Source organism: Anaerobacillus alkaliphilus, from assembly GCF_004116265.1.
Taxonomy (GTDB): Bacteria; Bacillota; Bacilli; order Bacillales; family Anaerobacillaceae; genus Anaerobacillus; species Anaerobacillus alkaliphilus.
This window is the reverse complement of the sequence record NZ_QOUX01000032.1, coordinates 173014-230684: the sequence shown is the minus strand read 5'-3', so window position 1 is coordinate 230684 and position 57671 is coordinate 173014. Positions and strand designations below refer to the sequence as shown.

Annotated in this window: 60 protein-coding genes and 3 riboswitches (2 of these 63 only partly in view); of the genes, 9 read left to right on the top strand and 51 right to left on the bottom strand. The window is 37.5% G+C overall.

Annotated elements, in window-relative coordinates; genetic code table 11:
- From DS745_RS10000 to DS745_RS09960, 9 genes are all read right to left on the bottom strand, one after another.
- A protein-coding gene (locus DS745_RS10000) for a sodium-dependent transporter (protein WP_129078109.1) crosses the window boundary here: on the bottom strand, window positions 1–838 show its 5' portion. It extends 701 nt beyond the left edge of the window; 838 of the gene's 1539 nt are visible here — the first part of the coding sequence; it begins with the start codon at window positions 836–838; its stop codon lies off the left edge, out of view.
- A 482-nt stretch (window positions 839–1320) separates the two neighbouring features.
- Complete coding sequence (locus DS745_RS09995) at window positions 1321–2880, bottom strand: Na+/H+ antiporter NhaC family protein (RefSeq protein WP_129078108.1); 1560 nt, start codon at window positions 2878–2880, stop codon at window positions 1321–1323.
- Between the two features lie 94 nt (window positions 2881–2974).
- Window positions 2975–3161: riboswitch (Lysine riboswitch) on the bottom strand.
- Between the two features lie 108 nt (window positions 3162–3269).
- A complete protein-coding gene (yunB, locus tag DS745_RS09990) occupies window positions 3270–4061 on the bottom strand; it encodes a sporulation protein YunB (RefSeq protein WP_129078107.1) in 792 nt (263 codons plus the stop codon).
- A 67-nt stretch (window positions 4062–4128) separates the two neighbouring features.
- Window positions 4129–4605 carry a dihydrofolate reductase gene (locus tag DS745_RS09985; protein WP_129078106.1) on the bottom strand — a complete coding sequence of 159 codons (477 nt, stop codon included), beginning with the start codon at window positions 4603–4605 and terminating at the stop codon, window positions 4129–4131.
- Window positions 4602–5399 (bottom strand): thymidylate synthase, encoded by a 798-nt coding sequence (locus DS745_RS09980; protein WP_277750915.1) that lies wholly within the window; start codon window positions 5397–5399, stop codon window positions 4602–4604. Before DS745_RS09980 ends, DS745_RS09985 begins: the two co-directional genes overlap by 4 nt.
- A 90-nt stretch (window positions 5400–5489) precedes the next feature.
- Entirely contained in the window at window positions 5490–6587 is a 1098-nt protein-coding gene (locus DS745_RS09975) for an HD-GYP domain-containing protein (RefSeq protein WP_129078104.1), read from the bottom strand.
- 228 nt (window positions 6588–6815) lie between these two features.
- Complete coding sequence (locus tag DS745_RS09970) at window positions 6816–7124, bottom strand: YunC family protein (RefSeq protein WP_129078103.1); 309 nt, start codon at window positions 7122–7124, stop codon at window positions 6816–6818.
- A 233-nt stretch (window positions 7125–7357) separates the two neighbouring features.
- Entirely contained in the window at window positions 7358–8758 is a 1401-nt protein-coding gene (locus DS745_RS09965; protein WP_129078102.1) for a bifunctional metallophosphatase/5'-nucleotidase, read from the bottom strand.
- A gap of 61 nt (window positions 8759–8819) precedes the next feature.
- On the bottom strand, window positions 8820–9638 hold the full coding sequence (locus tag DS745_RS09960; protein ID WP_129078101.1) for a sulfite exporter TauE/SafE family protein: 819 nt from the start codon (window positions 9636–9638) through the stop codon (window positions 8820–8822).
- Window positions 9639–10046: 408 nt separating this feature from the next.
- Between DS745_RS09960 and DS745_RS24905 the strand changes: the two genes are divergently transcribed.
- Window positions 10047–10193, top strand: coding sequence for a hypothetical protein (locus DS745_RS24905; RefSeq protein ID WP_196121231.1), 147 nt, complete (start codon window positions 10047–10049; stop codon window positions 10191–10193).
- A 224-nt stretch (window positions 10194–10417) separates the two neighbouring features.
- Here the strand turns inward: DS745_RS24905 and sufB are convergent, their stop codons facing one another.
- The 14 genes from sufB to DS745_RS09895 all read right to left on the bottom strand — a co-directional run bounded on the left by sufB (window position 10418) and on the right by DS745_RS09895 (window position 23344).
- On the bottom strand, window positions 10418–11815 hold the full coding sequence (sufB, locus tag DS745_RS09955) for a Fe-S cluster assembly protein SufB (RefSeq protein WP_129078100.1): 1398 nt from the start codon (window positions 11813–11815) through the stop codon (window positions 10418–10420).
- Window positions 11816–11955: 140 nt separating this feature from the next.
- Window positions 11956–12396 (bottom strand): Fe-S cluster assembly sulfur transfer protein SufU, encoded by a 441-nt coding sequence (sufU, locus tag DS745_RS09950; RefSeq protein WP_129078099.1) that lies wholly within the window; start codon window positions 12394–12396, stop codon window positions 11956–11958.
- The gene (locus DS745_RS09945) at window positions 12383–13606 is read right to left on the bottom strand and encodes a cysteine desulfurase (RefSeq protein ID WP_129078098.1); all 1224 of its coding nucleotides are present in this window, start codon (window positions 13604–13606) and stop codon (window positions 12383–12385) included. The genes sufU and DS745_RS09945 overlap by 14 nt, the downstream gene beginning before the upstream one ends.
- Window positions 13606–14892 carry a Fe-S cluster assembly protein SufD gene (gene sufD / locus DS745_RS09940; protein WP_129078097.1) on the bottom strand — a complete coding sequence of 429 codons (1287 nt, stop codon included), beginning with the start codon at window positions 14890–14892 and terminating at the stop codon, window positions 13606–13608. The genes DS745_RS09945 and sufD overlap by 1 nt, the downstream gene beginning before the upstream one ends.
- 25 nt (window positions 14893–14917) lie before the next feature.
- On the bottom strand, window positions 14918–15703 hold the full coding sequence (gene sufC / locus DS745_RS09935) for a Fe-S cluster assembly ATPase SufC (RefSeq protein WP_129078096.1): 786 nt from the start codon (window positions 15701–15703) through the stop codon (window positions 14918–14920).
- Window positions 15704–16187: 484 nt separating this feature from the next.
- On the bottom strand, window positions 16188–16343 hold the full coding sequence (locus DS745_RS24900; RefSeq protein ID WP_196121230.1) for a YuzK family famiily protein: 156 nt from the start codon (window positions 16341–16343) through the stop codon (window positions 16188–16190).
- 206 nt (window positions 16344–16549) lie between these two features.
- On the bottom strand, window positions 16550–17224 hold the full coding sequence (locus DS745_RS09930; RefSeq protein ID WP_129078095.1) for a phosphatase PAP2 family protein: 675 nt from the start codon (window positions 17222–17224) through the stop codon (window positions 16550–16552).
- 223 nt (window positions 17225–17447) lie between these two features.
- Window positions 17448–17807: a carboxymuconolactone decarboxylase family protein gene (locus tag DS745_RS09925; RefSeq protein ID WP_129078158.1), complete on the bottom strand. Its 360-nt coding sequence runs from the start codon at window positions 17805–17807 to the stop codon at window positions 17448–17450.
- Between the two features lie 77 nt (window positions 17808–17884).
- Window positions 17885–18469, bottom strand: a complete 585-nt coding sequence (locus tag DS745_RS09920; protein WP_129078094.1) for a TetR/AcrR family transcriptional regulator — start codon at window positions 18467–18469, stop codon at window positions 17885–17887.
- 156 nt (window positions 18470–18625) lie between these two features.
- Window positions 18626–19483 (bottom strand): MetQ/NlpA family ABC transporter substrate-binding protein, encoded by an 858-nt coding sequence (locus DS745_RS09915; protein WP_129078093.1) that lies wholly within the window; start codon window positions 19481–19483, stop codon window positions 18626–18628.
- A gap of 69 nt (window positions 19484–19552) precedes the next feature.
- Window positions 19553–20221, bottom strand: coding sequence for a methionine ABC transporter permease (locus DS745_RS09910; protein ID WP_129078092.1), 669 nt, complete (start codon window positions 20219–20221; stop codon window positions 19553–19555).
- Window positions 20214–21239, bottom strand: coding sequence for a methionine ABC transporter ATP-binding protein (locus DS745_RS09905; protein WP_129078091.1), 1026 nt, complete (start codon window positions 21237–21239; stop codon window positions 20214–20216). Before DS745_RS09905 ends, DS745_RS09910 begins: the two co-directional genes overlap by 8 nt.
- A 192-nt stretch (window positions 21240–21431) precedes the next feature.
- A riboswitch (SAM riboswitch) is annotated at window positions 21432–21543 on the bottom strand.
- A gap of 99 nt (window positions 21544–21642) precedes the next feature.
- Window positions 21643–21984, bottom strand: a complete 342-nt coding sequence (locus DS745_RS09900) for a hypothetical protein (protein ID WP_129078090.1) — start codon at window positions 21982–21984, stop codon at window positions 21643–21645.
- Between the two features lie 76 nt (window positions 21985–22060).
- Complete coding sequence (locus DS745_RS09895) at window positions 22061–23344, bottom strand: MFS transporter (RefSeq protein ID WP_129078089.1); 1284 nt, start codon at window positions 23342–23344, stop codon at window positions 22061–22063.
- Window positions 23345–23508: 164 nt separating this feature from the next.
- Between DS745_RS09895 and DS745_RS09890 the strand changes: the two genes are divergently transcribed.
- Window positions 23509–23745: a YusG family protein gene (locus DS745_RS09890; protein ID WP_129078088.1), complete on the top strand. Its 237-nt coding sequence runs from the start codon at window positions 23509–23511 to the stop codon at window positions 23743–23745.
- A 143-nt stretch (window positions 23746–23888) separates the two neighbouring features.
- Here the strand turns inward: DS745_RS09890 and gcvH are convergent, their stop codons facing one another.
- The 6 genes from gcvH to DS745_RS09860 all read right to left on the bottom strand — a co-directional run bounded on the left by gcvH (window position 23889) and on the right by DS745_RS09860 (window position 31203).
- Window positions 23889–24272, bottom strand: coding sequence for a glycine cleavage system protein GcvH (gcvH, locus tag DS745_RS09885; RefSeq protein ID WP_129078087.1), 384 nt, complete (start codon window positions 24270–24272; stop codon window positions 23889–23891).
- A 125-nt stretch (window positions 24273–24397) separates the two neighbouring features.
- Entirely contained in the window at window positions 24398–24754 is a 357-nt protein-coding gene (locus DS745_RS09880) for an arsenate reductase family protein (RefSeq protein WP_129078086.1), read from the bottom strand.
- A 291-nt stretch (window positions 24755–25045) separates the two neighbouring features.
- Window positions 25046–25231, bottom strand: a complete 186-nt coding sequence (locus DS745_RS09875; protein WP_129078085.1) for a hypothetical protein — start codon at window positions 25229–25231, stop codon at window positions 25046–25048.
- A 409-nt stretch (window positions 25232–25640) separates the two neighbouring features.
- Window positions 25641–27422, bottom strand: a complete 1782-nt coding sequence (locus DS745_RS09870; protein ID WP_129078084.1) for an acyl-CoA dehydrogenase family protein — start codon at window positions 27420–27422, stop codon at window positions 25641–25643.
- Window positions 27423–27607: 185 nt separating this feature from the next.
- The gene (locus DS745_RS09865; RefSeq protein WP_129078083.1) at window positions 27608–28786 is read right to left on the bottom strand and encodes an acetyl-CoA C-acetyltransferase; all 1179 of its coding nucleotides are present in this window, start codon (window positions 28784–28786) and stop codon (window positions 27608–27610) included.
- Between the two features lie 29 nt (window positions 28787–28815).
- Window positions 28816–31203, bottom strand: coding sequence for a 3-hydroxyacyl-CoA dehydrogenase/enoyl-CoA hydratase family protein (locus tag DS745_RS09860; RefSeq protein WP_129078082.1), 2388 nt, complete (start codon window positions 31201–31203; stop codon window positions 28816–28818).
- 287 nt (window positions 31204–31490) lie between these two features.
- Here DS745_RS09860 and DS745_RS09855 point away from each other — a divergent pair, with 287 nt between their 5' ends.
- The 4 genes from DS745_RS09855 (at window position 31491) to DS745_RS09840 (ending at window position 33236) form a co-directional block, all read left to right on the top strand.
- Window positions 31491–31766: a hypothetical protein gene (locus DS745_RS09855; RefSeq protein ID WP_129078081.1), complete on the top strand. Its 276-nt coding sequence runs from the start codon at window positions 31491–31493 to the stop codon at window positions 31764–31766.
- Between the two features lie 28 nt (window positions 31767–31794).
- Window positions 31795–32121, top strand: coding sequence for a spore coat protein (locus DS745_RS09850; protein WP_129078157.1), 327 nt, complete (start codon window positions 31795–31797; stop codon window positions 32119–32121).
- 177 nt (window positions 32122–32298) lie between these two features.
- A complete protein-coding gene (locus DS745_RS09845; protein ID WP_129078080.1) occupies window positions 32299–32574 on the top strand; it encodes a hypothetical protein in 276 nt (91 codons plus the stop codon).
- Between the two features lie 53 nt (window positions 32575–32627).
- Complete coding sequence (locus DS745_RS09840; RefSeq protein WP_161568226.1) at window positions 32628–33236, top strand: methyltransferase family protein; 609 nt, start codon at window positions 32628–32630, stop codon at window positions 33234–33236.
- A 360-nt stretch (window positions 33237–33596) separates the two neighbouring features.
- Here DS745_RS09840 and qoxD read toward each other — a convergent pair whose 3' ends face one another.
- The 8 genes from qoxD to DS745_RS09800 all read right to left on the bottom strand — a co-directional run bounded on the left by qoxD (window position 33597) and on the right by DS745_RS09800 (window position 41228).
- Window positions 33597–33899, bottom strand: a complete 303-nt coding sequence (gene qoxD, locus DS745_RS09835; protein ID WP_129078078.1) for a cytochrome aa3 quinol oxidase subunit IV — start codon at window positions 33897–33899, stop codon at window positions 33597–33599.
- A gap of 1 nt (window position 33900) precedes the next feature.
- On the bottom strand, window positions 33901–34506 hold the full coding sequence (qoxC, locus tag DS745_RS09830) for a cytochrome aa3 quinol oxidase subunit III (protein WP_129078077.1): 606 nt from the start codon (window positions 34504–34506) through the stop codon (window positions 33901–33903).
- Window positions 34506–36461, bottom strand: coding sequence for a cytochrome aa3 quinol oxidase subunit I (gene qoxB, locus DS745_RS09825; protein WP_129078076.1), 1956 nt, complete (start codon window positions 36459–36461; stop codon window positions 34506–34508). Before qoxB ends, qoxC begins: the two co-directional genes overlap by 1 nt.
- Window positions 36445–37398, bottom strand: a complete 954-nt coding sequence (gene qoxA, locus DS745_RS09820; protein ID WP_277750914.1) for a cytochrome aa3 quinol oxidase subunit II — start codon at window positions 37396–37398, stop codon at window positions 36445–36447. The genes qoxB and qoxA overlap by 17 nt, the downstream gene beginning before the upstream one ends.
- A 405-nt stretch (window positions 37399–37803) precedes the next feature.
- Complete coding sequence (locus DS745_RS09815; protein ID WP_129078075.1) at window positions 37804–38931, bottom strand: anti-sigma-I factor RsgI family protein; 1128 nt, start codon at window positions 38929–38931, stop codon at window positions 37804–37806.
- Window positions 38928–39644 carry an RNA polymerase sigma-I factor gene (gene sigI, locus DS745_RS09810; RefSeq protein WP_129078074.1) on the bottom strand — a complete coding sequence of 239 codons (717 nt, stop codon included), beginning with the start codon at window positions 39642–39644 and terminating at the stop codon, window positions 38928–38930. The genes DS745_RS09815 and sigI overlap by 4 nt, the downstream gene beginning before the upstream one ends.
- A 174-nt stretch (window positions 39645–39818) precedes the next feature.
- Window positions 39819–40718 (bottom strand): coiled-coil domain-containing protein, encoded by a 900-nt coding sequence (locus DS745_RS09805; RefSeq protein WP_129078073.1) that lies wholly within the window; start codon window positions 40716–40718, stop codon window positions 39819–39821.
- 24 nt (window positions 40719–40742) lie between these two features.
- On the bottom strand, window positions 40743–41228 hold the full coding sequence (locus DS745_RS09800) for a hypothetical protein (protein WP_129078072.1): 486 nt from the start codon (window positions 41226–41228) through the stop codon (window positions 40743–40745).
- 32 nt (window positions 41229–41260) lie between these two features.
- Window positions 41261–41344, bottom strand: a riboswitch (cyclic di-GMP riboswitch).
- 141 nt (window positions 41345–41485) lie between these two features.
- Between DS745_RS09800 and DS745_RS09795 the strand changes: the two genes are divergently transcribed.
- Window positions 41486–42058, top strand: coding sequence for a hypothetical protein (locus DS745_RS09795; protein ID WP_129078071.1), 573 nt, complete (start codon window positions 41486–41488; stop codon window positions 42056–42058).
- A gap of 143 nt (window positions 42059–42201) precedes the next feature.
- Here the strand turns inward: DS745_RS09795 and DS745_RS09790 are convergent, their stop codons facing one another.
- Window positions 42202–42621, bottom strand: coding sequence for a universal stress protein (locus DS745_RS09790; protein WP_129078070.1), 420 nt, complete (start codon window positions 42619–42621; stop codon window positions 42202–42204).
- A gap of 87 nt (window positions 42622–42708) precedes the next feature.
- On the bottom strand, window positions 42709–44169 hold the full coding sequence (locus tag DS745_RS09785; RefSeq protein WP_129078069.1) for a SulP family inorganic anion transporter: 1461 nt from the start codon (window positions 44167–44169) through the stop codon (window positions 42709–42711).
- Window positions 44170–44474: 305 nt separating this feature from the next.
- On the opposite strand from DS745_RS09785, the gene DS745_RS09780 reads away from it, so the two are divergent.
- Both DS745_RS09780 and DS745_RS09775 read left to right on the top strand, forming a co-directional pair.
- Window positions 44475–45086, top strand: coding sequence for a class I SAM-dependent methyltransferase (locus DS745_RS09780; RefSeq protein WP_129078068.1), 612 nt, complete (start codon window positions 44475–44477; stop codon window positions 45084–45086).
- 81 nt (window positions 45087–45167) lie between these two features.
- Window positions 45168–45608 (top strand): CBS domain-containing protein, encoded by a 441-nt coding sequence (locus tag DS745_RS09775; protein WP_129078067.1) that lies wholly within the window; start codon window positions 45168–45170, stop codon window positions 45606–45608.
- A 909-nt stretch (window positions 45609–46517) separates the two neighbouring features.
- On the opposite strand, the gene DS745_RS09770 is transcribed toward DS745_RS09775, so the two are convergent.
- The 12 genes from DS745_RS09770 to sipW all read right to left on the bottom strand — a co-directional run.
- A complete protein-coding gene (locus tag DS745_RS09770; protein WP_129078066.1) occupies window positions 46518–47804 on the bottom strand; it encodes an MFS transporter in 1287 nt (428 codons plus the stop codon).
- A gap of 310 nt (window positions 47805–48114) precedes the next feature.
- Window positions 48115–49461 (bottom strand): ABC transporter substrate-binding protein, encoded by a 1347-nt coding sequence (locus DS745_RS09765; protein ID WP_129078065.1) that lies wholly within the window; start codon window positions 49459–49461, stop codon window positions 48115–48117.
- A 30-nt stretch (window positions 49462–49491) separates the two neighbouring features.
- Complete coding sequence (locus DS745_RS09760) at window positions 49492–50301, bottom strand: carbohydrate ABC transporter permease (RefSeq protein ID WP_129078064.1); 810 nt, start codon at window positions 50299–50301, stop codon at window positions 49492–49494.
- Window positions 50298–51284: a carbohydrate ABC transporter permease gene (locus DS745_RS09755; protein ID WP_129078155.1), complete on the bottom strand. Its 987-nt coding sequence runs from the start codon at window positions 51282–51284 to the stop codon at window positions 50298–50300. Before DS745_RS09755 ends, DS745_RS09760 begins: the two co-directional genes overlap by 4 nt.
- 182 nt (window positions 51285–51466) lie before the next feature.
- Window positions 51467–51571 carry a YjcZ family sporulation protein gene (locus tag DS745_RS09750; protein WP_129078063.1) on the bottom strand — a complete coding sequence of 35 codons (105 nt, stop codon included), beginning with the start codon at window positions 51569–51571 and terminating at the stop codon, window positions 51467–51469.
- 162 nt (window positions 51572–51733) lie between these two features.
- A complete protein-coding gene (locus tag DS745_RS09745; protein ID WP_129078062.1) occupies window positions 51734–52597 on the bottom strand; it encodes a Cof-type HAD-IIB family hydrolase in 864 nt (287 codons plus the stop codon).
- A 101-nt stretch (window positions 52598–52698) separates the two neighbouring features.
- Window positions 52699–54060, bottom strand: a complete 1362-nt coding sequence (locus DS745_RS09740; protein WP_129078061.1) for a 4Fe-4S binding protein — start codon at window positions 54058–54060, stop codon at window positions 52699–52701.
- Window positions 54060–54623, bottom strand: a complete 564-nt coding sequence (locus DS745_RS09735) for a hypothetical protein (protein WP_129078060.1) — start codon at window positions 54621–54623, stop codon at window positions 54060–54062. Before DS745_RS09735 ends, DS745_RS09740 begins: the two co-directional genes overlap by 1 nt.
- A 116-nt stretch (window positions 54624–54739) precedes the next feature.
- Window positions 54740–55369 carry an NAD(P)/FAD-dependent oxidoreductase gene (locus DS745_RS09730; RefSeq protein ID WP_129078059.1) on the bottom strand — a complete coding sequence of 210 codons (630 nt, stop codon included), beginning with the start codon at window positions 55367–55369 and terminating at the stop codon, window positions 54740–54742.
- Window positions 55370–55507: 138 nt separating this feature from the next.
- Window positions 55508–56083 carry a hypothetical protein gene (locus DS745_RS09725; RefSeq protein ID WP_129078058.1) on the bottom strand — a complete coding sequence of 192 codons (576 nt, stop codon included), beginning with the start codon at window positions 56081–56083 and terminating at the stop codon, window positions 55508–55510.
- 73 nt (window positions 56084–56156) lie between these two features.
- Window positions 56157–57017, bottom strand: coding sequence for a TasA family protein (locus DS745_RS09720; RefSeq protein WP_129078057.1), 861 nt, complete (start codon window positions 57015–57017; stop codon window positions 56157–56159).
- Window positions 57018–57108: 91 nt separating this feature from the next.
- A protein-coding gene (sipW, locus tag DS745_RS09715; RefSeq protein ID WP_129078056.1) for a signal peptidase I SipW crosses the window boundary here: on the bottom strand, window positions 57109–57671 show its 3' portion. Its footprint extends 25 nt past the window's final position; 563 of the gene's 588 nt are visible here — the last part of the coding sequence; the start codon falls outside the window, past its right edge; its stop codon occupies window positions 57109–57111.

Here is a 57671-nt window from a genome sequence, read left to right as displayed (position 1 = left end):
AAATACCAAAACCAGCTAATAACTCCACACTTGAGTTACTGAAACCAGCAATAAAAGCATTGTTGTTGATATCAGCTTTTTTCGGTAAGTAACTTGAATAAGTAATCATGATAGCAAAGGCAATCGATAAGCTAAAGAAGATTTGTCCATACGCAGCTACCCATACACCCGGAGACATGATTTCACTCCAGTTTGGTTTGAAGAATGTTTCTAAACCAAGTGAAGCTCCTTCTAATGTAAGAGCACGAATAACAATCAATAAGAACATAACGAGTAAGGTTGGAATAAAAATTCGGTTTGCAACCTCGATCCCTTTCTTTACTCCTTTAAAAAGTACTCCTAACGTAATCACCCAAACCAATATAAGTGGAATAAATACACCAGGAACAATTGAACCAACTGAACCAATGTCTGCACCATTCACGATATCTACTCGTTGCAGGTAATCAGCCATTAAAAATCCTCCTGTATCCTCACCCCACTGCTGGCCTACAGCAAAATACGTATACGCCATCGCCCATGCGATAATGACCGCGTAGTAGGTTGAAATGACAAAGGCAATAGCAACCTGCCACCAACCAATCCATTCTGTTTTCTTGTTCATACGAGCATATGATAGTGGTGCAGAGCCACGATATTTATGACCCATGGTAAATTCCATGATTAGGAGCGGAATACCAGCTGTTAAAAGTGCAAATAAGTACGGAATGAAAAATGCTCCTCCACCATTCTCATAAGCTACATATGGGAAACGCCAGATGTTCCCTAAGCCTACTGCGGATCCAACGGCTGCTAAGATAAAACCAGCCCTTGTCCCCCATTGTTCACGAGCTTCCATCAAAAAACCACCTTTCCTTTTAGATAATTAAGTATATTCTGATAATTTTAGTTTTATTAATACTATTTCTAGTAAAATGATTAAGTTATATTAGTATTAATATTCAGAATATTCATTGTTTATTTTATTACCAAATGTTCGATTTGTCAAAGATTATCTTAAAAGAATATTATCTAAAATAAATTTATTCTAGCGCACTTTAAAGCTTCACTGTGGAAAAATGTTATTTTTAAAAAACAATTATATAAAGCAAAGCTTGGTTGGTAAATTTCGAGCACATCCTCTGAACTACAAAAAGGTGAGAAATGAAAAAGTAGAAGAACGTAAACTTGTCTTTAAGTAACTTATAATTTCTTCAAGGACATCAGTTCCGTTATTTGCTGGTAATAATGTAATTTTTAAACAAGAAATATGCGTTTAATTATCCAAAAAAGAGAGTGTTCCAAGTAAGCAAAGCTTCTTGGGACACCCTCCTAACTTACCTATGCTCCTTTTAACGCAGGGAACAGTTTTTTCAGTACTATTACGACAGCAACAAATGTCACTGCTGCTGCTAGGAAACCAACAATTGCACTTCCTGTTAAGCCAAGTGCTAAATAACCAACAATCGAGATACCAGCGATGATTAACGCATATGGTAGCTGTGTCATGACGTGGTCAATATGATGACTTCCTGCCCCTGTCGACGAAAGAATTGTTGTATCTGAAATTGGCGAGCAATGGTCACCAAAGATTGAACCTGCAAGTACTGCTGCTAATACCGGAAGCATTAGCGATACATCAGTCGCAGCAGCAATATCTCCAGCGATCGGTAACATAATCCCAAATGTTCCCCAGCTTGTTCCTGTAGAAAATGCCATAAAGCCTGCGATGATGAATAAGATTACCGGTAAATACGCTAGGTTTAAGTTAGTTTCTTGAACTAGGCTAGCTAAATATGTTCCTGTGCCAAGATCTTTAATGATCGAGATAATTGTCCAAGCAAAAATCAAAATATAAATAGCTGGTAGCATTGACTTAATTCCTGCCCATAATCCTAAGCCAATTTTCGTTGCTTCGACTTTTCGTGTGAAGCTTAACGCTAAGGTAATAGCTAAACTTACTAGTCCACCATAAAGAAGTGCAGCAGCTACATCTGTATTTTCAAAGATCGCCAAAATTGATGTATCACCTTCAGCTCCTTCAATACCAGTTGTAATCATAAAGAACACTGTTGCAACAATTAATGTTACGATTGGCCATATTAGATCGCCAACTTTACCAGAAGTCGCTGGTACATCTCCTTGGTCTCCTGGAGGTGTTCCTTTACTTGTATCGACTACGGCACCTGTTTCAATCGCACGTTGTTCATGAACACGCATTTGGCCGATGTCTAATTTAAAGTAGATTACAGCAATAACCATCAATACTGCAAAAATTGCGTAAAAGTTCATTGGTGCAATTAAGACAAACGCAGTCAGTGCTTCCCATTGCGTTACGCTATGAGAAACAAGAATTCCTCCGATAATGGTAATGATATACGCACCCCAGCTTGATACTGGCGCAATTACGCACATTGGCGCGGCAGTCGAGTCTACTAGGTAAGCTAATTTCGCTCTAGAGACACGGTGACGATCTGTTAACGGACGTCCGACGTTCCCAACTGTTAAGCTATTAAAATAGTCATCTATAAAGATAATAATCCCTAGTAATACCGTAACAATTTGTGCTCCTACTCTCGTTTTCACTCGGCTCATTGCCCATTCACCGAACGCTCGACTACCACCAGTAACCGCGATTAAAGATGCAATCATACCTAGCAGTAATAAGAAAAATAAAATGTATAATTCCCATGAATTAATTGCACCTTCATCAATAAAAATTCCATAAACGATAGAAAAAATTTGTTGGATACTGTCTATAAAGACATTTCCATTTCCATAGTTAATCATAAATGCTCCCACTACAATTCCAACACCAAGTGACAGCAACACACGACGTGTTAACATTACCATCACTAACGCTAAAATTGGTGGAATTAAACTAAAAATTGTTCCTTCCATTTTGCTTCCTCCTATTATTCTGATTTTAATGTACACAAAAAGGCAGCAATAGAGAACCTACTGCTACCTTTAAAAGTAAACAATATCCCTCAACTTGGTTAGTAGTCCTCCACAATCTATTGGGCAAACAGATTGTGACAGTGCGACACTTCTTCAATGTCACCCCAGCAATAATTCCTTTGACAAAGTCATTATCACTTCGGCAAAACTTCCTTTCAAAAGCCTTCACAGTTGTCATCCTCAAGCAATCTACTGATAAGTTTTGCGCCTCTACCTCACCTGTTGATGAGGTATTAAATATTTAGTTTTAACTAGTTAATTATATCAACAGTACGTATTAAACATCAACAAAAAAATATTGCTAGTTCTGACAAAAGTAGTAACATATATTAGTTGTTGTTTAGACTATCGCTTAAGTCTTGTGGATTTATAATTGCAGGCATTGGCATACTGCTGTCACTACCACCAGCATGGAAAAATTGTGGAACATCGCCTTGGATGTACATATACCCTACAGGTATGAGTGTTTGGACAACTTCAGTTTCTGTCGCAAAAGGAATAACGACTCGAACGTCTACTGTTATCTCAATTGATAAGTTAATCCATACATTATTAATACCTACAGGCACAATTTCATCACGTATAAATGACTTTACATCACCGATCGCGGTTAACCTAACCGGTACCTTTGGTCCAAGGTGAGCAAGTAAAGCATTATTCGTAGCCTGGCCAAGAGGAATCATATGAATGATCCCTTGTTCCTGATATCCATTCTCTTGTTCAATTTCAATTCCATCTGGTATAGCTAAATTTTTGACATTTCCCCTTGCCACATCATTTAGATATCTCTGTACATTTAATGTTGTTTCCTGCAACACACGGCTTACAACAATTGGATTAACCGTATATACCCTTCCATTGCCAGCAGGATTAATATCAATTACATTTTCTAAATCCGAATTCTCAAGTGTCTTTTTCCTCACAGCCTCATTAATCGCAGTAGTTGCAATCCGCTGTGTTTCCGTTTTGGCGATTTCAATCAAGGTTGGACGAATTCCTTTCTCAACTACGACAAGACCTTGGGCGGTCATAATTATAAAAATAATAAATGAGATCAGTAATACATAACGAAATGGAAGCGGACCTTTCATTGGTCGGTATTTTCTTCTTCTCTTAAGCATAAGTAAAATCCCCCTTCACATACTTCATGTGTATGCAAAGAGGGACAAAATAATAATCTTTATGAGACTACCTTTTTTCATATATTTGAAACTCATACTGATACGGATTTTTTTCATCAGCTTCATGCTTTTCAGTTGAAACTAATTGCCATCCATCATTAAGCTCTGGAAAAAAGGCATCACCTTCAAAACTTTTATGAATACGTGTTAAGTAGACTTTGTTTGCATGAGGTAATAATTGACGATAAACCTCTGCTCCCCCAATGATAAAGAGTTCCTGACCTTTTTCAAAGTCAAATACTTCTTCAACTGAATGAATGACGTCACATCCTTCAACCTCAAACTGTTGATCTCGAGTCAGGATAATATTTTTTCGATTAGGTAGTGGCTTACCTATTGACTCAAACGTTTTTCTCCCCATCACAACCGCATGCCCAGTTGTTGTCTTTTTAAAGTAGGCTAGGTCAGCTGGTAAATGCCAAGGCATGACGTTGTCTGAGCCTATCACGTTATTTTCCCCTGCGGCAACAATCAGTGAAATCATACTGATACCTGCCCTTTTATGTGAGGATGTGCATCGTAATCGACCAATTCAAAATCCTCGTAAGTGAAATCAAATACAGAAGTCACATTAGAGTTTAACTTCATTTTTGGTAATGGCTTAGGTTCACGAGTCATCTGTAGCTTTACTTGTTCCACATGGTTAGAATAGATATGTACATCACCAAAAGTGTGAACAAACTCACCTGGCTCTAGATCACATACCTGAGCAATCATCATCGTAAGTAACGCATAAGAAGCTATGTTAAACGGAACTCCAAGGAACACATCAGCACTTCTTTGATAAAGCTGACAAGATAACTTCCCATCATTCACGTAAAATTGAAACATACAATGACAAGGAGCTAAAGCCATGTCTTTTAGTTCACCTACGTTCCAGGCATTCACAATTAATCTTCTTGAGTCAGGATTTCGTTTGATCTCTTCAATAACACTAGAAATTTGATCAATCGTTTGACCATTTGGTGCTGTCCATGAGCGCCATTGCTTGCCATAAACAGGGCCGAGATCACCATTTTCATCTGCCCATTCATTCCATATTCTCACATTGTGTTCTTTTAGGTAGCTAATATTCGTATCACCCTTTAAAAACCACAGTAGCTCGTGAATAATTGCTTTCAAAGAAAGCTTTTTGGTCGTTAATAATGGAAAACCTTCAGCTAAACTTGTTCGCATTTGATAACCAAAAACACTAATTGTTCCTGTTCCTGTACGGTCTGTTTTCACTGATCCATTTTCCAGGATATGTTGACATAAGTTTAAATACTGTCGATCCATCAAAAGCATCCTTTCCCTAATTAAAATAAGAAATGTAGAACGGTATTAGATTTCTAAACACTCTAATAACCATTCTACATTCGTAATCCTCTATTGTTCAACTCCTAAGCGTGCTTCACATTCAATAATTGCTATGTGACGGTCTTTAAGTAAATCAATTTCATATGGTTCTACCCTTAGGCCTGCATGCTCAAAAACCCGAATAATTGGTCTCATACTAAAAAACTTATTCTGCTTCGACACTACACCTTTTCTCCCATCATTCAAATAGACGGTTAAACCAGTTGGGTAAATAGCTACTGTTCTACTAAACATTTCCACGATTTCTTTATCAAATAGCGTTCCAGCACCCGCATACAAAATTTCCAACGCTTCGTGAGGAAGCATTGCTTTCCGATAAATGCGGTTTGAGGTACAAGCATCAAATACATCCGCAACAGCTAAGATCTTGGCATAACGGTGGATTTGATCTCCACTAATTCCTTGTGGATATCCAGAGCCATTTAAACGTTCATGGTGTTGAAATGCACAATGGGCCGTAATGAGAGAAATATTCGGTGTATTACGAAGCAAATCAAATCCTGCTCTTGAATGTTGTTTAATGATCGCAAACTCTTCAGCCGTTAATCTACTGTTTTTCTCTAAAATATCCTTAGGTACCATAATCTTACCGACATCATGTAATATTGCTCCTAAACCTATTTCAAACAGTTGTTTTTCAGTGAATTTCATTTCCTTAGCTAGTCCAATTGTATAAATCGTTACATTTAAAGAGTGGGTAAAAATATAGGAATCATAGCAAAATACATCAGACAATATTGAAATCACATCATCAGCGGTTTTAATATCTGCTAAAATTTTATGAACGAGTTTTGTGAAAGTTTTACTTAGGTGAATGGTATTTATTGATTTATTAATAACATAGTGATTAGAAATTTCTGCAAATTCCTTCTTTATTGTCTGAATGGCCTCTAATCGTGTTTCTTCAGAGACAACATTTTTTACGACAATGTCACTAGTTATTTCATCATTAATGTATACGTACCCTATCCCTAATTTAATTAATCTATTGATAATTCTTTGAGATAACGGTATATCGGCTTGAATAAGCACGTTACCATTTTCATGATATACCGGCCTGCATAAAGTATCATTTTCCTTTAATGATTTTGTTGTGACTAACCTCATATAATTTCCCCTACTCTAAGACTTAGCAATTTAAAGAAAGCAAATTAAATCTAAGTATACTATCTATTGATGTTATTATAAACAAAAATCTAGTTATTGTGTTTAAATTTCGCCAAATTTCGCAGACATTCCGACAACAAATGACAAAAGTACTAGATGATAATCAATAAGTGTTCATTTTATAGGACAAAATAGCCAACCTGAAAAAATCAGATTGGCAAATTATCGTTATACCATTTTTAATAGTGCTTCGCGTCCAGTCATCCCAACAGTAATTCCTAATTCTTCTGCCGCTAATGTAACTGACTCTAACGGGGCATCAATTAATTGATCAATTGTTCTTACCCCTACCGCTCTACCCGCAATGATCTTTCTTTCTCTAAGCTTCTCATTGCTATTAAAAAGCGCTACGTCTAACGCACCGCACATGATATAACCTTTGTCGTTAGTCACCGCCATGAAGTTCGTCTTTGGTAATTTCATTTGAACTGCAGTAAATTGGTGACCGTCAATAATAATTGGTGACATTTCCAGCATCTTCCACACTCCTATTAAGAAAGATTGTAAAGTTCCTGACACTACGCTAGAACCTACTTTCGTTCTTGTTTCTATCTAGTGAGAACAACGTTAGTCTAATGTCCTCTCTATAGAAGTATGAAAAACAGCTAAAAAAGTGCATGATGCTAACCCAATTTCGCATGCTGAATTTCCCGATTAAAATTCATCATTCATAATTCATAATTCATAATTCGTAATTCATAATTCATAATTCACAATTCATTATTATCCTTAAGTTTCCACGCCAAGATATCTCGAAGTAATTCAGGCATATAATACTTTTTTACTTTCGCTGCTGCGATGGACGGATATAAGTGTCCAAAGGTAAACATATCTAATGTAGCAACCTGATACGTACGCCTATAGTCTATTTCTCTCCCATTAACCCTAATGTTAAAAATATGACTTAGACCATCTGCTAGAGAATTTTGTTCATATGTGACACCGTCAAAGACCATAATTCCCATAACTTCTCCACGAAAGCCAAAGCCTCTAACTTTTTTATAGATCATGTCCTTTGATAGAGAGTGTAAGATTACTTCTTTTAGGACCTTCCCTGAAAGTTCTACTTTACAGGGATTTATAGGGTGTGGACAAACACGATGTAAATCTCCTTTTGTCACTACACCTTCATGTAGATCCTCTAGTAGGAGCCCTGAATTAATCATACCTATTTCCCCACCACACCATTGTTTTATAGCACTTGCTAAAAGGCTCGCAAAGGAACTCGGTTTTTCCCATGAGATGTTTAATGGACTTTCAATGATACCCACCTTTGTATCAAGAACAGAATGTTGCTCGGAAGCTAAATCTTTCATGTATTGAACTGTTTCTAGACATGGAGGAAAGTTACTCACCTCTATACATCTAGCTTTAAAATCAGTTATCTTTTCTCTACTGGGCTCATACGAAAATGAAAGCTGGCCTACATAAGTACCAAACTTTCCTGCTTGATGAATAATGGTATCTTTTATAAGTAATCCATTTTCTAACACATGATGAGTATGTCCGCCTAATATGATATCAATTCCATCAACTTGATTGGCGATATCCTCATCAAAATTTAACCCTAAATGAGAAAGTAATATAACAAGGTCGGCTTGTTGTTTCACTTCTTTTACAAGTGTTGGTAAGATTTTATATGGATCTTCAATCTCCCATCCTAACGCTTCATAAAATGGTCGATATGGCATCGTTAGCCCGATAACACCTATCCTCAGTCCACTATTCACTTGAAGTATTTGATACGGCTTCACCCAAGTTGGTCGCTGCCCATTTAATTCAAAGAGGTTTGCCACAACTACTGGAAATTGTGCCTCGGTGTAAAGTTGGCACAACTCCTCCTTTGGCAGAGTTATCCCCTCATTGTTGCCAATCGTCGCACTGTCATAACCTACTTCATTCATTAACAGCACGTTTGCTTTTCCCATGGAGGCTTCCGAAAGGGGATGAAAACGATCAACGTGGTCACCGATATCAAATATGAAGACATCGTGGCCTTTTTCTTTGAAGTAGTTTCGTTCCCCATTTAACAATGTGATAATTTTCGGCCATTGTTCTAAATGACTATGTAAATCATTTGTAAAGAAAATCTCAATGTTATGAGTACCCATGGAATCACCCCTTGGAATGTAGAATGTAGAATGAACAAATCTTCATTTTGCATTGTAAATTTTAGAACAGTCCTTGATAAATCAGTCGAATACCAATAAGAATGAGGAACAGTCGTAGTAAATTGACTACTGTATCGCTTTCTAGTCTTTGGTTAATTTTCGCTCCTAGTATACCGCCAACCCATGCTCCTGGAACTAAGGCTAAGGCATATAACCAATCGACGTTTCCTAGACTAATATGGGTCATCGAACTCAAAATTGCAGATAAAAAAATCATAAACATGGAAGTAGCAACTGCGCGGTGAGGTGGAAAGCCAAAAATTAGGATCATGGCAGGAACCATAATCGAGCCACCACCAATACCAAATAAACCTGAACACATCCCGACAAAAAATGCGATCGACAAGGCTAACAGTGGATGATATCCATATTCGATTTTATCGCCGTTCACGTTTATATATTCACGTGTAATTCCATGTTTGCTTGGCTTAATTGGCTTTAGTTTCTTTCTAATAATTAGTACAAAGGATATAAAAATAATAAATGACCCAAATATAATTAAAAAAAGTCTTGCATCAATTCCATTGTTTAAATAGACTCCTAACAAAGCACCCGGTCCACTACCACAGAAAAAAAGCATTCCACTACGTAAATCTACTGTTTTTTGTTTCAAATATGTTAATGTTGATGACAGTCCCGTAAAAATCATAATTAACAGCGATGTACCAACAGCTACTTGTGGAGTTATACCAGCCAATATAGCTAAATAGCTACTTAATATCATCAAAGCAGGAACAACGATAATGCCACCGCCTAAGCCCATTAAACTTCCTAATGTACCAGCGATTAGCCCAATTACCATTAAGATAATCCATTCCATTCATATGCCCAACTTTCTAGTGTGAATAAGTATGTTTTTATTATGAACGATGCATATCAGAATGTAAAATCTAGAATCTTACCTGTAAAAATTAAAGCTTCTTACTTTTTTCGAGATCTGAGAAAATAAATAATTGCAGCGACAATGACCAATTTTACTAGTGCAATGCCAAGATAAAGTAATAGTTGATCTATCATAATATCCAAACTACTCCCCCCTTATCTACTGTTTCGACAAACGAAAGAGTTTCCCCTATTTAGATAGTAAAAAATATAAAATGTTTTAAAATATTTAATAATTAGGACATAAAACTGAATTTTCTACTACAATAGCCTTTTTATTCGATAGAAGGCTCAATAGTAACTATCTTGAATAATATATAGTAATTTTAATGAGGGAGGTGCTTTTATGTATCCTTGGTATCCATGGAGACCGCCATTTTATCCACCTTATTATCCACCATTCCCGCCTTACCCGTATCCACCATTTTATCCGCCATTCTATCCACCATATCCAAGACCGCCATTTCCACGTCCACCGAGACGCCCTTGGTAGTAGTTTGGTTGTTAATTTAATAGGCTGTTTTCGCAAAGTTTATTGCTTTTCAAAATAAGTCGCATAGGCATTGCACTAAGTTTAGCGGGCATCTTTTCTAACCTCTGCATTGAATACGTAACAAACCACTAATTAAAGACAATTTATTGTGTTCGAATAACCACAATGTTTACGAAAAGAGCCTATGAATAAAAAAAACGAGCCCGAGGGCTCGTTTTTTGTTATTATCCGATTGAACCTTCCATCTCGAACTTGATTAGGCGGTTCATCTCTACTGCATATTCCATTGGTAATTCTTTTGTAAATGGCTCAATGAAGCCCATTACGATCATTTCAGTAGCTTCTTGCTCTGAAATACCACGGCTCATTAAGTAGAATAATTGGTCTTCTGATACTTTTGATACCGTAGCCTCATGCTCTAACGTAATGTTGTTGTTAAGAATTTCGTTGTACGGAATTGTATCAGATGTAGACTCGTTATCCATGATTAGTGTATCACACTCAATTTTCGATTTAGAACCTTCTGATTTACGACCGAAGTGACAAATTCCACGGTATGTTACTTTACCGCCTTGTTTAGAGATCGACTTCGAAACGATTGTAGATGAACAGTTTGGCGCTAAGTGATGAACTTTTGCTCCTGCATCTTGGTGTTGTCCTTTACCAGCGATAGCGATTGAAAGAATTGTTCCTTTCGCGCCCTCACCTTTCATAACAACAGCAGGATATTTCATTGTTAACTTAGAACCAATGTTACCGTCAACCCACTCCATTGTTGCATGTTCATAAGCAACCGCACGTTTTGTAACTAGGTTGAAGATGTTTGGTGCCCAGTTTTGGATCGTTGTATATCGGCAATATGCGTTTTTATTAATGATGATTTCAACTACCGCACTATGAAGTGAGTTTGTAGAATACACAGGTGCAGTACAACCTTCTACATAATGAACTGAGCTATCTTCATCTGCAATGATTAACGTTCTTTCAAACTGCCCCATATTTTCAGAGTTAATACGGAAGTATGCTTGAAGTGGTGTTTCACATTTTACTCCTTTTGGAACATAGATAAATGAACCACCTGACCATACTGCTGAATTTAACGCCGCGAACTTATTATCCGCCGGAGGGATAACTGTTCCGAAGTACTTTTTAAAGATTTCTTCATCTTCACGTAGTGCTGAATCGGTATCTTTAAAAATAACTCCTAAGTCCGTTAAATCTTGTTGCATATTGTGGTAAACAACCTCAGACTCATACTGAGCTGAAACCCCAGCTAAATACTTTTGCTCTGCTTCAGGGATACCAAGTTTATCAAACGTATTTTTGATTTCTTCAGGAACTTCATCCCAAGATTTTTCTGATTTCTCAGAAGGTTTTACATAATACGTAATATCATCAAAGTGTAAGTCTGCTAAGTCGCCACCCCATAAAGGCATTGGCATTTTGTAAAATTGTTCTAATGACTTAAGACGGAAGTCAAGCATCCATTCTGGCTCTTTTTTCATTCTTGAAATTTCCTCAACGATTTCCTTCGTTAAGCCTTTTGCAGAACGGAAGATAGATACGTCTTTATCGTGAAAGCCATATTTATATTCACCGATATCAGGCATTTTTTTCGCCACTTTAAAACCCTCCTTATAATTTCTTGCTAACAAAATTCCTTCAATATGAGGAAATTATTGTTGTCCAGCAATCAAATATCATCCTAAACACTTTAGGTTTTTCAATTCATAATTCACAATTCTTAATTCCTAATTCTTAATTACTCCTCAGAGTTCAAGCCCTTCTCCATTGCCTTCCAGGCAAGAGTCGCACATTTAATACGTGCTGGAAACTTAGCTACTCCCTGAAGAGCTTCTATATCACCGAGATCAAAGCGATCTTCATCATAGTCTTTACCGAGCAAAATATTAGAAAAGATCTCTGACAATGCTAAAGCATCTTCTACAGATTTCCCTTTTACAGCCTGAGTCATCATCGATGCTGATGAAAGGCTAATCGAACAGCCTTCACCAATAAACTTGGCATCGGCAATCTTTCCGTCTTCAACCTTCATCTGTAGTTGAATACGGTCACCACATGTTGGGTTATTCATATTAACAGTTAATGAATCCCCTTCAAGCTCACCTCGATTACGAGGGTTTTTATAATGATCCATAATCACTTGACGATAAAGAGTATCTAAATTATTACCTAAAGACATTGCCGAAGTACTCCTTTGTTTTTATTAATGCTTTTACAAAAGCATCGATTTCCTCTTCTGTGTTGTAAAGGTAAAAGCTTGCTCTAGCAGTAGCTGTTACATCCAACCACTTCATCAAAGGCTGAGCACAATGATGACCTGCTCTTACTGCGATCCCTTCAGAGTCTAGCACTGTTGCAACGTCATGAGGATGGACATCATCGCAATTAAATGTAACAAGTCCAGCGCGTTTTTGCGGGCCATAGACCGTTACGCCTTCCACTTCACTTAGACGATGAAGGGCATATTGTGCTAGTGTATGCTCATGCTTCTCGATATTCTCTAAGCCAATTTCTTCAAGAAAATCGATCGCTGCTCCTAAGCCGATGGCACCAGCGATAATTGGTGTACCTCCTTCGAATTTCCAAGGAAGCTCTTTCCACGTTGATTCTTGCAGACCAACGAAGTCAATCATTTCACCACCAAATTCAATTGGGTCCATTTTGTTTAGTAGTGCTTTCTTTCCATAAAGAGCACCGATGCCAGTTGGTCCACACATTTTATGAGCAGATAATGCAAAGAAATCACAGTCTAGATCTTGCACATCAATCTTCATATGCGGAGTACTTTGAGCACCATCAACGACCATAACTGCTCCATTTCGATGGGCAATTGCAGCAATCTCTTTAATTGGATTAATACACCCAAGTACATTAGACACTTGCATTACTGATACGATCTTCGTATTTTCTGTCACTGTGTTTTCAACATCAGCTAAATCAATCGTACCATCTTGTTGTAAAGGAATATATTTTAGAGTTGCTCCTGTAGCTTTCGCAACTTGCTGCCAAGGAATGATGTTTGAATGGTGTTCCATTGGTGTAATAACAATTTCATCACCAGGGCCTACATTCGCCCGTCCGTAACTTGACGCAACAAGATTAAGTGCTGTCGTTGTTCCTCTTGTGAAAATAATTTCTTCCGTTGACTTTGCATTAATAAACTTCCGAACTTTCTCCCTCGCACCTTCATATCCATCAGTTGCTAATGTTCCTAGTGTATGCACACCTCGGTGAACATTAGAATTGTATTTACGATAATACTCATTTAACTTTTCAATGACTTGAATAGGTTTTTGCGATGTCGCAGCACTATCAAGATAGACAAGGGGGTTGCCATTTACCTGTTGGTCAAGGATTGGGAACATTTTACGGACTTCTTTAACATTCATTAGTTAACTTTCCTTTCTATAACCTCGATTAAACGCGTTTTTACAGCGTCAACAGGCATTTCTTTCACGACTGGCGCTAAGAAGCCATGTATAACAAGGCGTTCTGCTTCTTTCTTCGGTATCCCACGGCTCATTAAATAGAACATTTGCAGTGGATCAATGCGGCCAACACTCGCTGCGTGACCTGCAGTTACATCATCTTCATCAATTAATAGGATTGGATTTGCATCACCACGCGCTTTTTCGCTTAGCATTAAGACGCGTTCTGTTTGCACTCCATTTGACTTTGAAGCACCATGCTCAATTTTAGAAATACCGTTAAAGATTGAGGTAGCACTATCTTTCATAACAGCGTGAGTTAAAATTAAACCTTCAGTATGTTTACCATAATGAACAACATGTGATGTAAAGTTTTGACGTTGTTCACCTGTTCCGATCGTTACCGTCTTCTTATCAGTGAACGAACCTTCACCAACTAAGAATGTTTTGTTTTCTGAAACAGTGTTACCGTCATTAAACTGCCCAAGTGCCCATAAGATTTTCGCATCTCTTTCAGTATGTCCACGACGTACAACATACGTAGTTACACCAGTAGCAAAATTATCAACTGCACCAAAAGAAACTGTTGAACCTTGTAGTGCGTAAACTTCAGCAATGATGTTAGCAACTGCTGTTTCATTGTCTTCAGAAACATAGTTCTCAACATATGTTACTGTACTGTTTTCATCTGCAACGATTAGTACGTGGTTGAATAACCCAGCACCGCCACCAATTGAATAAATTGCTTGAAGAGGTAGCTCTACTTCAACGTTTTTCGGAACATAAATAAACGTCCCACCATTAAGTAATGCTGCATGAAGAGCTGTTAAACGATTTTCGTCCTGCGTGACAGCTTCTTTCATAAAATACTTTTGAACTAAATCACTATGCTCTTTTAAAGCAGTAGCAAAATCAGTAAAAACAACACCTTGTTCTTCTAATTGAGCTGATAGCTTTGAGTGAGCAAGTTGACCGTTCCTTAAAGCAAGGACGTTTTGCGTATCATCTTCTGACATAAGCCCTTTCACTTGCTCAGGAAGCTCTGTTCCTACTGCTGTTACTGTATGAGAAAATTGGCTAAAGTTCCAATTATCAATTTTTGTTTTATCAGGTTTTGGTAATTCTTTTGTTCCAACTAGCTCTAAAGACGAAAGGCGTTGATTTAGGAACCATTCAGGCTCATTGGCGTCTTTTGAGAAGTTGGTTACGTACTCACGATCAAATTGTAGTTGCGTATCCACTGACATTTTCTTACCTCCTCTAAATGACCAATTATGCTTCTTGCCCTACAGTTTCGTCTTCAATTCCTAACTCTTCTTTAATCCAGTCATATCCTTCAGCTTCTAAACGGTGAGCTAACTCAGGACCACCCGATTTCACAATACGACCTTGCATCATTACGTGCACAAAGTCTGGAGTGATGTAATTTAATAGACGTTGATAGTGAGTGATGATTAGACAGCCAAACTCAGAACCACGCATTGCATTTACGCCATTAGATACAACTTTAAGTGCATCGATGTCTAAACCTGAATCGATCTCATCTAAAATTGCGATTTTCGGTTCAGTCATTAATAATTGAAGGATTTCATTACGTTTCTTCTCTCCACCAGAGAAGCCTTCGTTTAAGTAACGTTGAGAATACTCTTCATCCATTTCTAACACTTTCATTTTTTCATCTAATTGACGGATGAATTTCATTAATGAAATTTCATTTCCTTCACCGCGTTTTGCGTTAATAGCTGAACGTAAAAAATCAGCAGTTGTAATCCCTGAAATTTCACTTGGATATTGCATCGCTAAGAATAAACCTTCACGTGCTCTTTCATCTACTTCCATCTCTAAAAGGTCTTTACCGTTTAATGAAGCCTCTCCACCGGTCACCTCATATTTCGGGTGTCCCATTAACGCAGAAGCAAGTGTAGATTTACCTGTTCCATTAGGTCCCATGATTGCGTGGATTTCCCCACCTTTAACCTCAATGTTAAAACCTTTTAAGATTTCTTTCCCTTCAATAGCAACACGAAGGTCTTTCACTGTTAAGTTTGTTGCTGTCATTGTTTTTTCCCTCCATTAAACGATGTTAAGATTTACGATATAAATTTTTAAACCTATATTCTCAATCTATTCTCATTACAATCTTATAACAAATAGAATTCCACTTCAAGTTTGACGACTTTTATTTCGATACTTTTTAAACTACTATGTATAGAAAGTCCATTTTGCTTAAAATCTCACTTGAAATCCTCCTATTTTTATATAGTATCAATCCCTAGTTTGCTTATTGCCCCTAAAAACATGTACACGGTTTGAAATATATGTCACTCTAGTTTGAGTTGAACTTTTAATTCTCAATTAGATAACCCCAACTAATAATCAATTATCAAGCATTAATTGAGAAAAGTCTAGAGTTTTTAACCAATTTCATGAAGAAAATTTCTAATTGAAAACTCCTATCAATTGTAATAACTCTAAAAAAATACCCATGTATAGAAGAACATAAAAAGTATGCCAGAAATCTGCTCTGGCATACTTTTCGTATCTATAAATGTTTCATATTCATTCTAATATTCGATACCATTTGCATTGACTCTTTATGGTCTTGTTCTCGCCTTCTTTCAACACGGAGACGATTTTCTAATTTTCGATTGTAATCAGCATAACCTATTCCATGTGATTGGCGCATTGCTTTTTCCATTTCATTCGTATGGTCTACCTCGATTTGATGGATAATAAATCAACCCTTTCTCATTTTTACTACGGTCTTATCGTAACATAACCACTTTATCTGAACAAAAGGTCTCTAGCGCTATATAGTTGACTCTGTTTCCCTTAGCAGCGATCTCACGTTCTCAACGATAAGATGTGGAAAATCCCTCACTTTTCCTAGCTATTTCAAGGTTATTAGTGATGTGAGTGTTGTTTATAGTACAAAGCTGGCTTTAAAACTTTTTCCTTCATTATTAGTAATGATGCCAATTCTAACCTACTAATAATTGCAAAACTCGAGATCACTAGGATTATAGAGGCAATACCGTCCAAAATAGAGTGTTGCTTAACAAAGACTGTTGATAATATGATTAATAAGCCAAAGACGTAGACAAAATATCGATTAAAAAAACTATGAATCTCACTTCGGTACATTCCGTACATGATGATAAACGTTGTAAGAACATGAATACTCGGAAAACAATTATAAGGCTGATCATTGGAATAGATAAATCGGACTAAATTAATATGGAACTCATTTCCTGTTACCACTGGTCTTGGAAAGGTTGTTTGGAAAAAGAAATAAAACAGATAACATACGACCATCCCCACATTTGTAGCAATTAAACTCTCGTAATATATTTTTCTATCTTTTTGATAGAAATAGATTAAGTAAAAAAACATAAAAAAATACCAACCGATATATGGAATAATAAATTCAGGTATAAAAGGAATTTGTTTATCGATGGTTGTCATAATATTTGTTGCTTCTGTATGGTTCTTATTTAAGTAATCATAAATTGTGTGTAACAAAGGGATGGATAGTAAATATAAAAGTGGAAAATGATTTGTAACTAGCTTTTTAAACATACTAATACTCCTTTATGTTTGATATATTTTATTGACGTTCGAGCCTAGGTAAAGGTTACAGTTTCTGCAAAAATTGTATTGCGTGTACTATGAGTAGTAATACAGTTAGTTGACAGAGACTATCTTACTCCCTTTTTTTTACAATGTCAATAAGAACATTTAAAAGTATTAGGATAAAAAAAGAGAATTAGCTAAACTTGAGCCAATTCTCTTGCAACGTAATTTAATTAATCGATTGACTAAATTCTTCCATACAATCTTGTACTAGCGTTACCGCTTGGCTTATTGCAGCGCCTCCACCAAACGCCCCTGTTACACCAATAGCTTCCCAAATCTCTTCCTCAGTACAACCTTGGTCAATACAGCCTTTTGTATGATAAATAATACAATATTCATCCTGAGAATAAACACTTATTCCTAAGGCGATTAATTGCTTTTCTTTTTGAGATAACTTCCCTTCCTCAAAACAAGCTTCCGTAAAAGCATTAAACTTTCTTGCGATATGCGGCATTTTTTCTGTGAAATGGCCTAAACCCAACTTATAGTCGTGAAGGATCTCTTCATACGAACCAGTATTCATCATTTCATCCATCATCAATTACCCCTTTCGGTTAGTTAACAATGATAGTATGAGTTTCCAGGATGTGATTTATGAATGCATTAGTTGGGATTTTTTAACCCTTTTGCAAAAACTTTTACACTATGTTCAATAAAGGTATCTAATGGAACAATCGCCACTTTTTTAACTGAAATAAATTTTGAAGAAAAGTAACCTAAATTCATCCACATAAAGCTCATAACAGTTAGATCAATGTCTAGATTGTTTATTTCTTCCCTTCTTTTCATTTCCTCTAGATACCCAACGAGATATTCTTTCATAAGCCTAGGATTTGCCGTTAGCCGTTCAGAAATCTCATCATGAATACCACTTTCCTTGTAAGCTAATAGAACAATTCTTTGGTTTTCTTCCATGAAGGTTTGATATATTCTACTTACGTTAGCAAGATCTATTTCAAGGTCATAGACCAAAGCATTATCTGAAAATAATCTATGTTTAAACGAAGATGTGTAGGTTTCAATTAAATTATCGAGTATTTCTTGTTTGGAATGATACTTTCTGAATAAAGTTATCTCTGCAATTCCTGCTACTTGAGCTATTTCCTTTGTGGTTGTCGCAGTATAACCTTTTATACTCATTAAACTCATCGCAGCTTCCAAAATCCTCCGTCTTGTTTCCTCTGGCATCAAGAAAACTTCCTTCCAATGTAAAGTATGTCTCTTGTTAATTGTAAATTATAGAAATTCACTTGCAAGGTAAACTAGGAAATCTTCACTAAACTGCCGTAATTAAGAAAAAGGAAGTTAGCCATATTGGTTAACTTCCTCGCTTTTTGTTCCTTATTATTTAGAAGCAGGTACTACGTCGCCGCCCCAATTTTCTAAGATGAAATTACGGATCACTTCTGATTGTAACACTTCAACTAACTTTTGAATTTCAGGACGATTTTCATCACCAGCGCGGACTGCAATTACGTTCACGTAAGGGTTTGTTACATCTGCTGACTCAAGCGCGATTGAGTCTTTACCAGGAGAAATACCAGCACCTAGTGCAAAATTTGAGTTAATTAATACTGCATCACCTTCGCCGTTTAAGTAAGCTGTGGGTAATAATGAAGCTTCAAAACGCGCACTAAACTTAAAGTTCTTTGGATTTTCAATGATATCTTCTAGCGTAGCATTAATTCCTACACCTTCAGCTAACGTAACTAATCCCTTTTCTTCTAACATTGCTAAGATACGACCATGGTCCGGCACAGCACTACTCATAAGAATTTCTGCACCTTCTGGAAGCTCTTCTAGACTACCCCACTTTTGTGAGTAAACACCGATTGGTTCAATGTGAATTCCACCAGCATTCACAAAACCATACCCATGCTCTTCGTTTTGTCTTGTTAAATAAGGAATGTGTTGGAAATAGTTTGCATCTAACTCATTGCCTGCTAACGCTTGGTTTGGTAACACATAATCTTGGAAACGTACAACTTCAATCTCAATTCCCTCTTCTAGTAAAATTGGCGCCGCTGCCTCTAGAACTTCAGCGTGTGGCACATTTGATGCACCGATTACTAATTTTACAACTTCTCCTGTTGCTTCCCCTGCTGTTTGTGTTTGCTCAGCTGGTTGTTCTTCTGCTGTACCACAAGCAACTAATGCAAGTGATAGAAATGCTGCACTTAAAATTCCTGCTAACTTTTTCATGTTATATAGTACCCCTTTTCTTTTGTTTTTTTATAGTTTACTTCTTTCCCAAATGAGAAAAGAAATTCATTAACGTTTGTCTGTTGCGTGTTTGAAAAAGTCCCCTATCGATTGAAGGACAAAGACGATCAGTAAAATTACGATTGTTGCTACAAATGTTACATCGTTACGACTACGTTGAAACCCATCGAGGAATGCTAAGTCACCAAGTCCACCAGCTCCCACGACACCTGCCATAGCTGTAAAAGATACAAGCGCAATCGCAGTAACCGTAATACCGGAAATTAACGCAGGGAGCGATTCTGGAATTAAAACCTTATAGATGATTTGAAAATGATTTGCTCCCATTGACTGAGCCGCTTCAACTACACCCTTATCAATTTCTCTCAGTGCAATTTCTACCATTCTCGCATAAAATGGTGCCGCACCAATGATAAGTGCTGGCAATGCTGCCTTAGCCCCTAGCATCGTTCCAACAAGAACTTTCGTGACAGGGATTAATAAGATAATTAAGATGATAAACGGAATTGATCTAAAAACATTAACGATTGCTGCTGTTAATGCATGGATCATTTTATTTTCCCAAAGGTTCCCTTTGTCTGTTAAGTAAAGCACCAAACCTAAAATAATTCCTAAAACCAACGTCACTGCTACTGATATGGAAGTCATATATAAAGTTTGTTTCGTGGCATCCCAAACTAGATCCCATTTCACATTAGGAAGTAACTCGTTAATCATGACCAATCACCTCCACCTTTACTTGCTTATCTTTCACAAATTGAATCGCACGATCTACTTCACTCGCCTCGCCATCGACATGAACGAACAACGCACCGTAAGGCCCATTTTGTGTTTGTGAAATCTTCCCTTGTAGTATATTAATATCAATATTGAAAGAACGGATCATTTGCGAGATTAACGGTTTCTCCGCATCGCCACCAACAAACGTTAGTTGAACGACCTTACCAGTCTTTGTTTGTTCTAGAAGATGTTTCACCGTCTCTTTTGTTTCTTCTGGTTCTGTAACTTGCTTAACAAATTCTTTTGTCATTTCTTGCGTAGGCTGACGGAACACATCAAGTACAGGTCCTTCCTCAACGACTTTCCCGTTTTCCATCACAGCAACTCTGTGACAAATTTTTCGGATTACATGCATTTCATGTGTAATTAAAACGATTGTTAGGCCAAATTTCTCATTAATATCAACAAGAAGATCTAAAATTGAGTCTGTCGTCTTTGGATCGAGCGCAGATGTGGCTTCGTCACACAATAATACTTTCGGATTGTTAGCTAACGCTCTGGCAATACCGACACGCTGCTTTTGACCACCACTTAGTTGGGAAGGATATGACTCTCCTCTACCTTCCAATCCAACAAGCTTAACTAATTCTTCTACTCGCTCTTTTCGTTTTTCTTTTGGTACACCAGCAATTTCAAGGGGAAAGGATATATTTTCACGAACCGTCCTTGACCAAAGCAAATTGAAATGTTGAAAGATCATGCTGATTTCTTGGCGAGCTAATCTTAAATCTTTTTTACTAAGCGCAGATAAATTTTTGCCTGCAACTTCTACCGTTCCTGAAGTTGGTCGCTCTAACATGTTAAGTGTTCGGATTAGCGTACTTTTGCCTGCACCCGAATAACCAATAATGCCATAGATCTCACCTTTATTAATTGTTAAGTTAATATTGTCAACGGCTGTTACCTGACCATCTTTCGTTTGAAACACTTTCTTTAACGAGCTTAATGTTATCACAAGGTTCACCCCTTTATTGTTTTATAGGTATTATTCACATCGGTTTACTTAGATTAACGCGTTAAAATGTCAAGGGTGCCAGGCACCTTTCGTGGACATTTCTACTAGAAATTCCATTTCAGGCGGACACTTAACATATAGAAAAACCTTTCTGCACAGTAGCACAGAAAGGTTTAATAGATAGGTTCATCCATCTCATCTTCCAAAGCCCAAGCTCTGCAGGAATTGGCACCAGTCCTAAGTATAATCACTTAGCGGTTGCCGGGTTTCATCGGGCCAGTCCCTCCACCTCTCTTGATAAGAGATATTAAATTATTTTCAAATATTTTTTCAACAGATCAAATATTACCACGGGTGTTTAAATACTGTCAATTATTATTATAAAAATTTATTTTGGCAATTTTTAACTGCTTGAAGTGCAATTTAAGTACAAAAATGTTTCTGCCTTTAAAACAGATGTGTATGTCCCTTGAACAGTAATTTCGTCCAGCTTTTTCAAGTATTGTAGCCGTTCCTCTCCCTGAAGAAGTTTCCTAAGCGCACCTTCTTTTCCTTGAATGAAAACGTCTATTTTTACATCTTCACTTGTATGTCTCAAAAGCTGTATGGTTTCTGCTTGAATTGTGACTGGATAAAGTTCTGTTTCAACCTCAAATACAATCGTAAACGGCCGTTCCTTAAATAAAGTGTGTAAGTGATGTGAGTCTTTATATCTACGTTGAAAGAACTCTAATACTTGTTTCATCTTTATATACCCCCAAGGAGATTCCTATAGACTGTATTCGCTACAGCAATGTGAATATCCTTGTGTGATTCGAATTTTACCCAGCAGGCTTCGTAGTAATTGAAACTTCCTCTACTTTTTGCTTATCAACATTTCTAAATACTAAGAAGAAGTAAACAGAGCCGATTACATATAATGCGGCCGTAATTGAAAATACATATGCATATCCATAATAGGAACCGTAAAGCATAACTATCCCCGTTGAGACTGGTCCCATGACTGCCCAACCTAAGCTAAACACCATTTGTCCAACAGAGTTAGCTAGCCCTTTCATCGAGTCATCAACACTTCGCATCATTAGCGACATTTGAATTGGGTTTCCAGCATTCATTAATGCCTGGCGGAATAAAAAGCCTAAAACAGCAAATAACAAATTTTCTGTAAAAGCTGTCAGTAGCAAAAACGGAATTGAAGATAGCTGTAGAATGACTACGGCCCGAACTTCACCAAAACGAGAAACGACTAGTGGGCCGATCAGCATCGCTACTGCAGTCATCGCTTGCCCTAATGATAAGATGACCCCAACTAGCGACTTACTAACCTCAAAACGGTCCGTGAAGTAAAGATTTAAATACGGAATTACTAAGCCTGAACCGAAGCCAATAATCAATTGAGCAACAGCAAATAGTAAGATAATTTTTACACCCTTATTGGTTTTTAAAAGATGCAAATATGATTTTCGTTCTTTCACTTCAGTAACTGTTTTTTTCCGCTCCCGTATCTTCACGATTGGAATGAGGGAGGAAAAGAAAAATAAAGCTCCAATGATTAATGTTATTCGGATACTTGTAACGCCATCCAAGGATAAAAACGTTTGGAGACCATCACTCAAACTTCCGCCTAACATATTCCCAATCACACTAGCGACCATCATAATCGCAAAATTAAAGCTGAATAGATGCACTCTTTGCTTTTCATTTGAATTCTCAGCTAGGAGTGGAATTGTTGATACTTGAATGAATGCCATAAAAATACCGCTTAGAAAAGCAGCTGTTAAAAGGAGCGATTCTTCAACAAAAATTGCCCTTGATAAGAAGACAATCGCTGATAGCAAGCCTCCAATAAAAATCACTTTTTTCCTTCCAATGCGATCACTTAAAATCCCCGCTGGAAGAAGCATAATGGCTTGAGCTGTAGCTGTCATGGCAATCACTTTACCATTCACTTGTTCATCGAAACCTAGCTCACGAATATAATAATTATAGATGATCATGAAAATACCCATACCGATATGGCCCAAAATTGATGACAGCAAGAATAATCGTACATTGCTGTTGTAGCCTTTATATTGGGTATTCCAATCTCCGAAAAATTTGCCCACTTGGTTGACTCCTTCTCGCACATATTTCGCGTCCCTAAATATAATAGTCGATTTCCAGAAAATTTGAAAGTACTTTGAACTATTTTTTTACTCCCATTTAATACCTTAAAACATTCGAGAAATCTAGGGTACGCTATTAGTAAAAGGGACTAGGAGGGAAACCATTGGAAAAGAAAATTGATATCACAAGCAAAGTCCAAGGCAAGCTAGAAGAAGGAAGTCGAATGAGTCTTTTCCTTGATGAAAGAAAAGTTGGACAGATCATCCTGACGAATCAAGGGAATCACTATGAAATGGCTGAAGGCTTTGAGTTTAAAAATGATAAGATCTATAAACAAGAAGACGATACGACTGAGTATACGAAGAAGTATGTAGATGATTGCGATATGGGTTGGTGTTAAAGGAGAATTGTCAATTGTCAATTTTGAATTGTGAATTGTTTGTGGGTAACTCATGTAGAATGTAAAATGGAAAATGAAAAACCTAAAGGATTAGGCAAAATATAAAAGCTCTCGGCCGATTGACTGGTCGAGAGCTTTTGGTATTAATCTTGTTTAATCATTGCTTCATATTCTTCAGCAGACATTAATTTTTCTAATTCTGAATTATCACTTGGCTCAATTACAATCATCCATGCGTTTTCATATGGAGATTCGTTAACTAATTCAGGTGAATCATCTAAACCATCGTTGATAGCAACTACTTTACCGCTAATAGGAGCGTAAAGCTCAGAAACAGTTTTAACAGACTCAACGCTACCAAATGGCTCGTCCGCTTGAATCTCATCTCCAACTTCAGGAAGTTCAACAAACACGATATCACCTAATTCTGACTGTGCGAAATCAGTAATTCCGATACGTACTTGGTTTCCTTCAACTTTTACCCATTCATGTTCTTCTGAGTATCTTAACTCTTTTGGTATATTCATTTCTGTTCCCTCCAACCTTCTAATTAACCACATTATGGTAGAAAAACTTTCTGTTTCTATTATACCTTTATTAGTTTAGAGTTTAAAGTTCTCAATTGTATGTTTTTGAAATAAATTAAAAACTTCTATTTCCAAGTTTGCTCAAACTGTTCTTCTTTAAAACCTACTGTTACTGTTTTTCCATCTGTAACAATTGGTCTTTTTAATAACATGCCATCAGAGCTTAACAATTCAATAACCTCTTCCTCTGAAGCAACCTTAATCTTATCTTTCAGTCCTAACTCACGATACTTTTGCCCACTTGTATTCAAGAATTTTTTTAACTCTAACCCGCTTGTTTCATACATGCTTTTAATTTCTTCATGTGTAGGTGGGTTCTCAACAATATGTACCTCTTCAAAGTCTACCCCATTCGCTTCCAACCATTTCTTAGCATTTCGGCATGTCCCACATTTAGGGTACGAATAAAACGTGATTGCCATCGCAATGTTCCTCCTTTATCGCATAATGAAAGGCTCTTTTCGTAAACTTTGCTCCTGCGGTTACTCGTCGCACAAAAAAACTGTTGCTTGCTTTTTCACCCTTAAATAATCAGAAAAATGCTTTATTACACACTAAGTTATGTAAGAAAAGAGATACTTACTAAATTAGTGGTGAATTCTGAGTACTTTGTGTGAAAAGCCGGATTTTGGGATTTTTACGAAAGAAACAAACTTTGCTAAAACAGCCAAATAAAAAAGGAATAGGACAATTCCCATCCCCCCTTCATCATACTATGAATCCATTCGATCTTTCATATCTTCTGCTCGTTTTTCTAATGTTTTATCATTAATTCCGGAGTTCCAAGCTTCTTGAATCCCTTGTTGAACAGTTGCATCTATCCCATTAAACTCTTTGACAAATGAACGGTCGAGCTCTAGTGTACCATCATAGACTATTTCGTTTTCTTGATCCTTCATTTCGCTACCCCTTTTCGTAAAAATTGATCATTTATACGTTCTTATTATCTAACCAAAGCCGATGTTCATACTCTAATGTGGGGAATCTCTTTTCGGTAATTTAATCTTTTCATTTTCTTCTGAAGTTATTATTAGGTTACAGTCCAAAATAGGGAATTTACAGTCCAAACTTACAACTTTACTGTCCAAACTATACGATTTACAGTCCAAACAAGCACATTTATGATCCAAACTTAAAAAAATACCCGTATTGGGTATTTAATTTTTAATCTATAAAAAAGCGAAAAAGCCCCATAATGGGACTTTTTCACTTGAGTTTAGTAGAGAGGAGAATGCCCTTTCTTTAGAAAGGAGGATTATTAATATTTTGGAGCCTTTGGCTCCAAATTTGTAAACAATGTAAGGTCGATTAAACTACGTAACGTTCTGCTTCAATTAGTTTTTGAGCAATTTCACGTTTTAGAGCTACAACGTTTGTTGGTGTGTGACGAGTTAACTTACGCAGGATTGATAGCATCGTACGTAGAGTATCGCCCTCTTCCATAGCAACTAATGATTCTTTTGCTGTTGCTTCGATATGGTTGAATGCTTCTTGGCAATATACTCGCGTCATCAGAAGTTTTTGGTTGTTAGCATCAACTCCGTTACGGTCAATTGCTTTTTCAGTTCTTAGAACGACTGATTCCATCGCAAACACTTCGTTAGCTAGTTCAGCAACCTTTGCTAAGATTTCTTGCTCTTTTTGTAGTGCGGGACCAAACTTTTGAGCGCCTGTTCCAGCTACCATTAAAAAGACCTTCTTAGCCATAGACACTAAATATTTTTCTTGCTCTAGTGGCTCATCGCCAATTTCTTGAGGCATCATCATCATTAATTCTTCTTGTAATGAAGTAGCTTTTTCAAGGAATGGAAGCTCACCTTTCATCGCTTTACGTAAAATTGTTGCAGGGACTAACATGCGGTTAATCTCGTTTGTTCCTTCAAAAATACGGTTAATACGAGAATTACGGTAAGCAGCCTCGATTTCGTACTCAGCCATGAAGCCATTTCCACCATGGATTTGAACACCTTCATCAACCACATAATCTAGTGCTTCTGAACCAAATACTTTATTTAAAGAGCATTCGATTGCGTATTCAGCGATTGCTTTCGCAACTGCTTTGCCGTCGTTTTTCTCTTCATCTGATAATGCATTGAAGCTATCTTCAATTAAACCACCTGTACGGTAGATTGAACTTTCTGCTGCGTACGTTTTTGCCGCCATTGTTCCAAGCTTTTCTTGAATTAAAGGAAATTGAGAAATTGGTTGCTTAAACTGCTTACGCTCGTTTGCGTATTTCACAGAGATTTCAAGCACACGCTTAGCACCACCTACACAACCTACCCCAAGCTTATAACGACCAACGTTAAGGATGTTGAAGGCAATGACGTGACCTTTACCAATTTCACCTAGTAAATTCTCTTTTGGAACTAAAGCATCTTCTAAAATTAATGTACGTGTAGAAGATCCTTTTATGCCCATTTTCTTTTCTTCTGGACCAGTTGATACTCCTTCAAACTCTCTTTCAACGATGAAAGCCGAGAAGTGTTCACCATCAATTTTTGCATACACAACGAATACGTCTGCAAAACCAGCGTTTGTGATCCATTGTTTTTCACCATTTAATACATAATGAGTACCAGCTTCATTTAATCTTGCTGTAGCTTTTGCTCCTAATGCATCAGATCCAGAACTTGGCTCAGTTAAAGCATATGCTGCTAATAACTCACCTGTTGCAAGACCAGGTAGGTACTTTTGCTTTTGCTCTTCATTACCGAAAAATACGATAGGAAGTGAACCAATCCCTACGTGAGCACCATGGCTTAAAGAGAAAGACCCAGATAGTGCAAACTTCTCTGTGATTAACGAAGAACTAATTTTATCTAAACCGATTCCGCCGTATTCTTCAGGAACATCGGCACCTAATAGACCTAGTTCACCCGCTTCTTTTAATAAGCGAACAGAACGGTCAAATTCATGATTTTCAATATGCTCAATCTCTGGTACAACTTGCTCCACCACGAAATCTTCCGTTGTTTTTGCAATCATTAATTGCTCATCAGTAAAATCCTCTGGAGTAAAAACTTTATCAGCCGTAATATCGTCTAATAAAAACGCTCCACCTTTAATAACCTTATCAGCCGTTGCCATTTATAAAGACCCCCTTAGTTAATTGATAATTGTCAATTATGAATGATGAATTGTTCTTAGTACCGCTTCGATGTACTTACAACAATCCAAAATACATAATTCTATTAATCTAGCTTGGAGAAATGCTCCAAAGCATTCCCCCACAACAATTCATAATTCAAAATTCATAATTCATAATTGCACTTCTAGATTAGTTCAAACACTCCAGCAGCTCCCATACCGCCGCCGATACACATTGTAACGACACCGAATTGCTCGCCGCGACGTTTCATTTCATGAATAAGTGATAATGTTAGCTTCGTACCTGTGCATCCTAGTGGATGGCCTAGAGCGATTGCTCCACCATTAACATTTACCTTATTCATATCAAGGTTTAAGTGACGAATTACCTGTAAACTTTGAGAAGCAAAAGCTTCATTCAGTTCAAATAAGCCAATATCAGATAACTCTAAACCTGCTAGTTTAAGAGCTTTAGGGATTGCTTCAACTGGTCCAATCCCCATGATTTGTGGTGGAACACCTGCGACTGCAAATGAACGGAAGCGAACCAATGGTGTTAACCCTTCTGCTTCTGCCATTTCACGGTCCATCACTAATACTGAAGCAGCACCATCACTCATTTGTGATGCGTTACCTGCTGTTACCGTTCCTTTTGGGTGGAATGCTGGTCTTAATTTGCCTAGTCCTTCAAGTGTCGTATCAATACGTACACCTTCATCTTTAGCAAATAAGATTTTCTTTTCTTTTAATTTATTGTCAGCGCCTACAGAACGAAGTGTTACTTCGACTGGTACGATCTCGTCTGCAAATTTACCTTCTTCAATTGCTTTGGCAGCTTTCCGATGACTTTCTACAGCGAATGCGTCTTGGTCCGCGCGGCTAATTTCATACTTACGGGCCACTTCTTCAGCTGTAAAACCCATGCCCATATAATATTCTGGAGCATTTTCGACTAATGTTGGGTTTGGAGCAATGACGTGACCACCCATCGGGATCATTGTCATAGTTTCTGCTCCACCTGCGATAATCGCATTTGCATGGCCTAACATAATGCGTTCTGCACCGTAGGCGATACTTTGTAATCCTGAAGAGCAATAACGATTAATCGTAATCGCTGGAACCGTGTCAGGAAGCCCTGCTAAAGCACCGATATTTCGTGCCATATTCATACCTTGTTCCGCCTCAGGCATCGCACATCCGATAATAATGTCATCTATTTTACTAGGATCAAAATTCCCAGCTCGTTTAAGTGTTTCTTTAACTGTAAGCGCCCCTAAATCGTCAGGACGAACACTTGCTAATGTTCCTTTTTTTGCTTTTCCGACAGGTGTTCTAGCACCTGCAACAATAACCGCTTCTCTCACGATCTTCCCTCCTTCATGAACTCGTACTGTTAGTTACGTAACGGTTTACCTTTCGTTAACATGTATTGCATACGTTGTTGCGTTTTTGGTTCCCCAACAAGACTTAAGAAAGCTTCTCTTTCAATGTCTAAGAGATACTGCTCATCAACTAATGTGCCTTTTGGTACACGACCACCGGCAATTGTGAAAGCAAGCTTTTGAGCAATTTTTAAGTCGTGGTCAGAGATCATCCCGCCAAATTGCATCGTTTTTGCTCCTAACAGCATCGTTGCATAACCACTTTCACCAACAACAGGGATTTTCTTACGTTGCGGTGGTTGGTAGCCTTGATTATCCAAGTGGATAACGTGTTGTTTCGCATCATGTAATAGGTGATCACCGTTCATACTAATTCCATCTTGCGGACGGATAAATCCAAGTTTTGCAGCTTCATGAGCAGATGTTGAGACTTTCGCCATGGCAATCGTTTCAAATGTGCGGTTAGCAATTGCTTGTAAGTCGATTTGAGCTCCTTCTGGTAAGCCTTCTAAGAGACGTAAGTAAAGCTCTTTGTTACCGCCTCCACCAGGAATTAACCCAACACCTACTTCTACTAAGCCCATATATGTCTCAACTGAAGCCTGGATACGAGCTGAAGGTAAAGCGATTTCAGTACCGCCTCCTAGAGTCATTCCAAACGGAGCCGTTACAACCGGTTTCGGTGAATAGCGAATATTTGCCATTGTCTTTTGGAATTGACGAACTACTAGATCAATCTCATAGAAATTATCGTCTTGAGCTTCCATCAAGATCATCATTAAATTGGCACCAACACAGAAGTTTTTCCCTTGGTTGTTAATGACAAGCCCTTTGTAGTTTTTTGCAACTTCTTCTATTGAATAGTTGATCATCTGCATGACATCTAACCCAATTGAATTGTTGGGTGATGTAAACTCTAGAACGGCAACGTCGTCACCAATATCAATGAGTGATGCACCAGAATTCTTTTTAATGATCTTTTCATTTTCTTTCAATGTTTTAATATGGATAACTTTTGGATTTTCAACTGCTGTTGTATAGTCACCGTTTTCATAAAAACGATTTCGACCTTCATAAAACGATTTGTGACCTTTTTCAAGCATTTCTTTTACCCAAGCAGGTACAGTTTCGCCTTCAGCTTCCATGCGCTCGACTGATTTTGCTACGCCAATCGCATCCCACGTTTCAAACGGTCCTAGTTCCCAACCAAAGCCCCACTTCATCGCTTGGTCGATCGCTAAAATATCATCAGCAATCTCGGTCGCTTTCTCTGCAGAGTAAATCAGGACTGGCTTTAGGATGTTCCACACTAGCTCTCCAGCGCGGTCTTTTGCGTATACAAGCGCTTTCAATTTTTCGCTTCTGCCTTTTGCTTGTTTACTCGCCTGAACAGATGCTGCCTTTAATTTCTTCCCAGGCACATATTCCATTGTGTTGTAGTCTAGTTCAAGGATTTCACTACCGTTTTCCCCTTTTTTCTTTAAGAAAAATCCTTGGCCAGACTTACTTCCAAGCCAGCCTCTTTCAGCCATGTCTCGCATAAATTGTGGTGGATCAAATACAGCTTTTTCTGCTCCTTCAACTTGGTCGTACACGTTTTTCGCTACGTGTAAGAATGTATCTAAACCAACTACGTCTAAAGTACGGAAAGTAGCGCTTTTCGGTCTTCCTAATGCAGGACCAGTGACTGAGTCAACCTCACCTACTGAGTAACCGCCTTTGACCATTTGATCAACAGTGACTAATAATCCATATGTTCCAATACGATTGGCGATAAAGTTTGGCGTGTCTTTTGCCTCAACAACACCTTTACCAAGCACATCTTCCCCAAATTGTTTCATAAATTGGAACACTTCATCACTTGTATCCTTTGTGCGGATAACCTCTAAAAGTTTTAAGTATCTTGGTGGATTAAAGAAGTGTGTTCCTAAGAAGTGCTTACGGAAATCTTCAGAACGTCCTTCTGCCATCGCTTCTATAGAAATACCTGATGTATTTGAACTTACAATACTTCCTGGCTTACGGTATTCATCAACTTGTGTAAATACCTTCTTTTTAATATCTAAGTTTTCAACAACTACCTCAATGATCCAATCAACTTCTGAAAGGCGTTTCATATCATCTTCCATGTTGCCTGCTTCAATTAAGCTCACGTGGCTCTTTTCTGAAAGAGGAGCTGGTTTTTGCTTTAATAATTTTTGTATGGCAGTTTGAGATAAACGATTGCGAACCTGCATATCTTGTAATGTAAGTCCTTTTTGTTTTTCCTCTTCTGTTAGTTCACGTGGGACAATGTCTAATAATAATGTTGGAATACCAATGTTTGCTAAATGAGCGGCAATTCCAGATCCCATAACCCCTGATCCTAAAATAGCTACTTTACCGATTCTTCCGATCATAAGTACCTCCTTCTCCCCCTTGAATGAATACTCATTCATTTTTTGGTGAAAAAAATTTTTGCACGTTTGTGCACGATAAAAACTCCAACAACTTCTTTACAATTTTAACTATAAAAGATTTTACAAAATAGTGCAATAAAAAACTTTTGAAAAAGTTAATTAATTTTGAATACTTACTTTTGTGTCTGTCCAACTAAGCTAAATTTAGCAAGGATAGTTCATTCTCCTATGACAAACAATAAGTTCGAAAGCTTGTCTTTCTTACTTTTCACAAGGAGGTAAACTAGATGCAACAACAAATGCAACCAAATCAAATGCAGCAACAAGGGATTATGCCTCAACCACCAACAATCGTAACTGGCAAAGACCAATTTTATATCTCAGATATGCTCTCTTGGAATTTACTAGCGATGAAAAAAGCTCACTTTTTTGCTCAACAATGTACAGACCCAGAAATCAGAGCGGCTTTAGAACAATGTGGCCAAATGCACCAACGCCATTACCAAACAATTATCAACCATTTACAAAATCCAAACCAACCTTCGCAAAGCCAATTGCAATAAGGAGGATTATAAAATGAGCAACCAAAACATGAAAATTCAAAACCCAGAAACACAAATACCTAAAACACCACAAATGAGTGATCGTGATTTTATTAATGACTGCTTAGCAACGGAAAAATATATGACAAGTTCATATAGTATTGCAATGAATGAAGCTAGTCATGAAAGCCTTTATCAAGATTTAAACCAAATCTTTAACGAGACGCAAAATTGTCAGCGTCAATTATTTAACTTAATGTTTAAAAAAGGTTGGTACTCTTTTGAAGCAGCTGATGCACAAAAGTTAGACCAAACGTACCAACAGTTTTCAGGCTACTCTAGCCAGTTCCCATATCAAGGGAACACATTGTCTTAACGAGTTATGGACCTGCTTAACGCAGGTCCTTCTACTTTACAAACACCGACTTACTATAGGTCAATATTCATAAATTGTTTATAAATTTCTAAAAAATGTTCCTATTGGCTTTTTTTACTGTATAATAAAAGATGTGAGAAATTTGTGAAACAGATAAAAGGGAGCGAAGAATTCGTCATGAAGGATAGTCAAATATATGCCTCAATGATTTTAAGCATTTTATCCTCCAGTAAAGACAAACATTCAGCACTTAAGGCTGTGCAACAAAATTTTATGTTTAAAGGAACTTTAAGGCTGGAGATTGAGGCACTTTTTGAAACACATATCAACAATGAACATTCACTAATTACGGAATTTGCCAAATTAGTGGAACTGTTTAGTAATAATGAGTATCCATACTTAGCTAACATCACATTAAAACCAACAAGAAGGTCACAGTGCCATTCATCATAATGTACATAAAAAAGCAGAACATACTCTTAAGAAGCAGGGTGTGTTTTTTTATTTTGAGTTTTTCGTCTTGGATAAAAACTCGTATCGAATCGCATATTAACAATATGGAAAAAGACATGATTATTTTAAGTATTGTCGTCGGCCTATGGATAATTCAATTTATACTTTTTAAAGATCAGCGAACAAAGGAGGACCGTACCTCTAGAGATTTAAGTCTTACCCTAGTACAAGCAGGCTTTCTGTTATGTATAGGTGCAAGTCTTCTCTTCTCCAACCTATATATTGGAGAAGGTAATTTGTTATTGAAAAAAGTAAGTATCGTGTTGCTTGTCATTGGAATAGCGATCCGCTATTGGGCATATTCCGTAATGCGCCAATATTTTTCTAGGACCATTCATCCTCATAAGGATCGACCACTTATTAGCTATGGTCCTTATCGTTTCGCAAGGCACCCTTTTCATGTAGGCCTTTTCTTAATTACACTAGGTTTATGTGTATTTATTTGCGGGCATATTTTTGCAGTTATTATTGTTTTTCCGGTGTTCGGCAGTATATTACATTATCGAATGTCATTAGAGGAGAAAGTTTTGCAGCAAAAATATGGTGAGATCTACCAGAGCTGGTGTCGTCGCCGCTTTCGGCTGTTTCCGTTTCTTTATTGAGCAGGTGCCTTGAGAGGTGCCTGGCACCAATGAAAGTTCACTTTCTATCAACATGGATGATATATTTCTGAAGGATATCAAAATTAAAGAAAGTGAACTTCCTGTAGTTTCTATATTCAGGGTAGGCACCCTTCGTGGACATTTTTTCCGAAAAGTCAAGTCCACCTTGTATAGACATTAGTTTAAAAAGGAAGAAAGTCCACCAGAGGTGGACTTTCTTCCTTTTTTGTCTTTTTGTGGTTACTACTTGAATGTAGTGTCTAACAGAAAAGTTCACTTTCTTTTATTGAATGTGTACCTTTAGGAAATAGTAGGACGTAATTGGTGAAAGTGAACTTTCCTTGGTGCCTGGCACCGTACCTAGTGCGCCATGTGGCCTGAAGTTAGGATCCAAATTGAACCGAATACGATAACTAGTGCTAGGAACGCGCTGTATACCATGTTGATAACGTTTGATTTACCGTCTTTTCCTTCAGTTACGTGCATAAACATTGTTAGCTGAAGGCCGGCCTGTAATAGAGCCAAGCCTCCAATGATCGCCATGATCGCGCCTCCTGAGAGGTTTGTACGGAACGCGACGATAATGGCTAGTAATGTCATGATGATTGATGATAGAAATCCAAACACTTCTTTTTTAGGAAAACGTCCTGTTGGTTGTGCCATATTACATCACCATCCCTTGGATATAGACGAATGTGAAGATGAAGATCCACACGACGTCTAAGAAGTGCCAATATAAACTTACGATAAAGATTTTACGTGTTGTAACATGCGTTAAACCACGACGGTACACTTGCAAGATGATTGCTAGCATCCAGCCGACACCCAAGGTTACGTGCAATCCGTGGGTCCCAAGGAGTGCATAAAGACTAGATAGGAAAGCACTTGTTTGCATCGTTGCACCCATGTCAACATAGTGTATAAACTCAAAAACTTCCATTCCGATAAATGCCATACCAAGAACCATTGTCACTGCTAACCAGAGTAATACGCCATTTTCATTGTTGCGACGCATTTCATGGATCGCAAGTCCACATGTAAAACTACTTGTTAATAAGATAAACGTTAAGATTAACACATCACGTAGAACAAACATATCTTGTGCAGTTGGTCCACCTACTGTTCGATCCTGAAGAACAAAGTAGGTAGCGAATAACGTGGCAAATAATACGATTTCCGCACCTAGGAACACCCAGAAGCCAAGAATATTCATCTGTGATTGCTGTGTTTGATATTCCATTGGTAATGACTTATCAACAGTACCTGCCATTATAAATCACCTCTCCAACTTTGTTCTGTTTTCGTTACTTCATCAACGCCAACATAGTAGCCGTCATCATAATCAAACGAACGCATGATTAAGCCGACGAAGATTAAGAACGAAGCAATAAGTGCTGGTATTAACCATTCGAATACAAGGAATAAACCAACGATCGTAAACACGACTCCCATAAAGAATGGAATTCCTGAATTACTCGGCATATGCACTGGCTCGATCTCTTCTTTAATTAAACCAGTTGTGCCTTCTTTCTTCATTTTCCAATACGCATCGATTCCAGTTACTTCTGGAAGCTTCGCAAAGTTATAGTGTTGAACGGGAGAAGCTGTTGCCCACTCGAGCGTTCTACCATCCCATGGATCATTTGATACGTCGCGAGAAGCATAACGGAAGCTCCAGTAAATGTTGTAACAGAACGCTGCAAACCCAGCAGCTAAAATTAGTGAACCTGCAAATGAAACTAATAATAATGGTTCCCAACCAAGACCTTCTTGGTATGTGAACATACGACGAGACATCCCTTTTAAGCCTAAGAAGAACATTGGCATAAATGTCATGTTAAAACCAATATTGAATAACCAGAAGTGCCATCTACCAATTTTCTCATTAAGCGTGAAACCAAACATTTTTGGCCACCAGTAGTAAAGCGCTGCAAACACCGCGAACACAACACCAGGAATTAATACATAGTGGAAGTGTGCCACTAGGAACATTGTATTGTGGTACTGGTAGTCAGCTGCCGCCATCGCAAGCATAACCCCTGTTACCCCACCAATTGTAAACGTTGGGATAAACGCCAATGACCATAGCATTGCATTAGTCATCTGAATGCGACCTTTACGCATTGTAAATAACCAGTTAAAAATCTTCATACCTGTTGGAACAGCAATTAACATTGTTGTAATCGAGAATACTGAGTTAACTACTGGTCCTGAACCCATCGTATAGAAATGGTGAACCCAAACTAACATACTTAAAATCGCAATACCAACAATGGAAATAACCATTGATGAGTATCCATATAAATTTTTACGAGAATGAGTGGCAATAATTTCAGAGAAAATACCGAAAGCAGGTAAGGCTACGATATATACCTCAGGGTGACCCCATAACCAGAATAGGTTCGCCCAATGCATCGGTTCTCCACCACCAGAAATCGTAAAGATGTGCGTCCCGAAAATGCGGTCTAATGCCATGTAGCCTAAAGCAACTGTAAAAATCGGGAATGCGGCAACGATAATGATTGATGCAATAAATGACGTCCAAGTAAACATTGGCATACGCATTAACGTCATACCCTTTGTACGCATTTTCAAGATCGTAACGATAAAGTTAATACCAGACATTAACGTACCAATCCCTGCGATCTGTAATGAAATTGCGTAATAGTTATTACCGACATTAGGTGTAAACTCTTTACCAGCTAGCGGGAAGTAAGATGTCCAACCAGCATCAGGAGCTCCACCGATAACGAAAGCGATGTTAAACAGCATTGCACCACTAAAGAATAACCAGAAGCTAAGCGCATTTAACTGTGGAAACGCTACGTCTCTCGCTCCAATTTGTAATGGGATAATCACGTTCATTAAACCAATTAATAATGGCATAGCCATAAACAAAATCATAATTACGCCGTGTGCGGTAAATACTTCGTTGTAATGCTGTGAGCTTAAAATCTCTAACCCGGGTTGTGACGTTTGGGCTCGCATCATTAAGCCGTCCATTCCACCACGGAAGAACATCACAACACCAGCAATAATATACATAATACCAATTTTCTTATGATCAACCGTTGTTAGCCACTCACGCCATAGCCAACTCCATTTATTGAAATACGTTAAACCTGCAACAATTGCAATAGAAGTTAGTAAAATAGCAATCTGCGAAGCTAAAATTAACGGATCACCAGTAACTAAGATTTCGCTAAACTTAATCCCGTTTCCCATGATTGTGGCCTCCTTCTTCTGACGATCTTGGCTCTATCGTGTTATACTCGCGCTCATAACCCTCACCTTTTGTATGGTAGTAGTTACGATACGTTTCTTGGTGTAAGAAAATTTGTGCATCATGATCAGCATGGTTTACCCATTGTAGGTGCGTTTCGTTAAATGTCATACGGCCAACAACACCTGGATAAAGAATGTGCATATACTTTTCTTCTGTTAAGGTTGGTGCTGTTTGCTTTACGTCTTGCACCCATTTCTCATAATCAGCTTCTGTTTTTGCAACAACGTCAAAGTCCATATAGGCATAACCTTGTCCGTTAAAGTTTGTATTACGACCCATAAACGTTCCTGGGCGCTCTGCTAATAAATACAATTCGTTTTCCATGTTTGCCATGGCGTATTTTTGACCACCGAGCTGCGGGACCCAAAATGATTGCATCGTACTAGCAGATGTTAACTTAAACAAAATTGGTGTTTCGATCGGAATATTCACATAGTTAACTGTTTGGATGTCTTCTTCTGGATAACTAAAAATCCATTTCCAGTCTGCTGCTGTTACATGGATCGTAATAGGCTCTTTATCTTCATACCCTTTTGGCACATCTTCAACAGCGAATGTAACGAGTACCGTTGGGATAGTAAGAGCAATAACAATTAAAAGAGGAATTACTGTCCAAGTAATTTCTAAAGCGATACTTCCTTTTTCCTCTTCTGGCTCATAATCTTTGTTTTTAGCTGTTTCACGATACTTCCAGACAATATAGATGAATAAAGCAAAAACAACAACAATAACAAAAAGCATCATAACAATCGAGAAATTAATTAACTCTAGAATACTTCTAGCTTGTGGTCCCTCAGGTTGGAAAACAACCATTTCACAACCGGTAAGAAACATAACTAGGCTTAAAAGGAATAGTGGTAAAAAGTATTTTTTCACGTAAAATCCAGCTCCCTTCAACAACAGTTCACCATTAGGTGATGAATTTTATTTTAGTAGGTTTTCACTACACACAAAGTGTTAATTACTAACCACAGTTTATGTGAAATTCCTAACAAATCCTATGTCTAAATTGCGAATAATTTATGTCTAATTTGTGAATTTGTTTTTTCGAAATAATTTCTTACCTGCTTTTTACAGTACTAGAAATGATTCCGGTTTATTTACCACTAAAAAGCTTATTAAATTAAGGTCTGTGACTATTTAAGGTCCTTTAAAAAATGCAAGTAATTAGATTGTGGCTATTTTGTGAACATAACTTTTTGTTCTAATTTTAATATGCTTGAATAACATTTGGACACAAGTAGAAAAGGAAGCCAACATGTGTAGTCGGCTTCCTTTTCTTTAGTTATTTCCTTTACCAGGGTTCCCTTTCCCTGGATTGCTACCATTATTACCTTGATTGTTTCCTTTACCTGAATTATTACTATTGTTGCCCTTTCCAGGATTATTTCCTTTATCATTATTACCTTTACCTGATTTGTTATTGCCTTTATCGTTATTTTTAGCCGGATTGCCTTTATTAGTTTCGTTACCATTGTTACCCTGACCAGGATTGTTGCTATTACCCGGCGATTTCTCCTTATTAGAGTTGTCACCCTTTTTCTCAGCAGCTGGATTAGCTGGTCTCATAGATGGTTGATTATTTTTCTTCTTATCTTTATTCAATCCAGGAGGTTCTGGCTGATTGCCATTGCCATTTCCTTTACCTTTGTTAGGATTAGCTTTTTCTTGTGACTCCTCAGACTTATTCAAATCCTTCTGCATCTTCCTTAGTTCCGAGACACTTTTACCTTTTGCTGCTTGCACACTTTCGATAACTCCATCATTCTTAAGTTCTTTTAAGTGCGTTAACTTGTTTACAGACACTTGCATATCTTTTGCATCTTGATATGTTTCACTATTATTCTGTGTAACAGTCACTACAACATCTTGTGGAGTTGAGATTTTAATCGTTTCTTCAATTTTTTCAATTACTTTCTTATTTTGTTTTTTAAGCGGAATAATTGCTGTTTCAACATACGAATTGTCAGACGTTAGATACCCTTTTTCATAAGAATACTCAATAATCTTTTGATATGCTTCTGCCAATACAAGGTTTTCGATTTTTAAAGTTGAGAGTAACTCTACAGCTTCCTCGTTATATCCTGTTGCTTTCTCCACTTCCATTTTCTCATTTAACACTAGCTCAAGACTAGGATTTATATCAATCGCTAGTACGTATGAACTAGTGGGTGCTGTCATTTGAAATATCGTGTATGCCATAATTGCTAAAAAGAAAACTGCCGCTACAGATACATATTTCAACCATGATGTTTGCTTCTCCACATGAACATACTGTTCTCCCAATAATGGTGGGGCATTATGAGCAGCTCTAGCAATATTCTTAAACGCCCCATTTGGGCATAGTAAAACAATTTTATCTTCGGTTACTTTTACAACTATTCCTTCTGTACTTAGTTTGCCCATCATGACCGATCCCCTCTTTGAATGTATTGACCCAGCAATATCCACTGTGGATGAAGCTTTAATAAGATCAACGTAACGATATATTTCCGATGTCTTTCAATTGTTTTCACCTTATACCCTGTTTTCTTTACAAACATGGTCGTTGGGAATTGCCTCTTTTTTATAAACTGTTCGACACACTCTTGATCTTCTACAAATCTCTCAACGAGTTCAAACAAACTTTCCCTCGTATCTTTATGTTTAGGAGAAAACTTCTCCAATTCTTCAAAGTTTATTTGGTATTTCTCAAGTTCCTCACTTAGCTCTAGGATCTCTTCTACTAAATCATTTGCTTGTTTTTCCTTTTCATAACGCTGCAACGATTGCTCTACTTCGTAATTTGTTTGAAGATTTCCTTCATCTATAACATTGGCATTTAACGAAACATGCCTTTCATTCTTTTCTTTGCGAAAAAAATCGATCAAATCCCTTTGCACTAATAGATACACGTAATTAAGAAAGGTCCTACCTTTTGATGAGTCATACGTATCAATAGCTTTATTTAGAGCTATTAGACCAATACTTGCCTCTTCTTCACTCCAACTTATATACTTCTTACAAATATGTCCTACGGTATTAAGCACGTAAGGCTTGTAATGACGAATTAACTTTTCACGCACAAACTGATCACCATTTTGGGCACTAGCAGTGTCTTCTACGACATTAGCGGTTTCCATCCCCTACGCCTCCTTTACCGATTTATACGTACATCCTTCTATTATCCTTCGTTTATGTAGTCAAAGAAAGTAAAAGATATTACCAGTAAAACCAACTAACTGAATAACGTATGAAAGAGACTGGCTCAATATACCTAGTGATGGCTTGAGCAAGTCTCTTTTTGTGGCCTTGTATTATGGTCTTCCTTGACCTTGGCCGTTTCCTTTATTATCTTTGTTACCTTTATTCCCTTTATTTCCTTTTTCAGCAGCTTGCTCTAATGTTCTTTCTACCTTCTCTTGTGCTTGCTTTTGTGTTCTTTCAATTTTTTCTAGAGCCTTTTCGTGAGCTTTTGTTTGACCTTTTTCAAGATGTTTTGTAGCACGCTCTTCAGTTCTTTGAATTTTCTCTGCAGCCTTAGTTAACGTTCTTTCTACTTTCTCATTTGTTTTTACAACATGCTTGTTGCTTTCTTCTACTTCTTCTGTTTCTAATTCTGTTGTAACGTCGCTTTCTACTTCAATTGTTTCTTCTACAAGTTCAACTTCTTCTGCCGTTACTAGCTCTTCTTCTAATTTTGCGATCGCTTCTTCAACAGACTTCCAAAGGTCTTTGGCTTTTGCCACACGAGCCATCGCTCTTTCTTGATTAGCCAACGCTTTTCTAATTCCAGCCTTCGCTTGCTCAGGAAGGTTATCTCGCTCTAATAATGCTAGTAGATTTTGACTACGTTTGACGATAATTTGTGCTATTACCTCTTCTAGTTCAGTGATGTCCTCACCAATTTTTGCTGCTTCATCAACGATATTTTCGATAGCTGCTAAATTCTGATCGATGTCTTCAACTAGTTCTCCGACTGCGTTTTCCTCGCCAGTTTCAATGACAGTTTCGATTTTATCAAGGCGATTTTCTGTAAAGCGATCCTGAACAATCACCCTTTGGACAACATTTTTCGTTAGTTGAGCATTTCCTTCAAAGATATGAAATAGCAATTCATCTACACCTGTTTTTTTATTGTCAACACTATCGGCAAAGGTTGCTCCACCCATTGTTAAACCACCTACTAAAATTGCTGTTGATATAATTTTCTTCATCGTTTAGTTCCTCTCCTTGTTCACTTAATAAATTTCTATCATTTCACGAAAATCTTCTATCGTCTCTCTGTTACCTTCAAACATTTCGTCAGGTGTCATCATCGTGACTATTATTTGACGATCTGACTTTTCCTCAATCCATATCTGTGTGCGAATGCTTTCTTCTAGCTCAGTTTTCCAAGCAATAAAATTAAGTCCTTCACCAACGACAGTAACCTCACCTGCACCTGATAATAGCTCTTTCTTTATTTCTGACACAGTTTTTTCTTTTGGAATAACAGAGATCAAACCAATTATATTATCACGCGTAAACTTCACAGTTTGTGAGGTCTCTTTCTCAAGCACCCAACCAGTTTCTGCCTCAATTGATATTCCTAGTTCGGAATTATCGTAGTAGTTATTACCATCACCATTCGGATTGTTATCAGTAACTTCTTCCGTAGCTTTACTACAACCAACTAAAGCAGTCAAAAGAATGATGAGAAATATATGTACTACCTTATGACTCACGTTCTCTCACCTCAAATTTCCCATAATATCATTTTGGCAACTGGCTAACATAGGTTGAACCCTTAGTCCCTGTAGTTTTGCGTCACCACCTTTCAATGGTTTTGCCCTTTACTTGTTTTTTCTTTCTTGCTTATCTATACGGAGAATTACTTCATTTTAAGGGGGGGAATGAAATTTAATTAAACGTTTGTTTAAGAGAGAACTTGTACTTATTTTGAAAAACGTTCATATGAATTATTAAGTAGGGAGGTGCTCATATGGGGTTAGAGATACTTTTAACTCTACTTTACACATGTATTATCGCTTGGATCTTTAGCTTTTTATTTTTGTATCGGAAACACATCTCCACTATGGCTGGGATGATGATTGCGATGACAATTGGGATGACACTTGGTTTATCTTTTGGGACGATTATGGGTCTTATTTTTCCGGAACATTTTTTTGAAATCACGGTCATAAGTATTTTATTTGGTGCAATTATGGGAACTATAGCTGGATTTCCAATTAGTATGATGGCCATTTTAGACGGTTTTCTTTCAGGAGCAATGGGTGGAATGATGGGAGCTATGCTAGGTGTAATGGTTTCGAGTGATATGGCTAACAATGCGATGAACGTAATCATTGTGCTGGCTGCTGGCGTTTTCTTTATTTTGCTATTGATGATGCAAGGTGAAGTAACAGTTAAAGAAAAAGGTTGGAGGAGTTTCTTCTTTAGGAGACGGTTTCCTTTATTTATTGTTATCTTACTGGCCTTTTATTTTACAGATCATTATTCCTTGCCTAATCATCAAGAAGAGACTGACCATTCTCATCATCATCATGAAAAATAATTGTCAATTTTGAATTTTGAATTGTTGGATAGGGCTAGGCTTCGCAGTTCCGTAAAATTATTTTTAATGCAAACAAAGCTCAGTTCAATTTTGAACTGAGCTTTGTTCTATCAATCATAATTCATAATTCATAATTCACAATTCTACTTAACTATCATCACAGGGCATTTCGCACGTTTCGCAGCTTTGTGACTAACCCCACCAAGTACCATGCTTTGTAAACTATTTAGGCCGCGACTACCAATGACCAGGCAATCAAACTCTTGATTATTAGCGAACTCTACAATTGTTTCTCCTGGGTCGCCGTGAAGGATTTTTAATTCATGTGCTATCGATGATTTTTCTAATAATGTAAGAATATCCTTTAGTTTCTCTTTTCTTTTTTCAGCGATATCTTTACTGTCCCCAATTCGTAGCACATCTGATTTTGAGGTTGCTCCATCAACTACATATACAATCGTCACTTTACTTTGTTCTTTTCCCCCTACTAAGTGAATAGCATTTTCAGCTGCTCGTAGTGAATGTGCTGAACCATCAGCCGCTAGCAAAATATGTTCAAACATGAAATAACCCCCATTTTCGTATAATAAAACAAAAGTGCCGGTCATCTAAGATGAACAGACACTTTTGTATGTTTCTAACAGTATACATTAATGGCCAGAATTTTTCGATAAGCCACCAATTTTTTGTACTAATAATGAGCTTTCTTTATTTAACCCGGTAAAATGAACGGTAATTCCACTTTGTTCATATTTCATTTCAACCTTATCTATCGCACCTATCGCTGAGTCATCCCATAGATGGGCTCGGCTAAAATCGATTTCCACTTCTTTAACAGCGTCTTTGAAATCGAAGGCAGCAATAAAGTCCGTAACCGATACGAAGAATAGTTGCCCTTCAACAAAGTAAGTCTTCTTATCACCTGAGTGTGAAAGTTTAGAAGTCACGTGAACCTTTGAAATTTTCGCTCCGAAGAAAATTGCACTTAGAAGAACACCTGTTAAAACCCCAATTGCTAAGTTATGAGTAATTACAACAGTTAAGACTGTAACAACCATAACAGTTGCGTCTGTTCTAGGAATTTTGTGAAGTGTTTTTAATGAATTCCAGTCGAATGTCCCAATTGCAACCATGAACATAACTCCAGCTAAGGCCGCTAACGGAATTTGTACAACAACCGAGCCAAGGACAATAATTAAAAACATCAGGAAAAGTCCAGCAACTAAAGCTGATAAGCGTCCTCTACCACCTGATTTTACGTTGATCACTGACTGACCAATCATCGCACAACCAGCCATCCCACCGAAACAGCCGGCAACAATGTTGGCAATCCCTTGACCGCGACTTTCTCTGTTCTTATCACTATCCGTATCTGTCATATCATCAACGATTTGAGCCGTTAATAAAGACTCTAATAAACCAACAATTGAAAGTGCTAATGCGTATGGAAAAATGATCATTAATGTTTCAAATGTTAACGGAATGGATGGAAGCATAAAAATAGGAAACGTACTCTGAAGATTCCCCATTGTTCCTACATTGCTTACTCCTAAGTTTCCAAAAACTGCGATGACTGTTACAACGATGATCGCTACTAATGTCGATGGAATTGCTTTTGTAAATCTAGGTAGGATATAAATAATCGCTAAAGTTAAAGCAACTAGAGCATACATTACCCATGTAACATCAACAAAGTGTTGTAATTGAGCTGTAAAAATTAGGATTGCTAATGCATTAACAAACCCTACCATAACTGATCTAGGTACAAACTTCATATACTGAGCTAGTTTGAGCACCCCAAATAAAATCTGAAGAACCCCAGTTAAAATTGTTGCAGCCAATAAATATTGAAGTCCATGATCGGCTACGAGGGTAATCATCAGTAATGCCATTGCACCTGTAGCAGCTGAAATCATTCCCGGACGGCCACCAACAAAGGCAATAACAACGGCAATACAAAAAGAAGCATAAAGACCAACCATTGGGTCTACACCTGCAATAATAGAAAATGCAATAGCTTCCGGTATTAATGCTAATGCTACTACGATCCCTGCTAAGGTGTCTCCTTTAATATTGCTAAACCATTCTTGTTTAATTGCTTGTAAATTCAAGCTTACACCTCTTCCTTATTAAGTTTTTTAAAAATTTGACTTTCGACTCTCACGAAAGTCAGTCCGTTATCAACAAATTGAATTCTACCACGGATGAAGAAGAATCTGAATTTCGATGTAAGCGTACTACATGGCCATTTTTCTCCGTTAAACTACTTGTATCTTTTCTTTTCTCGTTTTTTCACAAAAAAGTCACATTTACTAAAGTTTAATAAATCAGAAAATTTATTTTTTGTTGATATTTGGAATACTTTTTAAGAAATTGTTATGATATAGGTAATAAATTTTAAGTGAGCGGTGATTTCATGTTAAAAGATACAGGGGAACGCATGATACCAAAGGAATTGGACTCAACAAACGCGAGTCTTTTAGAACATACAGCCAGATATTATTTTTCAACTCCATACGTTGAGGGGCGTGTTCTAGATATCGCCTGCGGAACAGGCTATGGTAGTCAGATGGTTGCAAAAGTAAAAAAGAAAGAGATTACAGAAATGATAGGTGTAGATATTGATGAAGATACGCTGAAATACGCTAAGGCCAACTATTACCATCCTTCTCTGAAATTTGAGCAAGGTGATGTCATGGATCCTTCGTTACCAGAAAAATTGGGCTCATTTGATGTAATCATGAGTTTTGAAACGATTGAGCATGTAGAAGATGATCAATTATTCATGAAAAATATGTATTCGTTACTGAAGCCTGGAGGAACTCTTATTTTATCCACACCTTTCGGAAAAGGCAGAGGAGTCCCTTGTGGCCAGCCCTTCCATTTTCACCAATTGACAAAGGAAGAATTCAGCACTTTGTTCAAGGATTTTAGCGATGTAGAAATTTATTTTCAACGAGGGGTAACGATTGAACCACCAAGAAAAGACGTTCATTATCCTATCGGGGTTGCTGTTGCGATAAAATAAACTCCTACTTTTTTTCATAGATCTCCTTGTATGTTTAGTTCACTCTTGAAGAAACTAAATGGAGTAAAGGAGGGAAAAAAAATGGCACAATCAATTAACGAAATTATGACGAAAAATGTTGTTTGCGTAACACCGCAACAATCTATCCAGGAGTGCGCTCAACTTATGAAGCAGCACAATATTGGTGTAATTCCTGTTGTAGAGAATGGACAATTACAAGGGATTGTCACTGACCGTGACATTACCATTCGTTCAACTGCTGACGGTATTGGACCTAACACTCCAGTATCACAATGTATGACGAACAACGTTACTACTGCTAGCTCCACAATGGATGTTCATGAAGTGGCAAACATCATGGCACAACAACAAATCCGCCGTCTACCAGTTGTTGATAACAATCAACTAGTGGGAATGGTTGCGATTGGTGACTTAGCTGAAACAGACATTTATCAAAACGAAGCTGGAGAAGCTTTAGCGAGTATCTCTACGCCAGCGGAACCAGACCAGCTTAGACAATAAGTAGTAGCAGTGTGCTTAAGGGCACACTGCTTTTTACTATTTTTGGGGGATTTGAGTTTGGACTGTAAGTATTGATTTTGGACTGTAAATCGCGTGGTTTGGACTGTAAATTTTGAGTTTGGACTGTAAATTACGTGGTTTGGACTGTAAATTTTGAGTTTGGACTGTAAAACGCGTGGTTTGGACTGTAAATTTTGTTTTCGACTGTAAATTACGTGGTTTGTGGACTGTAAATTTTGATTTTGGACTGTAAATCACGTGGTTTGGACTGTAAATTTTGATTCTGGACTGTAAATCGCGTGGTTTGGACTGTAAGTTTTGATTTCGACTGTAAATTACGTGGTTTGGACTGTAAATTTTGATTTCGACTGTAAATTACGTGGTTTGGACTGTAAATTTTGAGTTTGGACTGTAAACCACCTAGTTTGGACTGTAAATTTTGATTCCGGACTGTAAATCGCGTGGTTTGGACTTTAAATTTTGATTTCGACTGTAAATTACGTGGTTTGGACTGTAAATTTTGAGTTTGGACTGTAAAACGCGTGGTTTGGACTTTAAATTTTGATTTTGACTGTAAATTACGTGGTTTGGACTGTAAATTTTGATTCCGGACTGTAAATCGCGTGGGTTGGACTGTAAATTTTAAGTTTGGACTGTAAATTTTGATTCCGGACTGTAAATCGCCTTGTTGTGACTGTAACTATTTTGATTTTCGGACTGTAAATTACGTGGTTTGGACTGAAACCACCTAGTTTGGACTGTAAATTTTGATTTTTGGATTGTAAATCACGTGGTTTGGACTGTAAGTTAGGTTTCAGTGATAAATTTCAAATCATGCGACATCAACCATTGTAGTAAACTTCAACTTTTGTCCCATAAAAGATAAAAACCCAACAACATTGGTTGAGTTTAGGATGCTTGTTCTTTCATTTTCTCTGTTTGTTTTACCGGTTTCTTCGAGATAATAGCAAAAATCATCGCTAACAATGGAAAAATCATCATCATATAAAGTATTTCTTGATAACTGCTAAATCGATCATAAGCTAATGCAAATGGTAACGGTCCAAAAGCTGATCCAATCACCATGACCGTTGAAGAAACACCCTTTATACTGCCGATATTGGCACGGCCAAAGTAATTCGGAAAAATAATACCAATACTAATGGCTTCAAATCCTCCGACAAGTCCTCGTGCAACCCCAAAAACAATTGCCGTTGTATAGGAATCCGTTTGAATTAACAGAAGCATAATTCCAATCTGTCCCAAGGCAGCAAACGCAATAACGTAATTCGCCTTGATTTTTTCTACAATAAAGCCTGCTAAAAACGTAATTGGGAATGAAACCATTGCCATAATACTTAGGATAAAGGCTGCTTGAGTCCGACCTATTCCACTTTCAGCTAAAATAGGAACAAAGTGAAACACAATTCCGGTATTAACCATCGAAGGAACTGCTACACAAAATAGTAACATCCAAAATTGCGGAGTTCTCAACGCTTCTTTGACAGTCCATGCTTCTTCGAATATCGAAGACTTTTTTGGATTCGTTGTCATTGCTTCTTCAGCAGTTAGATTGTCAGGGAAGAGTCCTACATCCTCAGGTTTGTTCCTAACTAGGAAGAAGGCCAACGGAACAAATACCAATAATAATAAACCTGCCCAAACTAACCACGAAGCCTGCCAACCCACCTGGTCAATTAACCAAGCATTAAATGGTGGTAACGCAGCCGCACTTAAAAAGCTCCCAAAAGCCATAAAGCTTAGAGCTCGACCTCTTTTCCCAACAAACCATTGTGGGATTAGTGTACCAGGAATTAGCGTCATTGAACCTTGCCCAAATAATCTCAGCATAAAAAAGCCGATGAACAACATCGTTGGGCCAAGGAGCATACTATTAAAAATACAAGCAACTCCTAATAACACCGCAACAGTAACGGTCATCTTCCTTTGACCGTGCTTATCTACCAATCTTCCGATGATAAAAAGGAGAAAACCAGCTAACAGTGTCGCAAATAAATACATTGTAGATACAAGCGTACTGCTCCAACCAAAATGACTCAAATATGCATCAATAAATATCGATATTGAGTACGTTTGCCCAGGTCCTGAGAAAAAAATTGACAATGCTGCAATAAATACAATAATCCACCCGTAAAAGAAAGGTGGCTCAAATGGTAAGTTTCCTCTTTTTTTCATCCTACGAACGCACTCCTTTTAACTAGGCTCTTTTCGCAAAGTTTGTTGCTTAAAAAATACTAAGAATTCACAACTAATTTAGTAAGTATTGCTCTTTTCTTACATAATTTATTGGCTGATATCTTCATCTAGGGTATTTTCCGATTATTATAGAGGAAAAAGAAAAAAGCAAAAATGTTTACGAAAAGAGCCTTTTAACTAACTATTTCGTTTACCTAAATACTTTATTAACTATAGCAAATTTATAACAAGGCGTAAATATGAAAAATAAAGACTAGCGGTAGGGTTCACCCTTTCGCTAGTCTCTAGTTTATTTTTGATTGACTCGTTTATAGTTTTCTAACTCAGCGTTAATTTCTTCTGCAGCCTTGTTAATTGCTTCAATCGGATCTGCTCCCCCATGGATACTCTCGACAGCATTTACAACCTTTTCACGAGCTTCTGGAAATACTCCAATTAAAGCTCCTTGAGTAGCTGGTGTTACACTTGTGTTCTGAAGTTGTTGTACTGCAGTTAAAAACTGAGGATACTCGTTATAACGGTCCTTTAAAACGTCTTGGTCATAAGCAGCCTTCGTGATTGGGAAGTAGCCTGTGTTTGCTGCCCATTTTGCTTGGACTTCAGGCTTTGCAGTAAATTTGATAAATTCCCAAGCTGCATTCTGAGTTTCTTTAGGAATATCAGTCATCATCCAAATAGAAGCTCCACCAACGATCACTCCTTGTGGGTCCATTCCATCTGCAGTTGGTAAAAACGCTGTCCCTACCTCAAATTCAGCGTTTGTTACTGTTCCTGCTAATGAAGCCGTTGAATCAAGGTACATTGCTACCGTTTCACCAAGGAATGCTGCACGGTGATCATCCCAAGCACGACCATAGTCACCCAACGTTCCATCTTGTTTCATCTCGTGTAGCCATTTAAACCAACGTTGTCCTTCTTCACCATTAATTGATGTAGCTGTCGGTTCCCCAGAACGACCATTATTGTTGTCTACGTATAAACCACCTTGATTAGCTATCATTTGTTCTGTAAACCACCCATGTGTTACTACAGAAAACCCATGAACATTCGTACCAAAGTGACTTCTAATCTTTTTCGCTGCTGCACTTACTTCACTAAACGTGCGTGGCGGATTTTCTGGATCTAACCCAGCTTGTTTAAACATATCTTTATTGTAAACCATGATCGCATTTGATGTGTTGAACGGCATTGAGTATAACTTTCCATCCACTTTATAGTAGGAAAGAATATTTTCCTCTAACTGAGATAAGTCAAACTTATCTTTATCAATAAATGTTTGCATCGGTTCGATATAACCACTTTCAATCATATACTTCGTTCCTACTTCAAAAACTTGCACAACTGCAGGAGCATTGCTCGTTCCAGCTAACTGTCTTAATTGAGTTAATGACTCTTCATAACTACCTTGATAAACAGCATTTACGTGGACTTTGTCTTGACTAGCATTAAATTCATCAACCATTTGTGTAACTGCTTCTCCAAGATTTCCACCTAAAGCATACCAAAAATCAACGATCACCTTACCATCTTCCGTCTTTTGTACTGCTTTAGATGTGTTTCCACAAGCTGACATCGTAAAAGCTAAAAGCATCATTAAAATTACAAGGAACGATTTTTTTACCCATTCTACTCCCATTTTCCAATTCCTCCTATGTATATGTTTTTTCTATCCTTTCAATGCTCCAGACATTAAACCGCGACGAAGCTGTTTAATCCCTAAAAACAGTAAAAGCAAGGTTGGCAATAAGATGATAATGACTCCCGCCATGATCGTATTCCATGATGTCGCGGCTTCTTGAGAAATCATCATTCTAATTCCGATTTGTACAGTTCTTGCGTCATTGTTGCTTGTAACAAGCAATGGCCATAAATACATATTCCATGTTGTTAAAAACGCATAAATACTTAAAGCGCTTAGCATTGGTTTTGATAAAGGTATCGCAAAGGACCAAAGAAAACGAAACCTAGAACAACCATCAATTTGAGCTGACTCATACAATTCTTTTGGAATCGTCATGAAGTGCTGTCTTAAAAGAAAAATTCCAAAGGCCGTTGTTAGAAAAGGAACAATTAACGCCAAATAGCTATTAATCCAGCCTAAATTAATAATCGTAATAAAGTTTGGGATCATCGCCGCTTCCCAGGGAATTAGCATTGTTGAAATAAATAGAAAGAAAAAGAAATTCCTTCCCCGAAACGGAACAAAAACAATTGCAAATGCGGCTAAACTACAGATAATTAGTTGCCCAATCGTAACTGATGTGGAAACTATAAAACTATTTATCAAGAACTTTAGTAACGGGACATCTTGAAATACTTTCAAATAACTCTCAAAGTTTAATGAAGTTGGCATGTACTGCCCCCGACTTATTTGTGATGGTGTAAGAAAGCTTGCTAGTAAGGCAAAGAGTACAGGGAAAAAGATAATAACTGCGCCAGTAACCAATAAAACATATGTAATCAGCTTTTTTATCATTGATAATGCACCTTCTTCTCCCCAACCTTAAACTGCAAAATAGTTACGGTTAGAATAAAGACAAACAAAATAATCGCCTGCGCGCTAGCCGTGCCGAACCTCGAAAACTCAAAAGCTTCCTTATAAATGGAATAAACAATAATGTTGGTCGCTTCATTTGGTCCCCCACCAGTTAAAATGTGAATTTGACCAAAGGATTGAAACGCGTTAATTAGTGTTACAGTAATGACAAAAAATAATGTCGGTGAGAGCAACGGTAACGTAATCTTAAAAAGTCTAGTAAAATAGCCTGCTCCATCAATTAAGGCACTTTCATATAACTCTTGAGAAATACTTTGAAGACCACCTAATAAAATAATGAAGTTAAACCCTAGCCCCATCCAAATCGTCGTTACTGAAACCGAAAGTAGTGCCCACTTACCAGAAGTAAGCCAAGCCACTCCTTCAAGACCAAATACTTGGAGAATATTATTCAGTACCCCAAGACTAGGATGAAACATAAAGAGCCAAATACTAGCACCTGCGGCTACTGAAATTCCCAAAGAGGAAGAAAAAACAACTCGGAAAAATTCAATACCTCTTACTCTTTCATTTGCAATGACAGCTAAAAATAAGGAAACTATGACTCCGGTTGGTACGGTGTAAAGAACAAACTTGAACGTTTGAATCATACTATTTTGAAAACTCGGAGACTTCATCAGTGATAGGTAATGCTCTAAACCTACAAATAATAAAGTGTCACCCCGAGGATTTGTAATAAAAAAGCTATAGTAGAGCGTTTTTGCCATTGGATATAATAAAAACACACTTAACAGTAGTAAGGCTGGAAATAGATAGATAAGGCCTTCGCCAAATAATTTCCACGACTTCACTCTTTGTACTCTCTTTGTATCTGTTTGTAATTTACCGGATTTATGTACTACAGGTGGTTGCAAATGGTTTTTGTTACTCTGCTCAACTTTTCTAACTGCATTAGAGTGCATTCTCACTAAAAACCTCCAATCTTTCCTATAAGCTAGTCAACGTAGTTAACTATAACAACCAATTAATAAGCTACAGTTAACTTAGTGTAAATAATTGTAAAAAAAGTGTAGAGTTTTTTAAACGAAAACAAAAAAAGCCCCAGGCTAAGCCTGGAACTCTTTTCACTTTTAAGGACCTTATCTTAGTAGCCGTATCCTACGTAAGAAGCCCCAATAATTACTAATAGGATGAACAACACTACGATTAGCGCGAAACCAGCGCCCATACCATGACCTGCGTGACCCATTCATAATCACTCCTTTAAGATATTTGTGGATTGCTCCACCTAAGAACATACTATTCAGTTACCCCTAAATGTGACTAGACGTTTGTGGAGTTTATTAATTTCTATTTTAATGAAATTCAAGAAAAAATAAAAAACACAAGCAAGTAACTTGTGTTTTAACATTTAACTCTGGTTTAATACATATTTTTTAATCGCTACAGCAACACCATGTTGATCGTTTGTTAAAGTAATTTGATCTGCCATCTCCTTTACGGTGGGGTCACCATTTCCCATCGCAATGGATAAACCAGCTAGTTTAAGCATTGGAACATCATTAAAATTGTCACCAATTGCTACCGTGTTTTCGATATCGATTTGATAATGTTCAGCAATTACTTTTAGTCCATTGCCCTTGTGACCACTTCGATCCATTATTTCAATGTTATACGGGCCAGAGGTTGTGATTGAAATATCCTCTAGTTGATTAGAAAGCGTTGAAGTCAACTCTTCTTTACCTACAAAAGTAGAGATAAAAAACTTTTGAACAGCAATATTCTCTACTTGAAGCACTTCTTCAATTTCCTCAAATAACGTAACCGTCTCACTTTCCACAGGAGTTTCAGTCATAAACTTAATTTCTTTTTCTGTAAAATGTTCTGTTAATTTTTGATCATTTTCTAATACGTTTGAGATACGAGTACTAAAATGTTTTTGTACATAAATTCCTTTATTAGTGTAAAGTTTAAATGGAGATTTATTACTCTCTAACACATTAGCAATCGTTCGAACACTTTCTTTTGCAATCGAGACTTCCGATAACTTTTCACCATCAACGATTACTACTGTTCCATTACTGCCTGCAAGAGGGCATTGTAAAGGCGTGTTAATCAACACTTTTTGAATATCTTCAGGAGCACGCCCAGAACAGATCATCACAATATGACCAGCCTCTTGTGCTTTTTGAATCGCCGTAATATTTTCAACTGATATATCAAGATTTGATGACAACAATGTACCATCGAGATCAATCGCAATTAATTTTTTCATTACTGTTCTCCTTTAATTTGTCCTATAGGTTAGATTTTCCCCATTATATCAAAAGAAAACTCCTACAACATCTTTCAAGACTGTGTAGGAGTTTATATATTTTAGTGAACTCGGTGATCCATAGGTAATGAGAACAGATAGAAGTTTACAATTCCAAATATAATCATTAGCAAGTAAAACGGCCAAAGCTGTTTCATAGATTTCTTCTCTCCAATTCTATACACTGCATACATGGAAGCCCATGTTCCTAGTATAACAAGCACGAATTGTAGAACACGAACTGTTTCATCAGATACGATGGCTAGATCACCAGACATGTACACTCCAAATAAACCCATTGTATTGTAGTAAAGTGCTTTTGTTTCCGTTAACAGGTGAAATAAATTATGACCTAAATGACCTGCTAAATCAATTGGGATATATGCATAACCAAACCGGATAAAGTTTTGCTTTGTCGTAGTGTCTACGTATGTTTTCGACCCTAATTTTGATGCGTACCAGAGCATACCGATTGGTATAATCATTGCAATAATAAATGCAATCGTAAAGTTGATAGTAAAGTTACTTGTACGTGTAACCACACCAATCCCATTCAGTATATGATCCCAAACTTCCAGCATAGTAACGTTTTGAACTAATACTATCCCCATAATGACGGCTGCTAAAAACGATTGTTCAAGCATTGGCTTTTTAATACCCCAGAGCTCCATTGTTGGTTTTCTAGGAGAAATGCGTATGGAATCGTTAGGACAATTTTTCACACAATCACCACAGATGTTACATTCAGCACTATTGTCCATTGAACGAACAAATTGAAACATGTTACACCCTTCAGCCTTTTCGCTTCCTTTATAGCAAGACTGCGTTTTACATGTACGACAAATGTCTAGATTACCTCTTAACTCTATCATTCCAGCTCGTGAGTAATTTCCTGCTAAACCACCTAAAAAACAGAGCGACTTACAAAACGTTCTTCTTTCATAAAAGACCGAAGTGATGACCACCATCGTGAGTAATAATAGAAGCAAAATTCCTGATCCTCTAGGAGAATGAACAACACCGAAAATATGATCAGCCCATGTAATAATGATAAAAGTAGCATCAATGAGCCAGATACCATATTTCTTTAAAAATTTCGGCATCGGGCTCTCATTACCTACAAGCCTTCTAACAATATCGCTTATTTTTCCGAAGGGGCAGACCGCACACCAAAAACGTCCAACTAATACAAATAAAATCGGGACAACTGGCCACCATAACACCCATGTCATTGCTGTTCCCCAGTTTCGGTGTGGATTGACTGTCCCCGTCATTAGCTCAAAAACAATCACTGCGAACACAATCATTGCAGTCCATTGAAATATTCCAGGGTACCACTTGCTTTTGATAAATGTTTTAACAAAGGATATGTCTAAAAAATTGAATGGCTTTTTTGAAGGTAGCTTTTTTTCTGGTATCGCCATTACTTCACACCACTCTTTCTTTTTCTAGTAATCTTACGAACAGCTCCAAAGGCAATAAACCCACCATTAATTGCAGCAAAGGTTCCTAGCAGGGGTAAGTTTGCGCCTGTTTCTTCATACTCGTGAGAATGACCATCATCACCATGATCGTGGTTATCATCTTCACCATGGCTGTGACTATTCTCGTGATCATCAGCTTCCCCGTGGCTGTGATCACTATTTTCATGACTGTGATCCTCAGCATCACTATGTTCGTGTTCTTCCTTTTTTAGATGATCTACAGCATCTTTGTGGTTGTGATCTGCTTCTCCATGATGATCTTCGGCATCTCCGTGGTGGTGAACTGCTTCTCCATGATGATCTTCAGTTTCACCGTGGTTATGTCCTGCGTTGTCTTGATCGTCACCCTCAGTTTGACCATGGCTGTGAGACTGCCCTTCATTAGAAACACTTGGTGCATGATCTTGTTCGGTTTCCTCTCCACCATGAGCTAGTGCTGGAATTGGTATAGATAAAACTAGAATGAAGAATAACGTTTTAATTAATCCTTTTTTCTTTTTCATGGTCTTTCCTCCCCAAATTCATTTACAAATTTAGATTAGTGGGAAATTATGAAGAAACTTTTAAGAAAGTATGTATATCTAGCGAATAAAAAAAGAAGCTCCTGTAAAAGAGCTACTTAACTAATTTTTAACTCGTTTTTTAACTTATCAAAGCCATATCTATCAATAAACTTACCTAAGCGCTCACGTTTTCTACCGTTAGTACGGTAAACCTCCAACAAAGAGTCTACTAGGCTAAATAGTTCTTCAGGCTCTAGGTGATCCTTTAGTAGTACTCCTGGGCGAGCGTCCTCTCCTTTGGCCTGGCCACCGACGTAAAGTTCATAGTGATCCTTGCGCTTAATAACACCAATATCATTTATAAGTGGTTCTCCACATGCATTCGGACAACCTGTGTAAGCTGGGCGTAACGTGAAGGGAACCTGTTGACCAGCAATACGTTTATTAAGCTCAATGGCAATTGGCATTCCTTCTTCTTCTGCACCCTGACAGAAGTTACATGTACGAAGGCTTTTTACGTAGGAGCCTACTTTGTAAACAGAGAAGCCGGCGTTTTCAAGCTCTATTGTCACTGACTCAATTTGATCTTCAGTTACTTGAATAATTAACTGTTGGAAGGTTGTTAACTCTATTTCCGTATCTTCATCTAAATATTTCGCTAATGCGATGAGCTGCTTTGGAGTCAGTTTCGCCCCAAAACCGATACCCCCATTAACAGCTAAAGGAATGTACTTTTTGTTATCCATATGGGTAGCTCCTATCGTAGGTGATTTACTACTATAATTATAAGATACCCTAGGGTGGTATGTAAAGGGTAAATGTATTTGACCGAAGTACTTAATCCAAAGGAACATATCTCAAAATAAAAAAACGTACAATGCATATTATTGTACGCTTTTACGTCTTCGATTACGTTTATTCATCCAAATTAAGATTAGTCCGCCAAACCCAAGTTCCATCAAACTGTATTTATTTGTATTCGCAAGATCGATAAGCTGATTATGCAGCAACAAGTCCTCCTCGGCTACCACAGTAAAAGTAAATTGACTCGTTAGGCCTTGGAAGTCATTACCTAAATGAAAAGGAACCTCTATTTGAAAAAATAAATCTTCAATATCACTGCTTTCTAGAGGTCTGGCAGGTAATCTCTTAAATTCATTTAGTTTTCCTTCATATAAAGTAGACTGATTATCCTCAATCTTTAACAAGAGTTCTTCGTAGAACTTTTTGGACCCGCCTGTGAACTTGTGGATTGCTACATAATTAAAAGACTCTACACCATGGTTGGAAACTGCTAAGGTCCGGGATGCAATGTCTCCAGGTTTTATGTTGTTTAGATCGAAGAGTAGGTCTGCGGGGGAAACATGGAAATTCGGCTCTTGTGCCGGTACCCCTGTTTCAGCAAAGGTTTTTATTGGGAATATAATTATGCATAGTAGAAGGAATAATTTAAGTTTCATAAGAAAATCCTTTCTAAATTGAAATAAGAAAAGGTGGGGAAACCACCTTTTCTTATTATTTATATTTCAAGAATTAGTCAGTTACTTCTTCATCATGCGCTAGAGTTCCTTCAGCATTTCGTTGGATTGTTCTTTGATTTGGCATTGAGTTTCCATCAGCTGAACCCTGTACTCCATTGTTTATGTCACCATTGCGATGGTTACTATCGACATGGACACCATCCCATTGAGTTGCTTCAAGGTTGAAGAAGAAGTCTATACTATCACCCTGGAATTTATTTTGAACAAATGTTCCATCAGCATTTCTATCTTCAGTGTTATTAATGAACTCAATTTCAATGAATACATTATCTATGTCAGTAGGATTTACAGGTAGTCCTCTACGAGTTTGGTCACCATCAGTTGCCACAACTAATGGTACTAAATTAATAACTCCATTTGATAAGTATCTTGGGTCAACTTTGGTTCCATAAGCAGACGGACCAGCTACAAGATCTGCTAATGTCAATGTTTTACCATCTAGAACTACCTTGCCTCTCGGTTCCCATCTAGGACTTTCAGTATCAACAGCTAAAAAGTTAACTTTAAATTGACTTAGGAACTCCACAGCTGTATTTTCTCCTCCGTTTACCGCTGTAAGATCATCAACGAAATTATCAAAATCAACGTCTAATAACACTTCTTTAATTGCTAAAGTACCAGCATTTCTTAATTCGAAAATTCGTTGTACATTGTCACCAGGTTTCATATTACCGAGGTCAAAACTTATCGGTTTATTATGACTTTTTCCCACTACTAAATCTAACGTCCCTGCTGCAAAATGGTTATTAATCGTTGCCGTGTCGTTAAATGCTGCCCAAGTTCCTCCACCTACTAATGACATTCCTAGTAATGCTGACATTGCACCCATACTAATTTTTCTTTTAATACTCATTGACTAATTCCTCCTCGATTTTTTTCATCCCATTTTGAGATATGTATTTTTTATATTGAACCCTTATGTTTCCATAAGGGGCGCAACCAAGTTAAGCTGTTTTTTCAGTTTCATCTGATGGTTTTTGTGGAGCAACTTTTGCTTCAATTTCCTTAATGACTGAACGAATTGTGAATGCTGAGTAACCTAGTAAAAACAAGCCTGGAACTATTAGTAATATTGCTGTTCCTTTTGCAGAACTAGCAAAGCCTAGAAAGTATCCTAAGAACGGAATGGTAATACCTGAATATACTGCAATGACATTCTGTGAAAGTACTGGGTTTGTATCTGCACTTTCATTGTTATCCCCTTTGGTCGAATACATTACATGTTCTCCATTTTGAATAACATCTATAATTCTATGAGTAACGATGGTGCCAGGCCCTTCTTGATAGGTAATGACATCACCTGCTGATAAACTGTTCTTATCTTCAACTAATTTAACTGCTATAATGGATCCCGTCTTAAAAGTCGGTTCCATCGACCCAGAGAGGACCGTTTTAAATTGATAACCAAATAATTCAGGTTCTCCTCCAGAAGCTCTACTAGAGAGAACTATTAGAGTCATTACTAGCAATGTTGTAAAAGTTACAACCCATAAAATATTACTGGTCC

Excerpts from the sequence above, each read along its gene's own strand:
- yunB (WP_129078107.1), bottom strand. The coding sequence starts at position 4,061 with ATGCTTAAGAGAAGAAGAAAATACCGACCAATGAAAGGTCCGCTTCCA.
- DS745_RS09750 (WP_129078063.1), bottom strand. The coding sequence starts at position 51,571 with ATGGGTCACGCAGGTCATGGTATGGGCGCTGGTTTCGCGCTAATCGTA.
- DS745_RS09960 (WP_129078101.1), bottom strand. The coding sequence starts at position 9,638 with ATGGAATGGATTATCTTAATGGTAATTGGGCTAATCGCTGGTACATTA.
- sufC (WP_129078096.1), bottom strand. The coding sequence starts at position 15,703 with ATGACAGCAACAAACTTAACAGTGAAAGACCTTCGTGTTGCTATTGAA.
- DS745_RS09725 (WP_129078058.1), bottom strand. The coding sequence starts at position 56,083 with ATGAAACTTAAATTATTCCTTCTACTATGCATAATTATATTCCCAATA.
- DS745_RS09880 (WP_129078086.1), bottom strand. The coding sequence starts at position 24,754 with ATGGCAATCACGTTTTATTCGTACCCTAAATGTGGGACATGCCGAAAT.
- DS745_RS09945 (WP_129078098.1), bottom strand. The coding sequence starts at position 13,606 with ATGAATGTTAAAGAAGTCCGTAAAATGTTCCCAATCCTTGACCAACAG.
- DS745_RS09745 (WP_129078062.1), bottom strand. The coding sequence starts at position 52,597 with ATGAAAAAATTAATTGCGATTGATCTCGATGGTACATTGTTGTCATCA.
- DS745_RS09870 (WP_129078084.1), bottom strand. The coding sequence starts at position 27,422 with ATGGCAACGGCTGATAAGGTTATTAAAGGTGGAGCGTTTTTATTAGAC.
- DS745_RS09790 (WP_129078070.1), bottom strand. The coding sequence starts at position 42,621 with ATGTTTGAACATATTTTGCTAGCGGCTGATGGTTCAGCACATTCACTA.
- DS745_RS09995 (WP_129078108.1), bottom strand. The coding sequence starts at position 2,880 with ATGGAAGGAACAATTTTTAGTTTAATTCCACCAATTTTAGCGTTAGTG.
- DS745_RS09930 (WP_129078095.1), bottom strand. The coding sequence starts at position 17,224 with ATGTTTAAAAAGCTAGTTACAAATCATTTTCCACTTTTATATTTACTA.
- sufD (WP_129078097.1), bottom strand. The coding sequence starts at position 14,892 with ATGTCAGTGGATACGCAACTACAATTTGATCGTGAGTACGTAACCAAC.
- qoxC (WP_129078077.1), bottom strand. The coding sequence starts at position 34,506 with ATGGCAGGTACTGTTGATAAGTCATTACCAATGGAATATCAAACACAG.
- DS745_RS09720 (WP_129078057.1), bottom strand. The coding sequence starts at position 57,017 with ATGAGTATTAAAAGAAAAATTAGTATGGGTGCAATGTCAGCATTACTA.
- gcvH (WP_129078087.1), bottom strand. The coding sequence starts at position 24,272 with ATGAATATACCAAAAGAGTTAAGATACTCAGAAGAACATGAATGGGTA.
- DS745_RS09775 (WP_129078067.1), top strand. The coding sequence starts at position 45,168 with ATGGCACAATCAATTAACGAAATTATGACGAAAAATGTTGTTTGCGTA.
- DS745_RS09845 (WP_129078080.1), top strand. The coding sequence starts at position 32,299 with ATGAAGGATAGTCAAATATATGCCTCAATGATTTTAAGCATTTTATCC.
- DS745_RS09925 (WP_129078158.1), bottom strand. The coding sequence starts at position 17,807 with ATGATGAATACTGGTTCGTATGAAGAGATCCTTCACGACTATAAGTTG.
- DS745_RS09985 (WP_129078106.1), bottom strand. The coding sequence starts at position 4,605 with ATGATTTCACTGATTGTTGCCGCAGGGGAAAATAACGTGATAGGCTCA.
- DS745_RS09910 (WP_129078092.1), bottom strand. The coding sequence starts at position 20,221 with ATGATTAACGAGTTACTTCCTAATGTGAAATGGGATCTAGTTTGGGAT.
- DS745_RS09730 (WP_129078059.1), bottom strand. The coding sequence starts at position 55,369 with ATGGATAACAAAAAGTACATTCCTTTAGCTGTTAATGGGGGTATCGGT.
- DS745_RS09855 (WP_129078081.1), top strand. The coding sequence starts at position 31,491 with ATGCAACAACAAATGCAACCAAATCAAATGCAGCAACAAGGGATTATG.
- DS745_RS09795 (WP_129078071.1), top strand. The coding sequence starts at position 41,486 with ATGGGGTTAGAGATACTTTTAACTCTACTTTACACATGTATTATCGCT.
- DS745_RS09915 (WP_129078093.1), bottom strand. The coding sequence starts at position 19,483 with ATGAAAAAGTTAGCAGGAATTTTAAGTGCAGCATTTCTATCACTTGCA.
- qoxD (WP_129078078.1), bottom strand. The coding sequence starts at position 33,899 with ATGGCACAACCAACAGGACGTTTTCCTAAAAAAGAAGTGTTTGGATTT.
- DS745_RS09765 (WP_129078065.1), bottom strand. The coding sequence starts at position 49,461 with ATGGGAGTAGAATGGGTAAAAAAATCGTTCCTTGTAATTTTAATGATG.
- DS745_RS09760 (WP_129078064.1), bottom strand. The coding sequence starts at position 50,301 with ATGATAAAAAAGCTGATTACATATGTTTTATTGGTTACTGGCGCAGTT.
- DS745_RS09755 (WP_129078155.1), bottom strand. The coding sequence starts at position 51,284 with ATGCACTCTAATGCAGTTAGAAAAGTTGAGCAGAGTAACAAAAACCAT.
- DS745_RS09920 (WP_129078094.1), bottom strand. The coding sequence starts at position 18,469 with ATGCCAGAGGAAACAAGACGGAGGATTTTGGAAGCTGCGATGAGTTTA.
- DS745_RS09805 (WP_129078073.1), bottom strand. The coding sequence starts at position 40,718 with ATGAAGAAAATTATATCAACAGCAATTTTAGTAGGTGGTTTAACAATG.
- DS745_RS24905 (WP_196121231.1), top strand. The coding sequence starts at position 10,047 with ATGTATCCTTGGTATCCATGGAGACCGCCATTTTATCCACCTTATTAT.
- sufU (WP_129078099.1), bottom strand. The coding sequence starts at position 12,396 with ATGTCTTTAGGTAATAATTTAGATACTCTTTATCGTCAAGTGATTATG.
- DS745_RS09770 (WP_129078066.1), bottom strand. The coding sequence starts at position 47,804 with ATGAAAAAAAGAGGAAACTTACCATTTGAGCCACCTTTCTTTTACGGG.
- DS745_RS09815 (WP_129078075.1), bottom strand. The coding sequence starts at position 38,931 with ATGATGGGCAAACTAAGTACAGAAGGAATAGTTGTAAAAGTAACCGAA.
- DS745_RS09850 (WP_129078157.1), top strand. The coding sequence starts at position 31,795 with ATGAAAATTCAAAACCCAGAAACACAAATACCTAAAACACCACAAATG.
- DS745_RS09780 (WP_129078068.1), top strand. The coding sequence starts at position 44,475 with ATGTTAAAAGATACAGGGGAACGCATGATACCAAAGGAATTGGACTCA.
- DS745_RS09875 (WP_129078085.1), bottom strand. The coding sequence starts at position 25,231 with ATGAAGGATCAAGAAAACGAAATAGTCTATGATGGTACACTAGAGCTC.
- DS745_RS24900 (WP_196121230.1), bottom strand. The coding sequence starts at position 16,343 with ATGGAAAAAGCAATGCGCCAATCACATGGAATAGGTTATGCTGATTAC.
- DS745_RS09975 (WP_129078104.1), bottom strand. The coding sequence starts at position 6,587 with ATGAGGTTAGTCACAACAAAATCATTAAAGGAAAATGATACTTTATGC.
- DS745_RS09740 (WP_129078061.1), bottom strand. The coding sequence starts at position 54,060 with ATGGCGATACCAGAAAAAAAGCTACCTTCAAAAAAGCCATTCAATTTT.
- DS745_RS09900 (WP_129078090.1), bottom strand. The coding sequence starts at position 21,984 with ATGAAACAAGTATTAGAGTTCTTTCAACGTAGATATAAAGACTCACAT.
- DS745_RS09970 (WP_129078103.1), bottom strand. The coding sequence starts at position 7,124 with ATGCTGGAAATGTCACCAATTATTATTGACGGTCACCAATTTACTGCA.
- DS745_RS09965 (WP_129078102.1), bottom strand. The coding sequence starts at position 8,758 with ATGGGTACTCATAACATTGAGATTTTCTTTACAAATGATTTACATAGT.
- qoxB (WP_129078076.1), bottom strand. The coding sequence starts at position 36,461 with ATGGGAAACGGGATTAAGTTTAGCGAAATCTTAGTTACTGGTGATCCG.
- DS745_RS09980 (WP_277750915.1), bottom strand. The coding sequence starts at position 5,399 with ATGGATCGACAGTATTTAAACTTATGTCAACATATCCTGGAAAATGGA.
- DS745_RS09735 (WP_129078060.1), bottom strand. The coding sequence starts at position 54,623 with ATGAAAAAGAAAAAAGGATTAATTAAAACGTTATTCTTCATTCTAGTT.
- DS745_RS09860 (WP_129078082.1), bottom strand. The coding sequence starts at position 31,203 with ATGATCGGAAGAATCGGTAAAGTAGCTATTTTAGGATCAGGGGTTATG.
- sigI (WP_129078074.1), bottom strand. The coding sequence starts at position 39,644 with ATGGAAACCGCTAATGTCGTAGAAGACACTGCTAGTGCCCAAAATGGT.